57 protein-coding genes, 1 other RNA gene and 1 other annotated feature (2 of these 59 only partly in view) are annotated in these 57671 nt (G+C 39.5%); of the genes, 12 read left to right on the top strand and 46 right to left on the bottom strand.

Annotated features, from left to right (window positions below):
- Positions 1 to 2095 carry the 5' portion of a DNA polymerase III subunit alpha gene (gene dnaE / locus ACIQAA_RS03885; RefSeq protein ID WP_402615206.1) on the bottom strand. It extends 1268 nt beyond the left edge of the window, so 2095 of the gene's 3363 nt are visible here — the first part of the coding sequence; its start codon is at positions 2093 to 2095; the stop codon falls past the left edge of the window.
- Between the two features lie 342 nt (positions 2096 to 2437).
- Between dnaE and ytrH the strand changes: the two genes are divergently transcribed.
- Positions 2438 to 2773 carry a sporulation membrane protein YtrH gene (gene ytrH / locus ACIQAA_RS03890; protein WP_045524254.1) on the top strand — a complete coding sequence of 112 codons (336 nt, stop codon included), beginning with the start codon at positions 2438 to 2440 and terminating at the stop codon, positions 2771 to 2773.
- On the top strand, positions 2770 to 3273 hold the full coding sequence (gene ytrI / locus ACIQAA_RS03895) for a sporulation membrane protein YtrI (RefSeq protein ID WP_402615211.1): 504 nt from the start codon (positions 2770 to 2772) through the stop codon (positions 3271 to 3273). Before ytrH ends, ytrI begins: the two co-directional genes overlap by 4 nt.
- Before the next feature lie 36 nt (positions 3274 to 3309).
- Here ytrI and ACIQAA_RS03900 read toward each other — a convergent pair whose 3' ends face one another.
- Positions 3310 to 4254 carry a DHH family phosphoesterase gene (locus ACIQAA_RS03900; RefSeq protein WP_402615213.1) on the bottom strand — a complete coding sequence of 315 codons (945 nt, stop codon included), beginning with the start codon at positions 4252 to 4254 and terminating at the stop codon, positions 3310 to 3312.
- A 96-nt stretch (positions 4255 to 4350) separates the two neighbouring features.
- On the opposite strand from ACIQAA_RS03900, the gene ACIQAA_RS03905 reads away from it, so the two are divergent.
- Complete coding sequence (locus ACIQAA_RS03905) at positions 4351 to 4659, top strand: YtpI family protein (protein WP_402615216.1); 309 nt, start codon at positions 4351 to 4353, stop codon at positions 4657 to 4659.
- A 41-nt stretch (positions 4660 to 4700) separates the two neighbouring features.
- On the opposite strand, the gene ACIQAA_RS03910 is transcribed toward ACIQAA_RS03905, so the two are convergent.
- From ACIQAA_RS03910 to ACIQAA_RS03920, 3 genes are all read right to left on the bottom strand, one after another.
- The gene (locus tag ACIQAA_RS03910) at positions 4701 to 6020 is read right to left on the bottom strand and encodes a DRTGG domain-containing protein (protein WP_402615219.1); all 1320 of its coding nucleotides are present in this window, start codon (positions 6018 to 6020) and stop codon (positions 4701 to 4703) included.
- Positions 6021 to 6147: 127 nt separating this feature from the next.
- Positions 6148 to 6384, bottom strand: a complete 237-nt coding sequence (locus tag ACIQAA_RS03915) for a hypothetical protein (RefSeq protein WP_402615222.1) — start codon at positions 6382 to 6384, stop codon at positions 6148 to 6150.
- A gap of 66 nt (positions 6385 to 6450) precedes the next feature.
- On the bottom strand, positions 6451 to 7131 hold the full coding sequence (locus ACIQAA_RS03920) for a metal-dependent hydrolase (protein ID WP_402615224.1): 681 nt from the start codon (positions 7129 to 7131) through the stop codon (positions 6451 to 6453).
- Between the two features lie 174 nt (positions 7132 to 7305).
- On the opposite strand from ACIQAA_RS03920, the gene ACIQAA_RS03925 reads away from it, so the two are divergent.
- Together ACIQAA_RS03925 and ssrS are read left to right on the top strand one after the other, a co-directional pair.
- Entirely contained in the window at positions 7306 to 8400 is a 1095-nt protein-coding gene (locus ACIQAA_RS03925) for a M24 family metallopeptidase (RefSeq protein WP_402615226.1), read from the top strand.
- A gap of 58 nt (positions 8401 to 8458) precedes the next feature.
- Positions 8459 to 8655: non-coding RNA, 6S RNA (gene ssrS, locus ACIQAA_RS03930), on the top strand.
- A gap of 201 nt (positions 8656 to 8856) precedes the next feature.
- Here the strand turns inward: ssrS and ald are convergent.
- From ald to ACIQAA_RS03945, 3 genes are all read right to left on the bottom strand, one after another.
- Positions 8857 to 9978, bottom strand: a complete 1122-nt coding sequence (gene ald / locus ACIQAA_RS03935; protein ID WP_402615229.1) for an alanine dehydrogenase — start codon at positions 9976 to 9978, stop codon at positions 8857 to 8859.
- A gap of 160 nt (positions 9979 to 10138) precedes the next feature.
- Positions 10139 to 10357 carry a hypothetical protein gene (locus ACIQAA_RS03940; RefSeq protein ID WP_402615232.1) on the bottom strand — a complete coding sequence of 73 codons (219 nt, stop codon included), beginning with the start codon at positions 10355 to 10357 and terminating at the stop codon, positions 10139 to 10141.
- A 143-nt stretch (positions 10358 to 10500) separates the two neighbouring features.
- Positions 10501 to 10659, bottom strand: a complete 159-nt coding sequence (locus ACIQAA_RS03945) for a hypothetical protein (protein WP_402615235.1) — start codon at positions 10657 to 10659, stop codon at positions 10501 to 10503.
- 103 nt (positions 10660 to 10762) lie between these two features.
- Here ACIQAA_RS03945 and ACIQAA_RS03950 point away from each other — a divergent pair, with 103 nt between their 5' ends.
- Positions 10763 to 11221: a universal stress protein gene (locus ACIQAA_RS03950; protein ID WP_402615238.1), complete on the top strand. Its 459-nt coding sequence runs from the start codon at positions 10763 to 10765 to the stop codon at positions 11219 to 11221.
- A 68-nt stretch (positions 11222 to 11289) separates the two neighbouring features.
- Positions 11290 to 11604, top strand: coding sequence for a hypothetical protein (locus tag ACIQAA_RS03955; RefSeq protein ID WP_402615241.1), 315 nt, complete (start codon positions 11290 to 11292; stop codon positions 11602 to 11604).
- Between the two features lie 160 nt (positions 11605 to 11764).
- Here ACIQAA_RS03955 and ACIQAA_RS03960 read toward each other — a convergent pair whose 3' ends face one another.
- The 9 genes from ACIQAA_RS03960 to sppA form a co-directional block, all read right to left on the bottom strand.
- Complete coding sequence (locus ACIQAA_RS03960; protein ID WP_402615244.1) at positions 11765 to 12277, bottom strand: MogA/MoaB family molybdenum cofactor biosynthesis protein; 513 nt, start codon at positions 12275 to 12277, stop codon at positions 11765 to 11767.
- A 1-nt stretch (position 12278) separates the two neighbouring features.
- Positions 12279 to 13115 carry an EcsC family protein gene (locus ACIQAA_RS03965; RefSeq protein ID WP_402615247.1) on the bottom strand — a complete coding sequence of 279 codons (837 nt, stop codon included), beginning with the start codon at positions 13113 to 13115 and terminating at the stop codon, positions 12279 to 12281.
- A gap of 109 nt (positions 13116 to 13224) precedes the next feature.
- Positions 13225 to 14412 (bottom strand): acetate kinase, encoded by a 1188-nt coding sequence (locus ACIQAA_RS03970; RefSeq protein ID WP_402615250.1) that lies wholly within the window; start codon positions 14410 to 14412, stop codon positions 13225 to 13227.
- A 244-nt stretch (positions 14413 to 14656) separates the two neighbouring features.
- Positions 14657 to 15640 (bottom strand): class I SAM-dependent methyltransferase, encoded by a 984-nt coding sequence (locus ACIQAA_RS03975; RefSeq protein WP_402615252.1) that lies wholly within the window; start codon positions 15638 to 15640, stop codon positions 14657 to 14659.
- A 66-nt stretch (positions 15641 to 15706) separates the two neighbouring features.
- Entirely contained in the window at positions 15707 to 16207 is a 501-nt protein-coding gene (tpx, locus tag ACIQAA_RS03980; protein ID WP_034676799.1) for a thiol peroxidase, read from the bottom strand.
- Between the two features lie 170 nt (positions 16208 to 16377).
- Positions 16378 to 16866 carry a GerW family sporulation protein gene (gene ytfJ, locus ACIQAA_RS03985; RefSeq protein WP_402615256.1) on the bottom strand — a complete coding sequence of 163 codons (489 nt, stop codon included), beginning with the start codon at positions 16864 to 16866 and terminating at the stop codon, positions 16378 to 16380.
- 18 nt (positions 16867 to 16884) lie between these two features.
- Positions 16885 to 17577: a DUF2953 domain-containing protein gene (locus tag ACIQAA_RS03990; protein WP_402615259.1), complete on the bottom strand. Its 693-nt coding sequence runs from the start codon at positions 17575 to 17577 to the stop codon at positions 16885 to 16887.
- Positions 17578 to 17663: 86 nt separating this feature from the next.
- The gene (locus tag ACIQAA_RS03995) at positions 17664 to 18143 is read right to left on the bottom strand and encodes an RDD family protein (protein WP_402615262.1); all 480 of its coding nucleotides are present in this window, start codon (positions 18141 to 18143) and stop codon (positions 17664 to 17666) included.
- 11 nt (positions 18144 to 18154) lie between these two features.
- Positions 18155 to 19165, bottom strand: a complete 1011-nt coding sequence (gene sppA, locus ACIQAA_RS04000) for a signal peptide peptidase SppA (RefSeq protein WP_402615264.1) — start codon at positions 19163 to 19165, stop codon at positions 18155 to 18157.
- 155 nt (positions 19166 to 19320) lie between these two features.
- On the opposite strand from sppA, the gene ACIQAA_RS04005 reads away from it, so the two are divergent.
- Positions 19321 to 20142 carry an NAD kinase gene (locus ACIQAA_RS04005; RefSeq protein ID WP_402615267.1) on the top strand — a complete coding sequence of 274 codons (822 nt, stop codon included), beginning with the start codon at positions 19321 to 19323 and terminating at the stop codon, positions 20140 to 20142.
- 48 nt (positions 20143 to 20190) lie between these two features.
- Here the strand turns inward: ACIQAA_RS04005 and mbcS are convergent, their stop codons facing one another.
- The 6 genes from mbcS to refZ form a co-directional block, all read right to left on the bottom strand.
- Positions 20191 to 21774 (bottom strand): acyl-CoA synthetase MbcS, encoded by a 1584-nt coding sequence (gene mbcS, locus ACIQAA_RS04010; RefSeq protein ID WP_402615270.1) that lies wholly within the window; start codon positions 21772 to 21774, stop codon positions 20191 to 20193.
- Positions 21775 to 21921: 147 nt separating this feature from the next.
- Complete coding sequence (locus tag ACIQAA_RS04015) at positions 21922 to 22125, bottom strand: alpha/beta-type small acid-soluble spore protein (RefSeq protein WP_402615273.1); 204 nt, start codon at positions 22123 to 22125, stop codon at positions 21922 to 21924.
- A 275-nt stretch (positions 22126 to 22400) separates the two neighbouring features.
- Positions 22401 to 23606, bottom strand: coding sequence for a tRNA uracil 4-sulfurtransferase ThiI (gene thiI / locus ACIQAA_RS04020; RefSeq protein WP_402615276.1), 1206 nt, complete (start codon positions 23604 to 23606; stop codon positions 22401 to 22403).
- 1 nt (position 23607) lies between these two features.
- Positions 23608 to 24750, bottom strand: coding sequence for a cysteine desulfurase family protein (locus ACIQAA_RS04025; RefSeq protein ID WP_402615279.1), 1143 nt, complete (start codon positions 24748 to 24750; stop codon positions 23608 to 23610).
- A gap of 126 nt (positions 24751 to 24876) precedes the next feature.
- Complete coding sequence (gene ezrA, locus ACIQAA_RS04030) at positions 24877 to 26565, bottom strand: septation ring formation regulator EzrA (protein WP_402615285.1); 1689 nt, start codon at positions 26563 to 26565, stop codon at positions 24877 to 24879.
- Positions 26566 to 26855: 290 nt separating this feature from the next.
- Positions 26856 to 27485 carry a forespore capture DNA-binding protein RefZ gene (gene refZ / locus ACIQAA_RS04035; protein WP_402615287.1) on the bottom strand — a complete coding sequence of 210 codons (630 nt, stop codon included), beginning with the start codon at positions 27483 to 27485 and terminating at the stop codon, positions 26856 to 26858.
- Positions 27486 to 27639: 154 nt separating this feature from the next.
- On the opposite strand from refZ, the gene ACIQAA_RS04040 reads away from it, so the two are divergent.
- Positions 27640 to 28122: a GAF domain-containing protein gene (locus ACIQAA_RS04040; protein WP_402615289.1), complete on the top strand. Its 483-nt coding sequence runs from the start codon at positions 27640 to 27642 to the stop codon at positions 28120 to 28122.
- Positions 28123 to 28553: 431 nt separating this feature from the next.
- Here ACIQAA_RS04040 and megL read toward each other — a convergent pair whose 3' ends face one another.
- Positions 28554 to 29741 carry a methionine gamma-lyase gene (megL, locus tag ACIQAA_RS04045; protein ID WP_402615292.1) on the bottom strand — a complete coding sequence of 396 codons (1188 nt, stop codon included), beginning with the start codon at positions 29739 to 29741 and terminating at the stop codon, positions 28554 to 28556.
- Positions 29742 to 30048: 307 nt separating this feature from the next.
- On the opposite strand from megL, the gene rpsD reads away from it, so the two are divergent.
- Positions 30049 to 30651 carry a 30S ribosomal protein S4 gene (rpsD, locus tag ACIQAA_RS04050; RefSeq protein WP_402615294.1) on the top strand — a complete coding sequence of 201 codons (603 nt, stop codon included), beginning with the start codon at positions 30049 to 30051 and terminating at the stop codon, positions 30649 to 30651.
- A 259-nt stretch (positions 30652 to 30910) separates the two neighbouring features.
- Here rpsD and ACIQAA_RS04055 read toward each other — a convergent pair whose 3' ends face one another.
- The 14 genes from ACIQAA_RS04055 to tyrS form a co-directional block, all read right to left on the bottom strand.
- The gene (locus tag ACIQAA_RS04055) at positions 30911 to 32425 is read right to left on the bottom strand and encodes an amino acid permease (protein WP_402615297.1); all 1515 of its coding nucleotides are present in this window, start codon (positions 32423 to 32425) and stop codon (positions 30911 to 30913) included.
- A 172-nt stretch (positions 32426 to 32597) separates the two neighbouring features.
- On the bottom strand, positions 32598 to 32876 hold the full coding sequence (locus ACIQAA_RS04060; RefSeq protein WP_289340641.1) for a YokU family protein: 279 nt from the start codon (positions 32874 to 32876) through the stop codon (positions 32598 to 32600).
- Positions 32877 to 32878: 2 nt separating this feature from the next.
- Entirely contained in the window at positions 32879 to 34288 is a 1410-nt protein-coding gene (gene kamA / locus ACIQAA_RS04065; RefSeq protein WP_179602765.1) for a lysine 2,3-aminomutase, read from the bottom strand.
- Between the two features lie 73 nt (positions 34289 to 34361).
- Positions 34362 to 34841 (bottom strand): GNAT family N-acetyltransferase, encoded by a 480-nt coding sequence (locus tag ACIQAA_RS04070; RefSeq protein ID WP_289340642.1) that lies wholly within the window; start codon positions 34839 to 34841, stop codon positions 34362 to 34364.
- A complete protein-coding gene (locus tag ACIQAA_RS04075; RefSeq protein ID WP_402615302.1) occupies positions 34829 to 36346 on the bottom strand; it encodes a M81 family metallopeptidase in 1518 nt (505 codons plus the stop codon). The genes ACIQAA_RS04070 and ACIQAA_RS04075 overlap by 13 nt, the downstream gene beginning before the upstream one ends.
- A 34-nt stretch (positions 36347 to 36380) precedes the next feature.
- A complete protein-coding gene (locus tag ACIQAA_RS04080; protein ID WP_402615305.1) occupies positions 36381 to 37841 on the bottom strand; it encodes an aldehyde dehydrogenase family protein in 1461 nt (486 codons plus the stop codon).
- Between the two features lie 40 nt (positions 37842 to 37881).
- Complete coding sequence (locus ACIQAA_RS04085; RefSeq protein WP_402615307.1) at positions 37882 to 39177, bottom strand: aspartate aminotransferase family protein; 1296 nt, start codon at positions 39175 to 39177, stop codon at positions 37882 to 37884.
- On the bottom strand, positions 39161 to 40546 hold the full coding sequence (locus tag ACIQAA_RS04090) for an aminotransferase family protein (protein WP_402615310.1): 1386 nt from the start codon (positions 40544 to 40546) through the stop codon (positions 39161 to 39163). Before ACIQAA_RS04090 ends, ACIQAA_RS04085 begins: the two co-directional genes overlap by 17 nt.
- Entirely contained in the window at positions 40534 to 41724 is a 1191-nt protein-coding gene (locus ACIQAA_RS04095) for a thiolase family protein (protein ID WP_402615313.1), read from the bottom strand. Before ACIQAA_RS04095 ends, ACIQAA_RS04090 begins: the two co-directional genes overlap by 13 nt.
- Positions 41724 to 42386, bottom strand: coding sequence for a 3-oxoacid CoA-transferase subunit B (locus ACIQAA_RS04100; RefSeq protein WP_402615316.1), 663 nt, complete (start codon positions 42384 to 42386; stop codon positions 41724 to 41726). The genes ACIQAA_RS04095 and ACIQAA_RS04100 overlap by 1 nt, the downstream gene beginning before the upstream one ends.
- A 1-nt stretch (position 42387) precedes the next feature.
- A complete protein-coding gene (locus ACIQAA_RS04105) occupies positions 42388 to 43044 on the bottom strand; it encodes a CoA transferase subunit A (protein WP_402615319.1) in 657 nt (218 codons plus the stop codon).
- 188 nt (positions 43045 to 43232) lie between these two features.
- Positions 43233 to 43562, bottom strand: coding sequence for a DUF3870 domain-containing protein (locus ACIQAA_RS04110; RefSeq protein WP_402615321.1), 330 nt, complete (start codon positions 43560 to 43562; stop codon positions 43233 to 43235).
- A gap of 202 nt (positions 43563 to 43764) precedes the next feature.
- The gene (gene pdxS / locus ACIQAA_RS04115) at positions 43765 to 44646 is read right to left on the bottom strand and encodes a pyridoxal 5'-phosphate synthase lyase subunit PdxS (RefSeq protein ID WP_402615324.1); all 882 of its coding nucleotides are present in this window, start codon (positions 44644 to 44646) and stop codon (positions 43765 to 43767) included.
- Between the two features lie 365 nt (positions 44647 to 45011).
- The gene (gene tyrS / locus ACIQAA_RS04120) at positions 45012 to 46268 is read right to left on the bottom strand and encodes a tyrosine--tRNA ligase (RefSeq protein WP_402615326.1); all 1257 of its coding nucleotides are present in this window, start codon (positions 46266 to 46268) and stop codon (positions 45012 to 45014) included.
- 52 nt (positions 46269 to 46320) lie between these two features.
- Positions 46321 to 46535, bottom strand: a binding site (T-box leader).
- A gap of 145 nt (positions 46536 to 46680) precedes the next feature.
- On the opposite strand from tyrS, the gene ACIQAA_RS04125 reads away from it, so the two are divergent.
- Positions 46681 to 49452: a transglycosylase domain-containing protein gene (locus ACIQAA_RS04125; protein ID WP_402615329.1), complete on the top strand. Its 2772-nt coding sequence runs from the start codon at positions 46681 to 46683 to the stop codon at positions 49450 to 49452.
- 35 nt (positions 49453 to 49487) lie between these two features.
- Here the strand turns inward: ACIQAA_RS04125 and ACIQAA_RS04130 are convergent, their stop codons facing one another.
- The 3 genes from ACIQAA_RS04130 to ACIQAA_RS04140 are packed head-to-tail and all read right to left on the bottom strand — an operon-like array spanning position 49488 to position 51967.
- Entirely contained in the window at positions 49488 to 50663 is a 1176-nt protein-coding gene (locus ACIQAA_RS04130) for an acetoin utilization protein AcuC (RefSeq protein ID WP_402615332.1), read from the bottom strand.
- Positions 50660 to 51307: an acetoin utilization AcuB family protein gene (locus tag ACIQAA_RS04135; RefSeq protein WP_402615335.1), complete on the bottom strand. Its 648-nt coding sequence runs from the start codon at positions 51305 to 51307 to the stop codon at positions 50660 to 50662. Before ACIQAA_RS04135 ends, ACIQAA_RS04130 begins: the two co-directional genes overlap by 4 nt.
- A 27-nt stretch (positions 51308 to 51334) precedes the next feature.
- Positions 51335 to 51967, bottom strand: a complete 633-nt coding sequence (locus tag ACIQAA_RS04140; RefSeq protein ID WP_402615337.1) for a GNAT family N-acetyltransferase — start codon at positions 51965 to 51967, stop codon at positions 51335 to 51337.
- A 200-nt stretch (positions 51968 to 52167) separates the two neighbouring features.
- On the opposite strand from ACIQAA_RS04140, the gene acsA reads away from it, so the two are divergent.
- On the top strand, positions 52168 to 53886 hold the full coding sequence (gene acsA / locus ACIQAA_RS04145) for an acetate--CoA ligase (protein WP_402615340.1): 1719 nt from the start codon (positions 52168 to 52170) through the stop codon (positions 53884 to 53886).
- A gap of 171 nt (positions 53887 to 54057) precedes the next feature.
- On the opposite strand, the gene ccpA is transcribed toward acsA, so the two are convergent.
- The 5 genes from ccpA to ACIQAA_RS04170 all read right to left on the bottom strand — a co-directional run.
- On the bottom strand, positions 54058 to 55056 hold the full coding sequence (ccpA, locus tag ACIQAA_RS04150) for a catabolite control protein A (RefSeq protein ID WP_402615342.1): 999 nt from the start codon (positions 55054 to 55056) through the stop codon (positions 54058 to 54060).
- A 354-nt stretch (positions 55057 to 55410) separates the two neighbouring features.
- Positions 55411 to 56487 (bottom strand): bifunctional 3-deoxy-7-phosphoheptulonate synthase/chorismate mutase, encoded by a 1077-nt coding sequence (locus tag ACIQAA_RS04155; RefSeq protein ID WP_402615345.1) that lies wholly within the window; start codon positions 56485 to 56487, stop codon positions 55411 to 55413.
- Between the two features lie 229 nt (positions 56488 to 56716).
- A complete protein-coding gene (gene ytxJ / locus ACIQAA_RS04160; protein ID WP_402615346.1) occupies positions 56717 to 57049 on the bottom strand; it encodes a bacillithiol system redox-active protein YtxJ in 333 nt (110 codons plus the stop codon).
- Between the two features lie 89 nt (positions 57050 to 57138).
- On the bottom strand, positions 57139 to 57507 hold the full coding sequence (locus tag ACIQAA_RS04165; RefSeq protein WP_402615349.1) for a YtxH domain-containing protein: 369 nt from the start codon (positions 57505 to 57507) through the stop codon (positions 57139 to 57141).
- 26 nt (positions 57508 to 57533) lie between these two features.
- A protein-coding gene (locus tag ACIQAA_RS04170) for a DUF948 domain-containing protein (RefSeq protein ID WP_402615351.1) crosses the window boundary here: on the bottom strand, positions 57534 to 57671 show its 3' portion. Its footprint extends 324 nt past the window's final position; 138 of the gene's 462 nt are visible here — the last part of the coding sequence; the start codon falls outside the window, past its right edge; its stop codon occupies positions 57534 to 57536.

Genomic DNA, 57671 nt, shown 5'->3' on the forward strand with positions numbered 1-57671 from the left:
GGTTTCGCTCCCTGTCCAACACATCCTTTTGCTTCTTTCCTACCGCCCTCCGCAGTAAATCGGCTTCACCGAGGGAAAAACCCGCCATTGTAGAGGCAATTTGCATGATTTGCTCTTGGTATACGATGACTCCATATGTATTTTCCAAGATGGGTTTCAAATCTTCATGTGGATACTCTACTGCTTGGGTCCCATGTTTCCGGTCAATAAATAGCGGAATATTCTCCATTGGTCCAGGACGATATAACGCATTAACCGCAACAATATCTTCAAACCGTGAAGGTTTCAACCGCAATAATACCTTCCGCATCCCGTCTGATTCTAACTGGAAAATCCCTGTTGTTTCTCCTCTTGCTAACAGTTCGAATGTTTTTTCATCATTTAATGGTATGGTTTTAATATCTACTTTTCTTCCGGTTTTCTTATGAATGGAAGAAACTATCGATTCGATTAATGATAGATTTCTTAACCCAAGAAAATCCATTTTCAGTAAGCCTATTTCCTCAAGATGTTCCATCGAATACTGAGTTAAATAAACCTGATTATGTCCCTGTTGAATGGGAATTAACTCAATGAGCTGTTTCTCACTAATAACGACACCAGCAGCATGTGTTGAGGTATGACGGGGCAATCCCTCTAGCTTTAATGCGGTTTCATACAGCTTTCGATTCATCGGGCTTTCATCAATAAAAGCTCTAAGTGACTGCGATTCTTTATATGCGTCTTTAAGGTTAATTCCCAAGCGTGATGGAATACGTCTTGACAGCTGTTCTAATTCCTTAGTATTCAGTCCAAAAGCCCTGCCAACATCTCTTAGCGCAGCCTTAGCAGCCATGGTTCCAAACGTTACAATTTGTGCAACATGTAATTCTCCATATTTTTTTGCAACATATTCTATTACTTCGTCACGACGATGATCCGGAAAATCTATATCTATATCCGGCATCGATATCCGCTCTGGATTTAAAAAGCGTTCAAACAATAACTGATGTGCCAGCGGGTCGACATCGGTAATATACAAAACATAGGCAACAAGTGATCCAGCTGCTGATCCCCTGCCTGGTCCGGTCAAAATACCATGCTCTCTTGCATATCTCATAAAATCCCAAACGATTAAAAAGTAGTTACTAAATTTCATGGAATTAATGACCGATAATTCATAAGACAATCGTTCATAGTGTTCTTGAGAAGGGGAAGCAAAGCGCTCCATTAACCCTTTTTTACACAGTATTTCCAAGTATTCTTCCGCTGGCTGCTTGTTCTCTGTCGGATATTCAGGTAAATAGGTTTTGTTCAATTCGATATTGACCATGCACCTTTTAGCAATTGTAATACTGTTCTCTAACGCTTCGGGTAATTCTGAAAATACTTCCATCAATTCTTTTACAGTTTTTAAATAAAATTGATCGCTCTCTAATCTTTCTCGGTGCTCATCCTGAAGTTTGTCTCCATTTTTTATCGCTAATAGGCATTCATGAGCAAACATATCTTCTTGTTCTATGTAATGTACTCTATTTGTTGCCACTAATGGAATACTTTGCTCCTCGGCAATACTTCGAATCCTCTGTGTTACGATTGCTTCGTCCTCTAAATGATGGTTTTGGACAGCTAGAAAAAATGACTTTTTGCCAAAAATAAGCTGAAGTTTCTTAATGATTATGATCGCTTCTTCTTGTTGATTGCTTAATAAATTTTGTTCAATCTCTCCTTCTATTCCCGGAGAAATGGCAATAAGACCTTCTGCGTAATGTTTTAACCATTTAAAAGGGATACCGTTTGCCGCCTTTGTTTGAACGGCACTAGAAATTTTCAAGAGGTTTTTAAATCCTTTTTCATTTTCAGCAAGTAAAACTAACGGAAATGATTCTTCCTTCTTGTTTTCACTTTCTACATCAACCGTTAAACCCATAATCGGTTGAATGCCGTTTTTTAGACATAATTTATAAAATTCAATCGCTCCGTACATAACATTTCTATCGGTCAATGCGATTGCTTTAAATCCTTTTTCCTTTGCATTATGAACCAATTCTTGAACCGATGCTGTGCTTGTTAACAAGCTGTATGCACTATAAACATGAAGGTGAATAAAAGACATTTTGTCACCCCTTCCAATAAAAACTCTTACTTATATTATAGAGCCAAACTCAAAAAAAGGAAAATATGTTCTTATTTTATGGCTATGTAAATTTGTCTGTTGATTTGCGCTCCAGGCACTTCGCTTTCCGCGGGCGGTCCGGGGAGCCTCCTCAGCGCTTAAGCGCCTGCGGGGTCTCCCCTGCCCCGTCCTCCCGCAGGAGTCTTCGTGCCTTCCGCGCAAATCAACAGAGTGCCAATATCTTTTCAGCGTTTCACATCTAAATTATAAAAATCATATTCAGTGGCGTTTGTCCATATAAATGTATAAAGGTATTGATACTCCGTGAGGGCGGTTGAAGTTATGAAAGAAATTGGTTTTTTTCCCACGTTTATTGAAAGTTATTTTATTGCATTGGGCGTTATTCTTGGGGGTTCCTTAATTGGCGGAATCGCAGCATTTCTAACTGGACAACCACCGCTTACAGCTGTTTACAGGCTGTCAACAGACTTAAGAATATGGGCAATTGTCGCAGCTATTGGCGGAACGTTTGATGCCGTTTACACCTTTGAGAGAGGCCTATTTAATGCAGAAACAAGGGACATTTTTAAACAGCTCCTTATTATCCTATCTGCATTAGGCGGTGCCCAGACAGGTGCACTGATTATCAACTGGTTAACACAGGAGTATATATCGTGAGAATTCCACCCTATTATCGACGACCAGCCTGGCAGCGTTTTTTTGCGGGGATGGTGATTGGCGGAGCGATCAGCTGGTGTATTTTTATTTATATTTTTGGTGTCTGGCTGGAGAAGCATACTGCATTAATTGATAAACAAAGCGAAGAAATCGTTGATTTAAAGGAAGAAAAAAAGATCTGGCAGGAAGAGTATAAAGAGATAAATAAACGGACCATCGAGCAGCTAACCATTCAGAAAATCAATATTAAAATAACAAATTGGGAAAAATACAAGCTAGACTTACTAAGTGTTTCAGAAATTGAAGATGCAGTAAAAGATGACATTAGTATGATGATTGCAAAGGACATTGATACTGTCTATAAAAGCAAAGAATTAATCAAGAAAATCATTCAAAATAAACCCGTTAAAATAAATGACAAGCGGTACAAACTGAAGGTGAGGGAAATGGTTATCTTCACCACCCTCTCTATTCAACTAGAAATAGAATTTGAACAATAAAAAGAATCGGCCGGAAATTTGCGGCCGATTCTTTCTTTATTGTTGATAGTTGTCACATACTTCGCTAAGTTCTTTTATTACATGCTCAACCTCATCCCACGAATGGATCGATGCACCGGAGGCAAGAGGATGCCCCCCGCCTTTAAACTTTCTTGCAACTCCATTAATGACTGGTCCTTTTGAACGTAAACGTACCCTGATTTGATCTTCCTCTTCAATAAAAAACACCCATGCTTTAATACCTTTTACATCGCCTAAAGTTCCGACAAGCAAGGAAGCCTCAGATGGCTCTGCGTTGTATTCATCCAATAGTTTCTTTGTCAGCATGACGGAAGCTACACCATTATTCTGCATTTCAAAGTTTTGAAGAATGTAGCCGTTTAATTTAATGATATTGGTATCACGTTCGTACATTTTGTCAAACAGTTCAGTACGAGAAAAATCATAATGAATGAGTTCACCAGCATATGCAAAGGTTTTGTCTGTAGTACTCGGAAATAGGAATCTTCCTGTATCTCCAACAATTCCTGCAAATAACAGCCTTGCAGCAGCATCATTTAATTTTAACCCTCTGTCCTTCCCAAATAAGTAAAATTCATAAATCATCTCACTGCATGAACTTGCCGTCGTATCGACCCACAATAAATCACCATATGGATCTTCATTTGGATGATGGTCTATTTTAATCAGTTTATCGCCTAATGTATACCTTCGATCACAAATTCGCTCCTCATTTGCCGTGTCACAAACAATAACCAAGGCTCCTTTATACACTTCATCCTCAATGGAATCCAAACGGCGCATAAAATGGAGCGACCTTTCTTCTTTTCCAACTGCAAACACCTTTTTATTTGGATATGAGGCTTTTAGGATTTCAACTAATCCACATTGGGACCCATAAGCATCCGGATCAGGACGGACATGGCGATGGACGATAATTGTTTCATATTGTTCGATCATTTCTAATATTTTGTTATTCAATGTGAACACCTCTCTATTGTTTTGAAAGCAAGGGTAGAATTTTGTTAAAATAATATGTACAATGAACAAGAGAATTTTAGACTTGGAGGAAATTTAATGTCTGCGCTAGTTTTTTTGATTGTCATTCTATTTGCTTTCTATTTATTCTATAAAACCAAGTATTTTAGAAGCAGCCGTCCAGTTGAAAAGAAATGGCTTGCTGCGAAATCTAATATAGCACTAGGGTTGTTTGTCGGTTTATTTGGCATCAACCATATCTTCTTCATTTCACAAACGACTGTAACAACAATTGTTTCAGTAATCTTTATTGTTTATGGAGCAGTATTTACCTGGGTGGGAGTGAAAAAATATAAACATTACCTGCCATTTGCTGCAGAAGAAGCTGAAAGCTATAATGCTCAGTAATGTATGAGAGCCGCTTACCCCTTTGGCAGCGGCTTTTTTTCTTAATTCCGATCAATCAGCTGACACATCATCATTGCTTTTCCAACTAAGGTACCATCATTAAAGACCTCGACATCCACCTTTCCAAACTTCCGCCCAACTTCAAGCACTTTAGGATAGATTTCTATCACACTTTCCATCTGAACAGGCTTTAGAAAGTAAATGGTCATGTTTTCAACAACAAGGTCACCTTTTTTATAGCTTCTCAGTATACGATTCGCTGCCTCAGTAACAATTGTTGTGAAAACTCCATAGGAAATGGTTCCAAGATGGTTCGTCATTTGCGGAGTCACTTCACTAGTATATACTTCTTCCCCTTTTGCTCTACCGCGCATTAACACCATTTGGTTAGTGACGATGTCGTCCAGCGTTTCTCCTACCTGCGGCTGACGTTGATTCATTTGCAGTGCTTTTAAAACATCCTGCCTGCTAATAATCCCTTCCAGCCGGTTAGCATCATCAACGACCGGAAGGACCTCTATACCTTCCCAAACCATCATATGTGCTGTGGAGGCAACACTTGTTTTACCAGAAACAGTCATCGGCTGTTTGGTCATGATCTTATCGATGGTTGTATCAGAATCCTGCCCCATGATATCTTTAGCAGTTACCATTCCCTGAATCTTCATGTTCTGATCCACAACAGGATAACGGCTATGGGTGGTTTCAAGATTAAGAGTATGCCACCTAGAAACCTTATCAAAGGTTTTAAGATAATAGGTCTCAGTAAGCGGTGTTAGGATATCCTCAACCAGTATAATTTCTTTCTTTATTAACTGGTCATAGATGGCCCGATTTATCATGGTTGCCACTGTAAACGTATCATAACTTGTTGATATTATCGGCATTTCTAGACTATCAGCAAGCTTCTTGATATGGTCGTCGGTATCGAAACCACCGGTTATTAAGACAGCAGCACCTGCTTTCAATGCAAGCTCCTGCGCCTGTGTACGATTTCCGACAATTAACAGGTTGTCAGGACCTGTATAGCGCATCATTGCCTCAAGTTTCATGGCACCGATAACAAATTTATTCAGCGTTTTATGCAAGCCAGTCTTCCCGCCTAAAACCTGACCCTCCACAATATTAACGACTTCCGCAAAGGTAAGCTTTTCAATATTCTCTTTTTTCTTCCGTTCAATCCTAATCGTGCCTACACGTTCGATCGTACTTACATAACCTTTATTCTCAGCTTCCTTGATTGCTCGATAAGCTGTACCTTCACTAACAGTCATCGCCTTGGCGATTTGCCGTACTGATATTTTTTCCCCAACAGGAAGTTCATCAATATATTGCAGAATCTGTTCATGTTTTGTAGCCAAGACCTTCACCCATTTCTATAACCCTTTGATTAATAATAATAATCGATATATTATTTATACCATTAATTTGACTAATAAACCAACACAAAAGGAGCCGTTTTTACAGGCTCCCTTTGTAGTATAGCTATTAATAATAAGAGCGGGATTTTTTGTTAACTCGTAGCTGCTGCCGTTTTTTCACTGCCTTTTTTGGGCTATATAACATGGCTGTAAGATTTCCTGCAATAACAATTAACGCAAACGCAAGCCAGGTCAGGCCAAAAATTCCTTCAAGACCTTCAGCTTGTATAGATAGTCTTGGGACAGCAAAATAAAGCATAAAACCACAAAGTAAAAGGCATAGTAAATATCTGTTTTTTTTCAATTCTTTTCGTCTCCCCTCAAAACTTACTGCTTGTATCACTTTATGCAGAGAAGGGATAAAAAAGTATTATAATTCTATAAATTCGCCAGGCTCTAGAACTTTCCCATTCTTATTTTCAAGCATTTCAATAAATTGTTTAGGATCCTGCTTAATTGGCGGGAATGTATTGTAATGGATTGGGACAATTATTTTAGCTCCTAATAATTTTGCGGCATAGGCTGCATCCTCCGGCCCCATTGTAAAATTATCACCAATTGGCAAGAATGCTAAATCAATCGGGTGTCTTTCACCAATAAGCTTCATATCAGAAAATAATGCTGTATCACCAGCATGATAGATTGTTTTTCCTTCTGCCATAAATAGGATTCCGGCAGGCATACCGCAATAGATCATTTCATTATTTTCTGTCGTATAGCTTGATCCATGAAAAGCTTGTGTTAATTTTACTTTTCCAAAATCAAATTGATGGGCACCGCCAATATGCATAGCATGCGTATTTACACCCTGCCAGCTTAAAAATGTAGAAATCTCATGATTGGCGATCACTAGTGCATTGTTTCTTATGGCTAACTCAACCGTGTCTCCAACATGATCATTGTGACCATGAGTTAATATAATTATATCTGTGTTTAGATTTTCCACTTTTAAATCAGTTAATTGATTACCATTAATAAATGGATCAATGATTATTCTTTTTCCACCTAATTCAATTTGAACAACCGAATGTCCATGATAAGATACTTTCATCTGCCATCTCCTCCAAAAACTTTATAATATGTACTTCAATAAAAACTTCTAGATTCCTTCCTCATTTATATCCATAATTGGAGTATTTTAGCACATGCTAAAGTAAGATTGTTTACACATGGATTTAAAATTGATACCCTCAAATAGGAATGTTTAGTTTAGGAGGAGAAAAAAATGAACCAACGTTTACACAAACTTCAAGCATGGATGAAAGAAAATGGAATTGAAGTCAGCTTTATCACCTCTTCTGAAAATGTGTTTTATTTAAGCGGATTTTTCTCAAATCCACATGAACGTTTACTTGCTTTAGCCGTCTTTCAAGAAGAAGAGCCCTTTCTCGTATGTCCAGGAATGGAGGTTTATGATGTTAAATCCTCAGGCTGGAACCATGAAATTATTGGATATAGCGACATCGATAACCCATGGGAATTAATACATACTTCAATTAATAAAAGAATCAACAATTTACAAAAGGCCGCAATCGAAAAAGAACATATGAATGTAGAACGTTACGAACAGCTATCTGCTTTATTCAGAGGTGCTGCTTTTGTTTCTGCTGAAGAAAAGTTAAGAAGGCTGCGGATGATTAAAGATGCGAAAGAATTAAAAATTATCGAAGAAGCTTGCGCCTTAGCAGATTACGCCATAGAAGTCGGCTGCAGTGAAATCAAAGAAGGCAGAACAGAATTAGAAGTTCTTAATGCTGTTGAGTATGCACTTAAGCAAAAGGGCGTAACCGAAATGTCGTTTTCAACCATGGTTCTGACAGGTGCAAATGCTGCTTCCCCTCACGGTAATCCAGGCAGTACGAAAATCCAAAAGGGTGATTTAGTCCTATTCGATTTAGGCGTAGTGGTGGATCGCTATTGTTCAGATATTACGAGAACTGTTGCGTATGGTGATATAAATGAAAAACAGAAAGAAATATATGATACCGTCTTAAAAGGACAACTTGCGGCTCTAGAGGCAAGTAAACCAGGTGTAACTGCAGCCGAAGTTGACTTAACGGCGCGAAGAATCATTGCGGATGCGGGCTACGGAGAATACTTCCCGCACCGCCTCGGGCACGGATTAGGCATAAGTGTACATGAGTATCCTTCGATGACAGAAACAAACCAATTGGTTATTGAAGAAGGAATGGTGTATACCATTGAACCAGGCATTTATGTACCTGGTACAGCAGGAGTGCGTATTGAAGACGATATTTATATAACTGCTGACGGAGCCAGGGTCTTAACAAAATTCCCTAAAGAACTGCAAATCATTTGATAAGAAATTTAGTTTTTTTTACCATTGAAGTATTGAAGGAATTGCAGTATTATACTAATACAAGCTGCGTTGCTCGTAGTGATAATAAAGTTTTAACCTTTAAGCTGTAAAAGGGAGTTTTACTATCGGAGCTATAATGACAAGCCTCTGTCTATACGACATGGAGGACAAGCAGGAAGGCTTCTGCGAACACCCACTTTGAGGAGTGGTGGTTTAAAACTTTCTTATATGAGGTACGGCAAATGCGGCTATATAATCTATGAAATTAAACTGCCAGCTTCTTTATGAAGCTGGCTTTTCCTTGTTTTTGAAATCAGACAAAGCTTGGGGAAACCATGCTGTCCGAATAATGAGTGCATTCTGACAGCTTGGATGATTCCAATAGCACTCCTGTCCGAATTAAGGGTGCATTCACACAACGTTAAACAACAATGTTGGCTAAATAGTCCTCATTTTTCACATCTGACCAAGTAATGTTTTGGTATCAGAGTAATGTAATCCATGGGCCTCAGCCACCGCTTCATAGGTTACGAAACCTCCAAGTGTATTGATTCCTTTTAGTAAGGCTTCATTCTCAAGGCATGCCTTTCTAAAACCTTTATTGGCAACTTGGATCGCATAAGGTACTGTCACGTTTGTTAAAGCGATGGTTGATGTTCTTGGTACCGCCCCAGGCATATTCGCAACGGCATAATGGACAACACCATGTTTAATGTACGTTGGGTTATCGTGCGTAGTAATCCGATCAGTTGTCTCGAAAATACCGCCTTGGTCGATGGCAATATCAACTACGACACTGCCTGGATTCATGGATTGAATCATTTCTTCTGTTACTAGTTTTGGAGCTTTAGCTCCGGGAATTAGCACTGCGCCGATAACAACGTCAGAACCTTTCACAGCTTCAGCGATATTATAAGGATTGGATATCAGGGTGGTAACATCCGATCCAAAAATATCATCTAACTGACGGAGACGATCTGGATTTAAGTCAATGATCGTAACTTTTGCCCCAAGTCCGATTGCCATTTTCGCAGCATTTGTTCCCGCTACACCGCCGCCGATAATCGTAACGTTCCCTCTTTGCACTCCAGGTACCCCAGAAAGAAGAATCCCTTTTCCGCCATGAACCTTTTCAAGAAATTGGGCTCCAATTTGTGCAGCCATTCTTCCAGCTACTTCGCTCATTGGCGTTAATAAAGGTAATGATCTATTAGGCAGCTGCACCGTTTCATAAGCAATACCAACTACTTTATTATCAATTAAAGCCTTTGTTAATTCAGGCTCTGGAGCTAAATGTAAGTATGTAAATAGAATTAATCCTTCACGGAAATATTGGTACTCGCTTGGCAGAGGTTCTTTAACCTTCATTACCATTTCCATTGACCATGCTTCAGATGCAGTCTCTACTATTTTTGCACCCGCAGAAACGTAATCATCATCTGTGAAACCAGAACCTTGTCCTGCTCCTTTTTCAATATAAACCTCGTGTCCGAATTTCAATATGTTAAAAACTCCTGCAGGTGTCATCGCAACACGATTTTCATTATTTTTTATCTCTTTAGGAACGCCGATCCGCATGTACTAACCCCCAATTTAAATTGTTCAAAGTTAAATTCTTTTTACTTTGAAAACACTTCCATTTTACCAAAAAAATCCTTAGAACCCAAATCTATTTAAAATAATATTACTAAAAGGGAAAAAGCTTTGCACCAAGCAAAGCTTTTTATTTACAGATTGCTTAATACCAAGGGTAATACGGATACGGATAATAATATGGATACGGATATGGCGGGTACGGATAATAGTATGGCCGTGGACTTAATGCTGCCCCTAGAGCTAATCCCCCTAAGAATCCGAATGGAAATCCAAATCCAAATCCAAATCGACGGCGGCCAAAACCAAAGCCAGGGCGTCCAAAGCCGAAGCCAAACCTCATATCATTTTGATTCATGTGCATAAATCTTTTCCTCCTCATTTTATACTTACCACACTAAAGAATATGCACAAGGAAAACTTAATTCTTGGGTTAATGTCCCTGCGTTTAATAATTTTAATAGACATAAGCATAGAAAAACTCGCCGGCTGGGCGAGTTAAGTTTGCTATTCCTCGTTATTTTGGAAAATCTCACTTCTGATTTGTCCTGTCTCTTGGTCAATATATCCGCTATTATATGAATCCATAATTAGCTCACTTATCTCATTTGTCCCTTGTTCATTAAACTCAAATGAAAATGTTTTATTCGGATCCTGTTTAGACATATGTCCCATCTCCCTTCTATGGATAATTACCCTATTATTTTTCGAAAAATTGAAACATTTATCCCTAGAAAATAATGTATAATTTAGGTAAGGAGGGATTCACATGGGAGGAAGATATGACCATATTTTAGTTGCCATTGACGGTTCAAAAGAATCAGAGTGGGCATTAGAAAAATCGATTGAAATTGCTAAAAGAAACGAAGCAAAATTGCTATTAGCACATGTTATCGACACAAGGTCATTTCTGTTAATTGATTCATATGACCCAGATATTGCCGAACGCGCAAACAAGCTTGCCATTGATATGCTGGAAAAATATCAAACCCAAGCCATAGATGCAGGAGTTACACATGTTCACCATGAAATTGAATACGGATCTCCAAAAGTGAAAATTCCAAAGGAAATCGCTAAAAAACATGATATTGATTTAATTGTTTGCGGCGCCACTGGTATGAATGCAGTTGAAAGATTCTTGATTGGCAGTGTTTCAGAACATATTACTCGTTACTCCCCATGTGATGTCCTCATTGTCCGCACACAAAAAGCTCTTGAACTAGACTAAATTAAATCGTGAATGCTTTCCGGATGTGTTGTAAAATAAAAGGAATAACTCGTCTTGGAGGCCAATACATGAAAGAACATTTTTCCTACGATCAACGGCTTGGCATTTCAATTCCCAAATTAGAAATGGAATGGGCTCACTATAGTGAGGAAACACAGCAGGTAATCCTGTTTCATTGGGAAAAAATTCGAGGTTCCATTCCGGATCGGATTGCAGAACTTGAAAGTACGATTAATCAAAAACAAGCACAACTTTCGAATGAAAGTAATTTTAAAAAATCATGTGAATTAAACAGTGAGATAGCTGAACTAGCTTCCATCATTAATGATTTATGGTTATGGTATCGAGCAAATCAAACCGTTACAGAAAAAATGCATAATTAAATAAGAAAAGCGCAAGGCGCCCGTCTATCGGCGACAAGCACAAGACGAGCCGGCCGGAAGGTTGTTCTTTAACCTTCTGGACGGATTGGCTTCTGACCTCGAGCCGATGGCGCCTGGAGCTGGACAATAATAGAGCTCCCTGTATTGGGAGCTCTTTATCCTATAAATCTTTTTTAATTTCTCTCACTACATGACCAATCTCCGGAAGGATTAACTTATTCATAGCAAGCTTTACTGCTCCAGTAGAGCCTGGGGTAGAAAAGACACCTTTATTCTTTACTACACCGGCAATTGCCCGTGAAAGTATAGCTGCCGAGCCAATATCCTCTTGATAGCTCAGCATCCTGAATAATTCTCCAAATCCAACTATTTCTTTATCTAGTATGCTTTGAACACTTTCAATCGTGACATCGCGCTTTGCTATTCCTGTCCCTCCATTTGTTAGGATGACATCAATATCTTCGCGCTCACAGCCTTGTAAGATAGCCTCTTTAATAGGAGCTGCTTCATCTTTGACTATACAATAGTCAACAATGGCGTGCCCGGCTTGTTCTAGCAATTCCATCATCAGCTTGCCACTTTTATCTGTATCCTTATTCCTCGTATCACTCACGGTAATTACTTTACAATTTACAGTCTTTGGGGCTCCTTGCTTATGCTGGGTTGTACTCATCTTAGATTTCCTCTTTCTGATTAAGATAGCGCAATTGGTAATAGTTATGGGCAAATTCCGTAACTTTCCTGGTTAATTGATAATTAGTCCCTGCTCCAATGGCCATACTAATCAGCGGAATACCTTGAATAAGCCTTTTTCGGAACAACGTAATGACCATAGCTTTGAGTAATTGTTGGATCGGCTGTTCCAGCCAAGTTACATCGGTAATTTCTTCATTTCCCTCATAAAAATAATGATCACGGCTGGTTTTCATTTCGTTCATCAACACCGACCATCCCTCTTTTTGCAGACGAGGAGGTAAAGTCGCAGTATGAAACACCTTTAATGAACTCATCATTTCATAAGGTGTATTCACCTCAAAACCATATGTCATGGCAATTAATTGTACCACCCTTAAATTAATTACGGCCATTGCTGGAATATCAGTACCCAAAAGGAGCGGTCCACCAGTCCCCGCTAAGCCCCCCTGCGCAAAGGAATATACTCGGTGCCTTGCAATTTGCTGCATGGCTATGTACTGTAACTGATCAATGTCTAATTTTGTTAAATCCTCAATTTGATACAAATCCTTATTAAAAACACGACCGGAAGATAGGATTCTTTCCTTTGCGTCCATCTGTATTTGGGAGCCCTGTATCATACCGTGCAAATGGAACAACCAAGTATCAATAACAGAAAAAAACTGACTTTGAACTTTTTCAGGTAATAAAGAGAAAGAACGCTCTAAATACTTTTCATACGTAAGCTGTAAATCATTTGCCTCGTAGTTTAATAATTGCTTTTCCCACTCTCTAATTTCATTCAATACCTCTGTTTCCCGATCCGTTAATGGCATAGGCAATCCCCTCCTAACTTCCTTTTTTCTTACCAGTATATCACAAAGATATACTTAAAAAATGTGAAAAGGCAAACCGTCTTTTCGACAGTCTGCCTTTATTCAAGAATTATTGTGCTAAACGAACAACATCACGAGCAATCATTACTTCTTCATTTGTAGGAATAACGATTACTTTTACAGGTGAATGAGGATAGTTAATAAATCTTTCCTCACCTCTGATTTTATTTAAAGCTGGATCCCAATAAACGCCCATAAATTCTAGACCCTTTAAAACCTTCTCACGTACTACATCACTGTTCTCACCAATGCCAGCAGTAAAGATGATGGCATCGACGCCATACATACGTGAAGCATATGAACCAATATATTTATGAATACGATTGGCAAATACGTCTAATGCCAACTGTGCACGTTCATTTCCATTACGCGCTTCAATTTCAATATCTCTTAAATCACTAGAGAAACCAGAAACACCTAACATTCCGCTCTTTTTATTTAGGACATCAAGAACTTCTTCAGCGGTTTTATTGGTTTTTTCCATGATGAATGGAATAAGCGCAGGGTCAATGTTACCTGAACGTGTTCCCATTGTAACCCCTGCAAGAGGTGTAAAGCCCATAGATGTATCAATGGATTTGCCGCCCTCTATCGCAGCAATACTAGCTCCATTCCCTAAATGGCATGAAAGAAGGCGAAGCTGTTCAACCGGACGACCCAAAAGCTCCGCAGCCCGCTGTGAAACATATTTATGACTTGTTCCATGGAATCCGTACTTACGAATACCGTATTTCTCGTAGTATTCATATGGAAGGCTGTATAGATAAGAACTTTCTGGCATGGTCTGATGGAAAGCTGTATCGAAAACAGCTACAGCTGGGATATTAGGAAGTACCGCTTGAAAAGCTCTAATTCCTGTAACGTTTGCAGGGTTATGCAATGGAGCTAACTCTGATAATTCTTCTATTTTCTTAAGTACCTCTTCTGTAATAACAGCAGAATCACTAAACTCTTCTCCGCCATGAACCACGCGGTGACCAATTCCTTCAATTTCATTTAAAGATTGAATAATACCTAAAGTAGTGAGCTTATCAAGCAGCATTTTTACTCCAACTTCATGGTCTGGAATATCAGTTGTTTCAGTAATTTTTTCACCGTTAACAGAAATAGTAAAGATTGAATCATTTAATCCGATTCTCTCAATAATTCCTTTCGTAATAACATCTTCACTTGGCATTTCAAATAATTGAAATTTCAATGAAGAACTACCTGCATTAATCGCAATAATTTTAGACATTTCGTTTACCGCTCCTTTTATAAAAACAACATCGGTTCGGGGAAGGTCCTTTTTGCCGTACAAGGTTATTTTGCTCAAACAGACATCGTTTATTGCTTTCATCACCTCATTTAATCACTGTATATATTACATTTCAAGGAGGAAATTGGATGGAAACGGTTACCTTTAAAATGAAAATTTATTCACATTATTCTAATTGTTCTTAACCGATAAAAAAGCGATAAAACCGTTACTAAACCCGGTTTTATCGCTTATTGTCTTGAAACCATTTATCTATTTTTCTTAAGATACTGTCCATCTCAACTGCACTTGATAAGCTTGGCAGATTAGCAAGTAAGGCTTGTTTCGGTGCCGCTATTCCTTCGCCCTTCTTCTGCAGGATTAAGATACTTTTCGCTGCATTTTTATTCTTAAACATACTGATTGGCAGTTGGAGTACCCCTTGAATAATGACTTCTTCTTTAAAGAAATCACGAAGCTGGTGTGCTTGATCACTTTCAAAGAGGCCATTTGGAATGATAAAAAATAAATATCCTCCCGATTTGGTGTGGCGGACACTTTGCTCCATAAATAAGTGATGAGCATAGGAGTGGCCTTCATCCGCCTTTAATTGGTAATCTAGCGCACGAACATCATTGGGATAATACCCAACAGGCAAATCGGCTATCACCGCGTCAACGGGGTCAATAAATAAAGGTTCCAGACTATCCTGGTTAAATAGCTCAATCGGATGTTCTTGTAAATTTGCATTCACATAGGCAAGTTTAATTAACAAGTCATCAATATCAATACCAATCGATTGTACATTCTTTTGCAATTGGTTTAATACGGTTGTTAATAAATTCCCTGTTCCAATGGCAGGATCTAATAATCGGAAGGAAGACTGTGTCATAAACTTTTCCACTAGATAACTAAGTAACATTCCTACACTATCAGGTGTCATCTGATGGTTAGGCTGAACATTTTCTTTCATTCCCTTTAAGATTACCAACTGATAGGCTTTACGAATTTCTTCCTTTGTAAAATTGTCTAAATTGATTTCTTTGTATTGTTTATTAAGTCTTTTTTCCGTTATTTCACTTACTTCTTCCTGAAGAACAGAGCCGTGAAATAGATTCTCTCCTGTTTCGGCCAAAGCCTCTAAATATGTACATGATAATTCTTCCTGTAAAACAAGAGCCGTTTCATTAAATAGTGTGAAAAGCTGTTCGACTGGAGCAATTTTCATGCTAACACCTCCCAAATAAAGAAAAAGACCTCATCCAATAGACGAGGCCTTCTATCGTCATTAAAATTACTTTGCGTTTCTAGCTGCTTCAAGTGCTGCTTCATAGTTAGGGTGATTTGTTGCCTCACTTACATATTCCACATAAGTAACAGTATCTGTAGAATCTACAACAAAGACTGCACGAGTTAATAATCTCAACTCTTGAATCGCAACACCGTATGCTTCTCCAAAAGAAAGATCGCGGTGGTCTGATAATGTTTGGACATTTTCAATACCGTTTGCCCCGCACCAGCGCTTTTGTGCAAATGGCAGGTCAACGCTGATAGTTAGGATTTTAACATCTCCTAAGCTATTTGCTTCTTCATTGAAACGACGTGTTTCAGCATCACACACGCCCGTATCTAAAGAAGGAACAGCACTGATTAAACGAACCTGTCCTTTTGTATTTTCTAAGGTTACAGGTGATAAATCATTTGCCAATACGCTAAAATTAGGAGCTTTGTCTCCCACCTTCACTTCGTTGCCTAGCAATGTTACTGGGTTCCCCTTAAAAGTTACGTTTGCCATTTTAACATCCTCCTTTTTCGTACGAACAAAAGCAAATCCATTTCGCCTTCATTACAATTATGTACAGTGTAAATATATCTTTTCAGAATTCTTTTTGCAATTATTTAAGCTTTCACTTTCATGAAAAAAGTTAACCTCCCCCGTTTGTATGTGGAAGTTAACTTTTTAACTTATATATCAAATTCTTGCTTTTGAGATTCGTTTTGCTTCGATTGCTGCGAACCCTGCTGTGAGTCTTGTTTGGAGCCTTGCTGCTCATTTTTCTTCGAGAACATTTGTTGAATCTTATCCACCGCTTGAGGTGCCAATTCTAAAATTTTCTCATAAAGGTGGGTACTTTCGTCAAGATGGAGCATTTTTACACCTTTTGAGTTTACAATTAAGAATGCAATTGGAGTTATCGAGACTCCGCCGCCGCTACCTCCGCCAAATGGAAGCTTTGGAGAACCTTTACCTTCTTCTTGTCCTTTCGATTGTGACCCGTCCAATTTAAATTCACTTCCACCAGCGGCAAATCCAAAGCCCACTTTGGAGACGGTGAGAATAACGCTTCCATCAGGAGTTTCAACAGGATCACCAATAATCGTATTAACGTCAATCATTTCTTTTAAACTTTCCATCGCAGTTGTCATTAAACCTTGAATTGGATGTTCAGACATAGCTGTTTCCTCCTCTTTTTATACGGTTTTAGTTTTTTCCTTTGAATAGGCAGTCTCCATTTTGAGATTTGGGCGTCCGCCCTTCCAGAATTTAATTAGTTTTAATCCTGCTAAAATAGCATACCCGATACGAAACTGAAAAATACATGTGATATGGGTTTGGATGATGGCTAATTGAAAGTGAGGGGTAATGGATAATACCGGCATTTCCTTCATCCTCAAAAAGTGACTAAGTATCCCCATAATGCTTCCCTTTAGTGTCCAAAGTGCACCTGTTATGATCCCTGTATGTGCAGCATCACCTACGCCCACTAATGAATGCCATTCAAAATGTTTGATTACTATTTTTTTCATGAATTTCTTTACGATGATATTGACATTAACAACATGCTGAATGAGTTCTTTTGCGTTAGTAAATTTTGATATGATACCATCTTTTGTGATTTGCGCTTCCTTTGTCGGGGACTGGTTTTCACTTGAATCCCCCATTTGTGTATTGCCCTTCATGACAATGCTTGGGGAGTTATCATCAATTTTGACTAGCGGTACATTGATTGTGTAACGAATTAAGCCAAACCAGATTCTAAACTGTATTTTCAATTCATCGTTTTCATTATGATGAAAATAATTAAGGCGAATCGTTAGTTTCGAAAAAATGATTAGTAGAATAAATAAAATGATAATAATGAGAGCTATTACCAGCCAAACCATTTTTTTCACACCCTTTCAGCCTATTAGTTAGTATCACCTCAAGAGGAAAAAATAAACCCGCTAACTTATCGTTAGCGGGTCAAAAGTTATCGTTCTACATGGATAACAGAAGTGTCTGTAAATAGGTCGTGCAGGCCTTGTTTCTTTGGTAAAAAAGCAACTACGATATACCCTATAACAATGGTTGCCGAGATAAATCGACCAATCCATTCTCGGAAGAGGATTGTTCCCCAGGATAATTTGTCACTCTTTAAATCAATTACTCTTAATCCAAATACCATTTTTCCAAGGGTCTGATGAAAGTACTTTGTCATTAACACAAAATATAAATAAAATATGATTGCTGAAGCGATTGAAATAGGGGCAAACATATTAAATTCCATTAATGGAATTTCTAAGATTCGAAATAAAGGGTTAATGATTAATCTCTCTATACTCCCTATAACAATCAAATCTAGCAGGTATGCCCAAAACCGCATCCAAAAACCAGCAAAACGAATGGAACCAGTATCGGGTTTCTGAATGGTTACTGATTCAGCAAATTCCTCTTGATTTTCAAATTCCATCTGCTTCCCCCCTACTCTGCATATAAGTACATTAGACGTGGAGAATTTGGTCTTGATAAAATTTCCATCAGTCCAGCCATCTCATTTTCGGTACCGATTAATTTCTGAACCTTGAAATTCAATAGGGAACCGAAACCTAATGCCTCAGTATATCGGACAACCTTAGCGTCTTTAAGCTTCTCGTCTTCCATCATTTGTTGGATTACATCTTCTAAATATCCAAAGTCATCTATCAAATTTAGCTCTTTGGCTTGTCTTCCATCGTAAATTCTTCCATCGGCAATCTCTTTTACTTGGTCTGTTGTCATCTTTCTTCCCTCTGAAATTACCTTCACGAACCCTTCATAGGAATTGTCAATCATACTTTGGAGAATTTGCCGTTCGTCTTCTGTCATTTGGCGGGTTGGGCTCATTATGTCTTTATATTGGCCGCTTTTGATGGTTACAAAATCTACGCCATACTTATCAGCCAATCCTTCATAATTAATTCCTTGCATGATGACTCCAAGAGAACCTGTTAGCGTTTCTTCACTTGCAAAAATCTTTTTGGCACCAGCTGAAATATAATAACCGCCAGAGGCAGCCATTGAACCCATTGAAACATAGACCGGTTTCTTTGTTTCCTTTTGAATTTCAACTAATTTATCATGAATTTCAGCACTTTCCACTACACCGCCACCGGGAGAGTTAACCTTAAGAATAATCCCCTTTACGGTATCATCTTCTTTTATGTACTCTAATTTTTTCATAAATCCTTGGTGATTGTATCCAGCGGATTGAAAAAAAGATTCAGCACTGTTTGTATCTTGTATAACGCCATCAACGTCGAGTACGGCAATCTTTTTCATTTCATTTCCTTCCTGCACAATTTCCTCCGTGAAAGGCAGCTCTGTCGCAGCTAAGATCTCACTTAAATCCGTTTCTACCCCTTTAAAAGCAAAGGCAGATAAAAAGTTAATCACGACAGATACAAAAAATAATGCCGCAGCAATTCCAAGGGCAGCCCATCGTTTCCCATTCATGCGTTACTCCTCCTTTAATTCTTATGAATTTTCCCTTACATAATTTAATATTGTTTCAAAATAATGCTAAAATTAAAGCAGACTTCCTAAGTTTATCAAAAATAAAAAGTTTCATGGGAATTTTTCTCAAAATTAATTTTCAAAATTTGGAGGGCATGATGGGCCATAGACGTAATATCTACTTTTATCATCATTTAGATAAGGAAATGCTAGAACAGGTCGGAAATTTGGATGATTCCGCAAAGCAATACGGTTTGACGATTGTAAATGATCACCGTGATGCCAATATTATTGCAAGCATCGGCGATGATGGTACTTTCCTTCAAGCTGTAAGGAAAACAGGCTTTCGTGATGATGTCCTTTATTGTGGGATCACAACAAAGGATAGTTTGAGTATGTATTGTGATTTCAAAATTAATGATTCCTCTAAAATGGTTGAAGCCGTATCTAAGGTTGAGACTGTTACGAATGAAGATTTAAAGGTACGGCGGTATCCTATTATTGAAGTGATGGTCGATGGACAAGGGATATTTCCATGCCTCAATGAGTTTAGTATTCGCTCTTCCATCATTAGAACTCTTGAATTAGATGTTTTTATTGATGAATTACATTTTGAAACCTTCCGTGGGGATGGATTGATTGTTGCAACACCAACGGGAAGTACGGCTTACAATAAATCTGTAAACGGCGCTGTTGTTGACCCATTAATTCCCTGCATGCAGGTGAGTGAGGTCGCATCTATTAATAACAACAAATATCGTACATTGGGTGCTCCCTTCGTGATTGGCGGCAAACGCTCCCTGACTCTGAAAATTATTTCGGAAGGCAATGAGCACCCTACAATGGGTTTAGACAATGAGGCTTTAAGCATTCGTCATGTTGATAAAATCCAAATTAGACTCAGCGAGAAGAAAATTAAAACACTGAAACTAAAAAATAATTCTTTCTGGGAAAAGGTTAAGAGAACATTCTTATAAAGAACGTCAAAAGGGCTGTCAAAAAATAGACAGCCTTACTTTTGCATACTATTGTTTTATTGATTGTAATTCTTGCTGGCGAAGTTCAATTCGTCGAATTTTCCCTGAAGTGGTTTTAGGCAGTTCAGATAAATATTCGATTTTCCTTGGGTATTTATAAGGAGCTGTAAGCGTTTTAACATGCTCTTGAAGAGTCTTTGTTAATTCAGGGTCATTTGCATCGACATCCTCTTTTAACACGACAAAAGCCTTTACAATAAAGCCGCGAATTTCATCCGGGCTTGCCACTACGGCACATTCTTTAACAAATGGATGTTTTACCAGTGCATCCTCTACTTCAAAAGGTCCAATTGTATAACCTGAGCTGATAATGATATCATCACCGCGGCCTTCAAACCAAAAGTATCCATCTTCATCTCTTTTTGCCTTATCCCCAGTTATATAATAATCACCACGGAACTGCATGGCTGTTCTTTCCGGGTCTTTATAATAACTTTTAAACAATGCTGGTGTTTCAACATGTACAGCGATGTCCCCAACTTCACCCACTTGGCAGACTTCGCCTTCTTCATTAATAATTTCTACTCGATTGCCTGGAGTTGGTTTGCCCATAGAACCAGATTTTAACTCCATTCCTTTGGTTACACCAACCAACAAGGTGTTTTCCGTTTGTCCATAGCCGTCACGGACATCAACATTAAAATGTCTTTTGAAAGTATCAATAACCTCTCGATTAAGCGGCTCTCCAGCGGAAACAGCACTATGCAGACTTGGTAAATGATAATCATCTAAGTTTTCTACTTTTGCCATTATTCGATATTCTGTTGGTGTACAACAAAGGACATTTACAGAATACTTCTCTAAAAGACTTAAATACTTTTGGGGTTCAAACTTGCCATTATATACTAACCCCGTTCCACCTGAACCAAGCACGGATAAAAATGGACTCCAAATCCACTTTTGCCAGCCAGGGGCAGCAGTAGCCCAAACTGTATCACCATCTTCGATACAAAGCCACTTAGGAGCTGCCGTTTTTAAATGTGCAAATGCCCATCCGTGTGTATGTACAACCCCTTTTGGATTACCAGTTGTTCCTGATGTATAGGATAGAAACGCCATGTCATCACGAAGTGTATCAGCAAACTCAAAATCCTGTGAAACCGCATTCATTTCTTCTTCTAAATGAACCCAGCCCTCCTGCTTTGCTCCTACTGACAACTTCAAAAGTGATTGTTGACTAGTAATATTTTCAAATTGATCGACAAATGGGTAATAACTAACTACAGCTTTTACATCTCCATGTGAAATACGATATTGTAGATCCTTTTCTCGCAGCATTTCCGAACTTGGAATAACAACAAGACCGGCTTTTAAAGCAGCCAAGTATACAACATAGGCTTCGATTAGTCTTGGTATTATCACTAAGACTACATCGCCTTTTTTCAAACCACTCTGTGTCAAGACATTTCCCGCTTGATTAACTTTTTTTATTAATTCTTGATATGTAACCTGTTTTGTTTCCCCTAATTCATTTTCCCATTTTAATGCTAATCTCTTGGGATCTTTTGCAAATCGTTCTACTTCCGATACAAGATTATACTTTTCTGGTGCTATTAATTCTTCGCGGTTCATGTTCCTCCCCCTCATTCAAGATATATACATCATCACAAGTCTTATTATACAAAATTATTTAAAAATTTAAAATTATTATACTAAAAAAAAGCAATAAAAAAAGAGAGTGGGAAAAATCCCACTCTCTGTAGCCATCGTATTCATTTGTTATCGTGAAAATCCGCCTAATTGTGACTCAGCCATTGAAACTAAACGCTTAGTGATTTCACCACCAACAGAACCGTTAGCACGTGAAGTAGTGTCTGCACCAAGGTTTACACCGAATTCTTGAGCAATTTCAAATTTCATTTGTTGAAGAGCTTGCTCTACACCAGGTACAAGTAATTGATTTGAGTTGTTGTTATTAGCCATGTGATATCACCTCCTTGTGAGTATAGAATGTGTAGAATCACATGGCTGTATTCTTATTTATAATTGGTAATTGTTCACAAATATTTCACAAATTTCTTGTTGAAGGCTGTGTTACGTTGTTGGCTAATGATTTTCGCTCCAGGCACTTCGCTTTCCGCAGGCGTTGCGGTGAGCCTCCTCGGCGCTAGCGCCTGTGGGGTCTCACCTGCTCCGTACTCCTGCAGGAGTCTTCGTGCCTTCCGCTCCAATCAACAAAATGTAGGGTTTACACAGCCTTAAAATAAATCTTCAAATTCAGATACTTGTTTGCTGTCTGGTTTAATTGTCAGCATTTCTGTATTTTGGACTGCTTCTTGGATTAATGGTTCGAAGTCGAAGAAGCTTTCGTAGTGCTGAACTTTTTCTTTTTTCGGTTTTGTTTTTGGTGAGGATGGAACAAATATTGTACAGCAATCTTCAAAAGGTCTAATCGAAATATCATAGGTATCGATATCTTTGGCTATTTTTATAATATCATTTTTGTCCATTGTCAATAGAGGTCTCAGTATGGGAGTATTGGTTACCTCATTAATGGCATACATACTTTCTAATGTTTGACTGGCAACCTGACCAAGATTATCTCCAGTGATAATCGCTAGACCTTCCTGTTTTTTTCTAATTTCATCGGTTATTCGCAGCATAAATCTTCTTGTGGTAGTCATTGAGTAATTTTCTGGAATTTGTTCTTTTATCGATTGTTGAATAGCCGTAAATGGAACGATATGAAGTTTCATCGAACCAAATATTTCAGCCAGCTTTTTTGCTAAGTCGATTACTTTTTCCTTGGATCTTTCACTAGTATACGGTGGACTGAAAAAATGTACAGCTTCTATTTCTACTCCGCGTTTCATTGTCAAATATCCTGCCACTGGACTATCAATTCCTCCAGACAGCATTAACATTGCCTTACCACTGGAGCCAACTGGCAGTCCCCCAGCTCCTAAGATGTTCTCACAAGACATGTAGATAGCCTCACTAAGAACTTCTATTTTCAAGTTGATATCAGGATTTTTCACATCCACCTTGATGCCTGGTATGTTTTCGAGAATATGGCCGCCAAAGGTGTGATTGATACCAGATGTATCCAATTCGAATGATTTATCCGATCGTTTAGGGGAAATTTTAAAGGTTTTCCCCTCTTTGTAAAGACTTTTCACTAAGGAAAGAGCTGCCTCTTTCATTTTTTCAAGGTCTCTCTCAACTCTTATTGCTGGACTAAGGGATTGGATACCAAATATATTTTTCAATGACTTGATGATCTCTTCCACATTTTCTCCATTAACAAGCACGTACATCCTGTCCCGCTCTGCCCGTATTTTTATTTTCGGAAAGGGAGCTAATGCAATACGAACGCTCTTTCTTAACTTGTCTACAAATTTCTTTCGGTTTCGGCCTTTGGTAGAGATTTCACCATAGCGAATCAAGATTCGATCATAATTCATATTATTTCATAACCTTTCTTAATTGTTTGGCAGCCTCTTCGATTGCCACAATTACTTTTTCTGCCTCATCTTCTGTATTATCATACGATAGGCTTATTCTAAATGCACTGTCAGCTAAATCATCTGGAACTCCCATTGCTAAGAGTGTCTGACTTGGTAATTGTTTCTTAGAAGAACAGGCACTTGTTGTCGATAGATAGATTCCTTTTTGCTCAAGAGTATGGATTAAAACTTCTGCTTTAACTCCCTTTATGGAAAAATTGAGTATATGAGGTGCAGAATTTTCCGTCGGCGTATTGATGGTAAGATCATCTATTCTGCTTAAACCTTCTCTTAATAGCGATTTTACCCTTTTCATTCTTTCTATTCCGAGCTCACTTTTTACCATCGTCATCCTTAGAGCCTTTGCCATTGCGACAGTTCCTGCAACATTTTCCGTTCCACTTCTTACTTTCCATTCTTGGTTTCCGCCAGAAAGCAATGGGTCCAATCTAACCCCTTCTCTTATAAAGAGCGCACCAGTCCCCTTTAATCCATGAAATTTATGTGCTGATAATGAACATAAATCCACACCATATTCCGTTAAGTTTAATGGAACCTTTCCGACAGCTTGTACAGCGTCGACATGAAAGAGAATAGCAGGATATTGCTTCAAAAGCTTGCCAATTTCTGCAATTGGCTGTATCGTTCCGACTTCATTATTGACCTGCATAACTGAAACCAGTATTGTATCTTTTTTTATAGAAGCTTTGACATCATCTGCCATTACTCTTCCATTTTGATCAGCCGGCAAATAGGTAATGTCAAAACCTAACTTTTTTAACTGTTCCATAGCACCACGGACAGAAGGGTGCTCAACACTAGATAGAATTAAGTGCTTCCCTTTGTTCTTATGCAACATCGCTGTCCCTTTAATGGCTAAATTATTACTTTCGGTACCACCAGAAGTAAAGTAAATCTCTGTTGGTTTTACAGTTAAGAGGTTAGCTACTTGTATACGAGCCTGTGTGAGAAGTTTTTCAGCTTGCAGCCCTAGGCCATGAAGGGACGAAGGATTGCCAAAAAATTCACTTGAGACCTTTACAAATGAGTCTAGTACCTCGTTATATGGTCTTGTCGTTGCACTATTATCAAAATAAATCATCTTTCAAACACCTCACCTTTGCAGGACTAAATCTTACCACAAACTTAATCAATTGAAAAAGTATTGTGATATAGACAAATAAAAACCGATTCGCCTTTTTCGGGCTAAATCGGTTTAAAGTTATTCTTATTGCTTTACAACCGCTGCCTTGATTTTCTTCAAGACTCCTGGGTCAATAGATTCAAGAGAAGCAGCTGCCTGCTCTAAAGCTTCTTGATACTCAAAATGTCTAAAAGCATTTTCTGCATCACTAAGTCCCTTGGCAACAGAAGGATACTGACTTCTGTATCTGTTTCCGTATTGAATCGCCTTTTCAGCAAGCATAACATTTTCAATGAGGTCAACGGTTGTATTGGATAATTTTTCAACAGTTAAAACTGCAATCTCTAAATATTGATTCAAAGCTGATACGTTAAGTGGCTTTTCTTGAAGCTGAAGCTTTACGTTTTGTATACTCTCATTTGTATCTTCCAATAAATATTTGTAGTCCTCTGGTAATCCCGGAATATTACTCTTAGTTACTAAACGAATCGTTTCGCCTACTTTTTTAGTTAAATCCCTTAGTGTTTCACGCGCTTCGAACTCATCTTTTCTTAGGGCTTGTAACTTCAGAGCGAAATTTTCCTGCTCTTCCTGAATCATTTCTATATGCATTTTTATTTCTTTCAGTTCTTCACAAAGAATCGTTAAGGCTGTTTCATTGATATTAATTTTTTCCATCAAGATTTCATAGTGCTTTGTAACAGTGGAAAGCTGTTTTTCCAAGTGCCTCTGAATTTCAAAGTCACTTTCTGTCAGATGATAGCTTTCTTGAACATGCTTTACTTCATTAGAAAGATGGTCATGTTCTTCAAGAACCGAAGATAAAAGTCCACTCATCCCTTTTTCATTTTGAAGGATAAAATGCTTGGCATTCACTTCTTTTTCTAATAAATCAAACAGAATATCAATTCGCTCTTTAACTTCACCTATTCCCTCAAGTGCTTCTTCTATTTTCGTCTCTTCAATCAGTGCTAAATACTCAACCAATTTTTCTTGCAGACTTTCAATTTCATTTTCTAATTGAATATGGCTTAAGTAATACCCCTTCTCGGTCATTTCACGATAGCCTTCGAGAATATCTGACAATTGAGCCGGAATAAGAGATTGACACTCTATTAACAGCTGAGGAATAGTATCCATATTGTTTTTAACCTTCACTAGTTGATCGTGAATTCCTAATACCAGCTCTCGTGCTTCAAGATAGTTACCATGATCCGTCTTCTCATCAAATTCGTGAAACTTTTTCGTAACTTCCTCTAGTTGAGCTTCTAAGTATTTTTCGGACTTTCCAAAACTATGTCGATGAGCAAGCAGCGTTTTTTTCGTTTCCCGATACAATTCCTTTAACTGCTCAATTTCCGTCCTGTTCTTTTCTTCACTTCCAACAAGTTCATGAAGCTCTTCAACAATTTTATTAATCTCATTTTCAGTGGACTGTAATTTATCTTTGATTTCCTGTTGAACAGCCTTTGCTTTATTAAATCGGTATTTATCGATAAATTCTTCAGCGTCAAATAACATCTCTTCAAGATCAGGCAATTTAACCGTTATGATATCATCCCATTGATTACGCCAGCCTTCGAATAATTCCTCGGTTTGTCCGGTCATATTTAATTGTTTTACCTTTGACATTTCATCCAGAATCGGCCGGTTAAACAAATCTATTTTCCAGGCTTCTAACCTATCCATTTCTTTAAAATACTTTTTCTTTATAAAATACCCCAATACGAATAAGGCTAGTAGCAGGATAATAAATCCAATAAAATATGTCACGTTCAAGCCCCCTGTTTCAAACACTTCATTTAAATCTTTCAAGCGCTAGATACTAATCTATTAAAAACCATCGATATACGGTAAAGTTCAATGCCTCTATGATACCATGTAAACGACATTTTTTGACCAGTATTTTCAATTTTTTTGTAAAAGAAATTTTAATTTACTATTTTATGACAATCTTTATGAAAAGATGAATCATCGTAACTCCAAATTAAAAAGCACTTGCTGAAGGAAATTAGGTTTCCTAGCTAGTGCTTACCAAATAAATATTTATATTGTTGTTTCAATTAGAGGATGGCCTCTTTCTTTTCTATTATTTTAGTTCCCAGTGTATTTTCGATCCAGCTATTAATTTCCTTTAGGTACTTTTGTTCAAAGAACCTTTCATTTGGAAAAATATATAGTACCTCTCTTAAATAATGAGCATTAATAAACGGCATCATAAGTAAGCCTTTGTATTGAATTATTAAATAGGCAATAGAATGTGGACGGAATTCCTTCCGTTCAAACCCTTTTTCAAAAATCTTTTGAAAATAGTACTTTTCCTTTAATGCATAGGTAGACATAATTTCTCTGACTACCTGAGAATCCATTGACATCTCTCGGTATACGAAGCTTGTAAGTTCAATATTTTCACATTGATAGTGAAGCAGGTCAGCTGTAATCCGTTTTAAACAATCCTTAACGCCTGTATCCATTAAAGAAAACTTTTCTTCAATAATACTGAGATATTGCTCAAAAAAGTAAGTAAAGCAATATTCTAATAATCCAAGCTTATTCTCAAAATGGTAAGCGATGGTTGCTGAGTTTACTTTTGCTTCGGTTGCAATATCACGTATCGATGTTCCAGCATACCCATTTGAATTAAAAAGCGATATCGCTGCTTTCACTATTTCTTCTTTAGAATCCTTTTTCATCGTACACCTCCGTATACACGAGTTTTTTTATCTTTCTATAACAATTCTCGCTTGGATGGTTGATTCCTTCATGAAAATATCGACAAAGTATGCTCTTTTTCTAGTCAGTTTGATAAAATATATAAGAAATTTATTAAGGAATGGGTGAAAAAGCATGTTTAATGTCGAAATGTACAAAGGGAGCCGCCAAGAAAATTATGATTTGGTAAAAAAACAATTACAGGCTCTTCTCCATGGCGAGAATAATCAAATCGCTAATCTTAGCAATACTTCCGCATTATTAAATCAGTTTCTTGATCGTATAAACTGGGTTGGCTTCTATTTAATGGATGAGAACAATGAGCTAGTATTGGGTCCCTTCCAAGGACTTCCGGCATGTGTCCGCATCCCTCTGGGGAAAGGTGTATGTGGAACATCCGCAAAAAAAATGGAAACCATCCGGGTAGAAGACGTTCATCAATTTCCTGGACACATTGCCTGTGATGCGGCCTCCAACTCCGAAATCGTTATACCTCTAATCAAGGATGGAAAATTACTTGGGGTCTTAGACATTGACTCACCTGAGAAAAATCGCTTTGATGAGCTGGACCAACAGCAATTGGAAGAATTAACAGCCATTCTTGTAAACCATTTGTAAAAAAACTCGCCGAGGCGAGTTCAGATTGTCGAGAAAGGGTATCTTTCTCGGCAATTTTTTATTTTATCGGAATCTAACCTACCGATTTTTCTAAAAAAATTCCGTGCATGCTCACAGGCCTGTTAATTTCCGCTCCAGGTGCTTCGCTTTCCGCGGGCGTGCCGGGGAGCCTCCTCAGCGCAAAGCGCCTGCGGGGTCTCCCGCAGGAGTCTTCGCACCTTCCGCTCCAATCTAAATTTGTAAAGTATTTTACCTGACTTCGAAAGTAATGCACACACACGCCGCCAGGAGGATTCGTCCTTAATCAAGGGCTTCCAGGACAATTATACGTCCTACCTGTATTGGTAAAAATCTGTGCACTATTAAAGTTATAAAAAAGATAATGGCTGTCTAGTCATTATTGACAGCCTGAACTCGCCGAGGCGAGTTTTTTATATTTCTTCAAGCGCTTGTTCTAAGTCCTCTTGGATATCCTCCCATGCTTCAAGACCCACTGACAGGCGGAGTAATGTATCGTCAATTCCCATTTTTCTTCGTTCTGCTGCTGGAACGACAGCATGTGTCATGGTTGCGGGGTGCTGTATCAGCGTCTCAGCGTCCCCTAAACTTACCGCTATTTTTACCAATTGTAATTGATTCATAAAAAATTGAGCCGTTTCTTTTGTTCCTTTTATAGAAAAAGAAATCACTCCGCCAGGTTTTTTCATTTGTTTATGCATGATTTTATTGTCTTCTATATAATCACTATTGCCAGGAAAATAGAGCTTCTCTACTTTTGGATGATTCCGTAAAAATTCAACAAGCATATTGGCATTCTCACAATGACGGTCCATCCTGACGGGCAGCGTTTTTAACCCCCTTAATAAAAGCCAGGCATCAAACGGTGAGATCGTGCCGCCAATATCTTTTTGTGTTGTTCTTGACACCTGTTTGATGAAATCACGGTTGCCAACAACGATTCCGGCAATCACATCACCGTGACCACAAATATATTTTGTTGCACTATGAATAACAATCTCACAGCCTAGGTTAATAGGAGTTTGTAAATACGGTGAGCAAAACGTATTGTCCACCACAACAGGAATACCACGTTGTTTAGCAATACTGGCGACCAATTCTAAGTCAACTAGTTTCATGGTAGGATTAATCGGGGTTTCTATATAGATACAGGCAGTGTTTGGGCGGATTTCTTCTTCTAGCATTTCCTTTGATGCCATTAACGAAAAATCATGGGTGACGTTATATTTTTCTTTTAACAATTGCAATAATCCAAACGTGCAGCCATATACACCCTGTGAACACAGGATGTGGTCACCTGTTTTAGTTAAAGCCGTTAACACAGCAGAAACTGCTGCCATCCCTGATGAAAATGCCAGAGCGGCTTCACCTTGTTCCAGCTTTGCCATTCGGTCTTCGAGCATTTTTACTGTGGGATTTCCCAGACGGGAGTATATAAATCCTTCCTCTTGACCTGCAAATCTTCTTTCCCCTTGTTCAGCACTAGAAAAGGTGAATGTGGAAGTTTGGTACAAGGGAGGAACTAAACTTCCTTGGTGCTCATCTGAATGGTACCCCGAATGAACGGCTTCCGTTTCAAAGCGAAAATTTTCATTTGCCAAGCTGACTCCTCCTATTTGAAAACGCTATCATTTTTATCAGTTTCTTTATCCTATTCCTTTCCTGAAATTAACTTGACACATTGATGAATAAAATTATATAATATCCTTTGTGTAAAATAACTGCAGCCTATGTGAACACGTGAATGGATTCATTTTGTTCCTCATGAGTCATTGAACTCATTTGATGGTGTATCTTGTAACCCTCTGCTGCTAGGGCGAAGGTGCATGAAAACAAAATGGCTATCATTGATGTTTCATAACGGTTTTTATTTTACCAAAAAATAAAAACACTAAGGAGGAGTCATTCATGGCTCGTTATACTGGCTCAAGCTGGAAAATTTCTCGTCGTCTTGGAATCTCTCTAAGCGGCACAGGTAAAGAATTAGAAAAGCGTCCTTACGCTCCTGGACAACATGGTCCAAACCAACGTAAGAAGCTTTCTGAATACGGATTGCAATTACAAGAAAAGCAAAAGCTTCGTCACATGTACGGAGTAACTGAGCGTCAATTCCGTAACCTATTTGATAAAGCTGGCAAATTGGGTGGGGTTCACGGTGAAAACTTCATGATCCTGCTTGAATCACGTCTTGACAACGTAGTTTACCGTTTAGGTTTAGCTCGTACTCGTCGTGCAGCTCGTCAATTAGTTAACCACGGTCACATCTTAGTTGATGGTTCTCGTGTAGATATCCCATCATACCGTTTAACTCCTGGTCAAACTATCAGCCTTCGTGAAAAATCACGTAACCTTGATGCTGTTAAAGAAGCAGTTGAAGTTAATAACTTCGTACCTGACTACTTAACATTTGATGCAGACAAACTTGAAGGTACATTCACTCGCTTACCAGAGCGTTCTGAATTACCAGCTGAAATTAACGAAACTCTTATCGTCGAGTTCTACTCACGTTAATTGATTTGTTTCTTAAACAGTAATGATAAAAACCCTAGAAGCGTTGTTGCAACGCAGTTTCTAGGGTTTTTTACTTTTATTCGTGCTTTGTAGTTTTTTGTATTTTCACCCATTAATTTGGGGAAGATCTTTTTACCCCTACTTCTCTCATATAGCACTCCTACTGTTTAGTTGAAAAATCTAAGACAACACTTTTGATTTCGTTCAATTGATCACGCTAAATCTTAATAACTAATTATGAGTGACGGAGTGAAACGCATCAAGGTGTCTCTATTTTAGATGACATTTCTTCAAAAGAACATTCCTTTAGTGGAACGACCTTCGTTTTATGAACGAGTTTATACCCGAGCCATAATGCCAAAAAGATTGGTAAACCAATATAGGAAACGGCTACTCCATACCAATCAATCTCACTAGTTAAAAAAGCTTGATAATTTTGGCCGAAAATGACAAAGACACACATCGCAAAAGCAAGAATCGGACCTAACGGGAACCATTTCGCTTTAAATTTCAAATCATTCATGTCCCTGCCCTGGGCCATATATGCTTTTCTAAAACGATAGTGACTGACTGCAATTCCAAGCCATGCAATAAATCCAGTTAAGCCTGAAGCATTTAATAACCATGTATACACTTGGTCTCCAAAAATGGAAGTTAAAAAGGCAAGGCCTCCGATAATTGTCGTTGTAACAAGGGCATTCATTGGAATCCCACGACTATTTACACTTTGTAAAATTTTGGGCGCATATCCGTCTTTTGCCATGGACCAAAGCATGCGTGTCGATGCATATAAACCAGAAGTCCCTGCCGATAAGACCGAGGTCAAAATGACCGCGTTCATCACAGATGCCGCAAAAGCAATGCCCACTTTCTCAAATACAAGGGTAAAAGGGCTGACAGCGATGCTATCGACATCCCTACTCAACAGGTCAGGACTTGTATAAGGAATCAAAAGACCAATGACAGCAATGGCAACAATATAGAATAGAAGAATTCGCCAAAATACTTGTCGAATCGCCTTTGGTACGTTTTTCTCGGGCTCTTCACTTTCTCCTGCAGCAATCCCCACGAGCTCCGTTCCTTGAAAAGAAAAACCTGCAATCAAAAAAATACTTAAAATGGACAAAAGGCCGCCATGAACCGGAGCATCCCCTACAGTAAAGTTTTTAAAACCGATAACCTGACCGCCTAGAATACCGAAAATGGTAAGCGAACCAACTCCAATGAAAACAATGATTGTCACTACTTTTATCAAGGAGAACCAATACTCGGATTCTCCGTAACTTTTAACCGATAATGCGTTCAAAAAAAAGATTAGTCCTAAAAACAGTGTACTCCATACGATACTCGGTACATCAGGAAACCAAAATTTCATTATAATAGCTGATGCAACTATTTCAACCGCAAGTGTAACAGCCCAGTTAAACCAATAATTCCAACCGAGCGCAAAACCAAATGCCGGATCAACAAAACGGCTGCCATAGGTTGAAAAGGATCCCGAAACCGGCATTAAGGTAGCCATTTCTCCGAGACTAGTCATTAAAAAGTAGACCATGATTCCGATAGCTCCATAAGCTATTAGCGCGCCACCAGGTCCAGCGGTTTGAATGGAGGTCCCTGTTGCTAAAAATAACCCTGTCCCAATTGAACCTCCAATAGCAATCATCGTCATGTGACGTGCCTTTAGATTGCGTTTAATTTGCTCTTTACCACCATTGCCATTCTGACTATTCTGATTATTTTCGTCGTTAGTATAGCTTTTGATTGCCTCCATGTCTTGTCTCCCTTCAATTTTGAACCATAAGTATCTATCTAACTAAAAGAATCTATCATTGTAGCTTGTTTAGAACAATTTATCCCTTTTTTGAAGATGATAGGGATAAATTGTCCATAAGAATAGAAGTTCATTGCAGGTGATTATCGAAAAACGGGAGACGGCTCGCTATTTATTTCGAAAAGTCAAAGTAGTTTCGCTTCAATAAGCGCGGAGCAGCCATTAGGGTGTCGTACTTCATACTTTTTTCCAACTTTGAACAATCGATTAAAAATAGATGATCCTCAATTTCTTTCACCGTATTATCTGTTTGATAGGTCATACCGCATTCCAAGCAATGAATGGATGGTGTGTCTTGAATTTCGATCGCATTTGTTCCATCTGGAAGTTCCCAATACACTGTGTTGCTCGTTTCACTTGCTGTGTCAGATTCGCACCATTGACAAATCAAAATTATTCCTCCTTTGCTCCCACTGTTTCATATTTCTTCATTTGCGATTGGAATTTTTTCTCTTTTAACTCGTCACGTTTGTCACGTTTATCTTTTAATGAACTATGCTCAGTATTTTCCTTATACGTTTTGCGGCGATCTAACCGTTTTAATCCTTCAGGTGTAAGGTTAAATTTCGTATCATCAATAATGGATAGAACACCATTACTTTCAAACTTTTCAAACACTTCAGGATATACCTTTTTGTAGTAATCCTCTGCACTGCCTGACTGATAATTTGTTGGTTCTGGATAAGATGTAATGACACCTTCAAAGTTACGTAATACGACTTTATTAGAACTTTGAGAAATGATATAGTTCGGCTGCAATGGAATTTTGCCTCCTCCACCCGGGGCATCAACAATAAATGTCGGAACGGCATAACCCGATGTATGACCACGAAGTCCTTCCATAATTTCCAATCCTTTGCTAATTGGTGCACGGAAATGGCCAATCCCTTCTGATAAATCACATTGGTAAATATAATATGGACGAACGCGGATTTTAACAAGGTCATGCATAAGCTGTTTCATGATCGGTACACTGTCGTTAATACCTGCCAAAATAACAGACTGATTACCAACAGGTACACCAACATTTGAAAGCATTTCACATGCACGCTTCGATTCTTCCGTAATTTCAATAGATGTATTGAAATGTGTATTCAACCAAACTGGATGATACTTTTTCAAGATATTACAAAGATTTTCGGTAATACGCTGTGGGAATACGACAGGTGCTCTTGTACCGATACGAATAATTTCTACATGCGGAATCTCACGTAGATTCTTTAAAATATATTCTAAAATATTGTCATTAATAAGGAGCCCGTCTCCTCCGGAAATTAACACATCTCGAATCTGTGAGTTAGATGCGATATAATTAATGGCTGTGTCTAACTGTTTCTTTGGTACACCCATTCCGATTTGTCCGGAGAAGCGTCTTCTTGTGCAGTAACGGCAGTACATGGAGCATTGGTTTGTTACTAGGAACAATACGCGATCCGGATAACGATGTGTTAACCCAGGTACTGGTGAATCTTCATCTTCGTGAAGGGGATCTTCTAAATCATATCTTGTTTTATGCAATTCCGCAGAAATTGGAACAGACTGCATTCGCACCGGACATCTTGAATCATCTGGGTCCATAAGCGATGCATAATATGGCGTGATGTTTAATGGGATTGTTTTTGTTGAGATTAAAACCCCTTCCTCTTCTTCTGGTGTTAAGTTAACTACTTTCTTTAAGTCTTCTAAATTTTTGATAGTATTCGTTAATTGCCAAACCCAATCGTTCCATTGCTCCTCTGTAACATCCTTCCAAAGCTCGATTTCTTTCCAATGTCTTTTTGGTTTGAATAAAGTGTTTCTCATCATAAACTCCTCCTAAAATTAGCCTATTTTTTATCGACCATTTTTAATGATTTCTCCTTCGAACATTACTATATTAAGAAATGAGGTATTCCATATAATAGCGATTTTCCCCTTCGCCAAATTCATCTAATCTTGTCTCTTTTATGACAAACCCTAATTTTTCATATAACTTGACGGCTGCCTTGTTTTTAGTACTGACCGTTAAGCAAACCTTACGAAAACCATCTTGCTTTAGAATCGGATAAATTTCCTGTAAAAATAATTTCCCGATTCCTTTCCCTTGCTGGTCGGAGCGGACATAAAACCCAAAAATGTAGGCTTTCTGAATATCATTGTAAGCTCTCATCACTTCGCAAATTGCAATCGGCCTTGGATCATTTTGCTGCCGGTATTGAATGAGTTTCCCGTAGCGTGTAAGTGGGACAAGGGTTTGTTCATCTACTGCTCCTAATCCCGGAAACGCATCTTGCTCAAGCTCCATCATCATTTTTTGCTGTTCTGGATTCAATGAAGCTGGTACTTCGACATAATAGGTTTTGTTCAATGTTTCCATTTTTCTGTCCCCCTTAGTTCTACTTCATATTCGATATCATCCAGCGGCCATATTGGCTTAGGAATGTTACGATACGTAAAAGTTGTTAAACGATTGGAGGCAACACCAGGTGCATCTACATAAATGATACGGCCAACAATCGGCTCAAACGCAGCCCGAAAATGATTTTTAGCCTTTAACCCCAGAATTCTCATTACCTGTGGCTCAAGGCCAATATGACGAAACATTTCCGGATCATTCGCTGACATCGGCCTTCCAATGAGGAGTATATCCATCTTGCCAACACGAATGTGTGCCGCTCCCTTTAAATCGACTCTTAAATGCTGATTGAACGGCCCAGAATTGTGAAATACACCGTCTGATAAGGCCACGACCGTTGCTTCGACCTGAACGGGCTCCCCAAATTCAGGCGATACTTTCCCTCCTAGGGACAACAATAACTTATTTCCGATCCCCTTTTTGCGGCAAGCCTCAATGGATTCTGGATCGTAAAGCCCTCCAAACAGGGTGTCAGGAATGTTCATCTTCACCATCTCCCGAAGCAGCTCTGTTGTATCCCCGCTCCCGCAGCTTAACGGATTATCCGAGATGTCCGCCAGCACGACCGGTTTGTCATCTTCAATCGACATCGCCAAATCGAGCCCTTCTTTTACACCGGGCAAATCCATGATAAATTCTTCTCTTACACTCCAGAACAAGGAAGCCATCTTTTGGGCAGTCTCCTTTCCTTTTTGCGGATCGAGCGAAACCACAAGTACACTGGCACCGACCATGGGAATATCCGAGTACGGAAAGCCACCAAATACGGACACATTATAAATTCCTTCTTCTTCTTCGGCCTGTTTCGCCCACTCTATCATTTTATGCATCGGGCCTTCTGCAGTTCTCATATTGATAGAGGGAGGCATCATCGGCAATTTTTCAAAAGAAGCATAATAATGCACATCTTCCTTTAATTGTTTCAATAAAGCGATTGACGCATGAACGCCTTGTTCATACATATCAACATGTGGATATGTTTTAAATCCAAAATGAAGCGGTGTGTAATCAATCATTTTTTCACTTAAATTTGCGTGCATATCCAGTGTTGTCGCAATTGGGACACTCGGTCCGATCAACTCACGAATTTTTCCCAGTAAATGCTCTTCCGGATCAAATAGGTCCTCCACGACCATTGCTCCATGCAGTGCCAGCAATAAACCATCGAGCCTTCCAGCCTCCCGGATTGACTGGAGCATTTGCGCTTCGATGATTGAATACGCTTCAGTTGATACTACGCCCGATGGGACCGCTGCCGCACAAAGCAGCGGCACAATTTCTACATCCTCCTGTATCAATACATCCAGAAACCCGCCCACTTCAGTTTTCGTTCCTGAATAGGCATCATAAATTTCATCGCCGATATAGTAGCCTTCATTTCGAAACTGTTCGATTTCGGTTTTCATCGGACTAAAACTGTGGGATTCATGGTAAAAGAATGCAATTCCAATACGGTGTTTTCTCATATTCTCCCACCTTCTAATAGATATGGCCCGTTTATTAATAGTTCGTATAAATCGACTTCCACTCTGTCATGACATCGAATGCATGATGGGAAACTTCACGGTGTCCATTTCCCGACATTTTCATGCCTCCAAATGCCACACCCATTTCGGCATTAGACGTTCCGTTATTAATATAGACAAGTCCGCTTACCGCTTCCTTTGCCGTCCGGTTCGCATAATGAAGGCTCTCTGTATAAATGGAAGTCGATAACCCATAAATTGTCCCGTTATTTACCTCCATTGCTGCCTCATATGAATCTACTTCAATGATGGCAAGAACAGGACCAAATATTTCTTCCTGTGCAATGGTATCATTCGGTTTCACATTCTCAATGATTGTCGGCTCATAATAATAACCGCCCAATTCTTTGACACGCTGGCCACCTGTTACAATTTTTCCACCTTCTTCAATCGCTTTTTTTACATATTTTTCGACTGTATGAAGCTGGTCTTCATTTACGAGTGGACCCAATTGTTTCCCTTCTTCAAGTCCATTTCCTATTTTCATAGACTTTGTTAAGTCAACTACTTTTTGGACAAGCAAATCCTTTACTGGTCGCTCGACGATTACTCGGCTTGCCGCTGTACAGCGTTGACCAGTTGTCGTAAACGCTGATTTTACGATTCCGTCTGCTGCCTTGTCCAAGTTCGCATCCTTCAAGACGATCACTGCATTTTTTCCACCCAGTTCCAATGAAATACGTTTTAACGTTTTACTGCTCATTTCCGCCAGCTTTTGTCCGACTTCAGTTGAGCCCGTAAACGAAATGACTTTCACATCCAAATGCTCTGTGAGTGTTTGCCCGACTGTTCTACCTGAACCTGTAATTAAGTTGACAACCCCTGGTGGCAATCCAGCTTCATCTAACACTTCTACGAAAATCTTTGCTGATAGCGCTACCTCTGAAGCCGGTTTCCATACGACGGTATTACCAGCAATCAAAGCTGAAAAGATTTTGTAGGAACCAAGTGCAACAGGGAAGTTCCAGGGGGTAATGCACGCCACAACTCCAAGAGGTTCACGAACCATTCTTACGTTCCGATCTGGGAAGCCTGCAGGGACCGTTTCTCCAAAGAGGCGTCGTCCCTCGCCTGCCATATATTGAGCAGTCGCGATGACCACACCAACTTCGCCTAAAGACTCAGGCAGCACTTTGCCCATCTCCATTGTCATGACACGAGCAAGTTCCTCTTTTCGTATTTCAAACAATTGGGCTGCTTTCGTTAAATAAGCCGCTCGTTCTGGAATAGGGATGTTCTTCCATTGTGAATACGCTTCATTCGCATATGCGACAGCCTCATTCACTTGCTCCGTTGTAGCGGCTGCACATATACCGACAAGTTCCCCCGTTGCCGGATTTAAGCTTTCATAGTAGGACTGATTAGGGGCACTTACCCATTTTCCATTTATATAAAGATCTCCCTGAAGAATATCTGTTTTGATTTGACTAGACATAAACTTGACCTCCTTTTTCTTTGTATCCGAGGAATTTAAATTAGTTTCCGGATATTGTTTCAGTTATCACATCTTCTAAAATCGTTAATCCTATATCTAGGACATCTTCCTGAATATTAAGAGGTAGCATTAATCGAATCGTTTGCCCGCTCACACCGCAGTTCATAATGAGTAATCCATTTTCCAGTGCTTTGAATTTAATTTTCGGTACAAAGAAAGCAGCAGAGTCGGAGTCGAATTCGATACCGATCATCATGCCGACTCCTCGGACTTCAACTATCCCTGGTAAATGTCCTACCGAGTTATGAAGTCGGCTGACAATCTCGGCACCCAGTTTAGCACTGCGTTCTACTAACTTCTCTTCTTCAATGACCTCTATGTTTGCCAATGCCGCAGCACAAGAAACCGGATTTCCTCCAAATGTCGAACCATGACCGGCCGTTGGCCATTTTTCATGAAGCTCACGACTGGCTACAATGGCACCAAGAGGCATGCCGCCGGAAAGGGCTTTTGCTAGAACTAAAATATCAGGAGTCACATTCGCATGTTCTGCTGCGAACATTTTACCTGTACGGCCAAATCCTGTTTGTACTTCGTCAAAGATAAGCAAAATGCCATGTTCCTCTGAAATCTTTCTTAACTCCTGCAAAAAGCTTGGCGGTGCTGGATAATAGCCGCCTTCACCCATTACCGGTTCAATGATGATGGCTGCTACTCGTGTAGGATCCACGCGTAAATCGAACAACTTTTGAAGCTGATTCAAGCAATACTCTTCAGCTTCTTCTTCTCTAATGTTTTTCAGCTGGCTGGGATACGGATATGGAACGTGATACACCTCGCCTAAAATCGGTTCATAATAACGACGGTATTTAGAGCTTGATGCCGTAATGGCTGTTGCTCCTAATGTACGGCCATGAAACGATCCTTCAAAAGCAATGATGGCGGGTCTGTCTGTGGCCGCCTTTGCTAGTTTAAGCGCACCGTCAATGGCTTCAGCTCCCGAATTGGAGAAAAAAACAGTGTCTAAATTTCCTGGAGTGATATGAGCAAGCTTTTCTGCCAAATTTGCCGCGGTTTCATAATAACCATAGTTCAATCCAAGATGTATCAAGGCTTCAGCTTGCTTCTGAATAGCTTCCACCATTTTCCTGTTCGTATGTCCAACTGCATTGACGGCCACTCCTGAGACGAAATCGATATATTCTTTTCCGTCTGTCGTCCAAAATTTGGCGCCATGCGCTTTTTCAATGACAAGCTCCGTTACCCTTGTCATAACCGGTGATAAATGTTTTTGTGCTTTTTCTTTAATCTCTTCTGTTTTATTTTGTAATTTCATAAATCTCGTCCTTTCTTAATTGACCTTTGAATATCGTGAATGATTCATCTAAAACCCTTATAATCTCATCAATTTCTGTTCCCGTGACATTTAAAGGAGGGCTGATAATGAGGTGCTCCCCCTTTGTGCCGTCAATTGAACCGGAACCGGGATAAAAAACCGCACCGAGTTCCATCGCAATTCCATTCAATCTTTCAGCAGCTTTTTCAGATGGATCGAACAACAGGTCCTGCCCAGTATCCTTCACTAGCTCCATACCTATTAAAAGCCCTCTGCCCCGAACATCAGATATATAAGAATGTTTTTGCTTCAGCTCCATAAGACGTTTGACAAGGTAGGTACCTTGTTTTTTGACGTTTTCCAGTACCATATCTCGCTCATATACCTCCAATGCAGCAAGACCGGCTGCAACAGCAACAGGATGCCCACTATATGTGTAACCGTGTATAAATTTCCCGTCGCTGTTTTGAATGAGCCCATCGATTAACCAATCATGAACAATCATTCCGGCAAGAGGAGCATATCCCGCTGATACCCCTTTTCCGAATGTGATTATATCAGGCTTGATTCCAATCTGTTCTGTCGCGAAGTTGGTACCAGTACGGCCAAATCCAGTCATCACTTCATCGATAATTAAGACGATTTCGTAGCGATCACACAGCTCTCGAACTTTCTCAAAATACCCTGGTGGCGGTGGAACAGCACCTTGCTGACTTCCAACAATCGGTTCGGCAATAAATGCCGACACGTTCTCAGGACCAAGCTCAGAAATGGTTCTTTCAATATCCGTTACACACGTCCAGTTTTGTTTAGAGAGACAATCATCTTTTTGACGATCGTATGGGCATCGATGGCAGTATGGAGAATAGACATGGGCATAGTTTAAAAGATTAGGAGTGTATGCATGCCTTCTTTTAACATCTCCTCCTGCTGATAAAGAACCGATGGTGTTACCGTGATACGATTGCCACCGCCCGATCACAATGTGTTTTTCGGGTCGGCCGGCGTCCCTATGATATTGCCTTGCCAGCTTCAAAGCACTTTCATTTGCTTCGGAACCTCCGGTTGTAAAATACACTTTATTTAAATGGTCTGGAGCCATTTTTCCAATGGTTTCAGCTAGCTTATGCAACGCTTTCGTCTCGAAGCGCATTGTATGGACGAAAGCTGCTTTTTTTGCTTGCTCTGCCATGGCCTCTCCTATAGAAGGAATCCCATGACCCAAGTTGGCTGCAACCGCCCCCGAGCAAGCATCCAAATATTTTTTCCCGTTTTCATCTATGAGATAGACCCCTTCACCGTGGGTAATAATTGGGTACTCCTTTTTTAAATCTCGATGAAACACATAGTCTTTTTTTATTCCTTCCATCTTTCCACCACCATTGCCATTCCTAATCCCCCGGCTACACAAATCGTCGCAAGGCCATATTGCCGTTTTTGTTTTTCAAGCTCATGACATAATGTAGTAACAATCCTTGCACCGGAGCAACCAAGTGGATGCCCTAAGGCAATCGCCCCACCGTTTACATTCACATTGTCTCCTTTTATGTCCCATTCTTTTAAACAAGCAAGACTTTGAGCAGCGAATGCTTCATTTAATTCAATCAAATCAATATCTTCCAAACGAAGACCCGCTTTTTTCAACGCAATCTTAGATGCAGGGACCGGACCGATTCCCATTTCTTTTGGTGATACACCCGCTGCTGCAAAGGATCGAATCCTTGCCATCGGGACCACTCCAAGCTGTTTCGCTTTTTCCTCCGACATCAACAGCAGCATCGAGGCCCCATCATTCCTTCCAGATGAGTTTCCGGCTGTTACCGTACCATCCTTTTGAAACACAGAACCTAGTGTTCCTAACTTTTCAATGTCCGTCAATCTTGGGTATTCATCTATCGCAAAGTGTCTGATTCCCTTTTTTCCTTCCTTTACCGGAACAGGTATGATTTCATCTTCAAAGTGGCCCATTTCAATTGCACGTTTCGTTTTCTGCTGACTCATGAAAGCGAATTCATCTTGTTCACGGCGGCTAATGTTATATTTTTCAGCGAGCCACTCAGCTGTTTGCCCCATCGTAAAACGACCGTATATCTCCTCTGGCTGTGATTTTGGCTGACTCTCCGTATTTGAATCATACAGCGTCATATCTCCCATCTTGTGGCCGAATCGAGTGCCAACCGTATAATGAGGCGCTAGTGACATGTTTTCGACACCTCCTGCTAAAACGACTTCCGCCTGACCAGTCAAAATGGACATCGCTCCGTTAATGACGGCCTGCATGCCCGAACCGCACTGACGATGAACAGTATAAGCAGGAATCGATACCGGAAAATAGGCCTGTAATGCCGCGACTCTTGCAATATTCGGAGCATGCGCACTCTGCTTTGTTTGTCCGACGATAACTTCATCGACAATATTGGCACCGTAACCGGAAGCAGAAAGATTATTTTTCATGATAAGGGATACGAGCACTTCCGGAGGCGTATCTGCCAGGGACCCACCGAAGCTTCCGATAGCAGTCCGAAATGCATTTACAATTACAACCACTATATAGTCACCTCTTTGCCTTTATTGAACGATTCCGCAATTTGGAAGGGTGCGTCCGTTTTCTGTTGAATTTCCTCAAGGGAAACTCCAGGGGACAGCTCAATAAGATGAAGTCCATCTTCCTTTACAGCGAACACCGCCAAATCGGTAATAATTAAATCCACGATTCGTTCCGATGTGACCGGATAAGTTAATTCCTTGACGATTTTTGAATCTCCTTGGTTAGAAGTATGCATCGTTGTTACGATGACCTTTTTGGAGCCTTCCAATAAATCCATCGCCCCGCCTACACCAAGAACACTTTTTCCTGGTACGGCCCAGTTGGCAATCCGCCCAACCTGATCAATTTGCAACACGCCTAGGATTGAAACGCTTACATGCCCTCCGCGAATCATCGCAAAAGAGGAAGCACTATCAAAAAAGGATGATCCATCCAATACTGTGACAGGCAGTTTCCCTGCATTGACAAGATTTTGGTCAATATGCTCTTGATCCGGCGTAGGACCTACTCCAAGAATGCCGTTTTCCGAGTGTAAAAAAACTCTAACATCAGATGGAATATAATCAGCCACCAAAGTCGGAATCCCTATTCCCAAATTGACGATATCGCCATCCTTCAATTCCTTTGCCGCTCTTGCAGCAATGTATTGTTTGGTATTCAAACTAGTTACCGCCCTTCACAACTATATAATCAACGTATAAATGAGGGGTTACAATTTCTTCGGGAGAAATTTGGCCTACCTCCACAATCTCGTCCACCTCTGCAATTACTACATCCGCAGCTGTTGCCATCATCGGATTAAAGTTTCTTGCCGATTTGTTGTATATGAGATTTCCTAATTGATCTGCCTTTTTCGCTTTAATTAAAGAAAAATTGGCTTTAAGAGGCTCTTGGAACACATACTTTTTACCATTAAGGGTACGCTCTTCTTTGTTTTCAGCGATTTTCGTTCCTACGCTGACTGGTGTATAAAACCCTCCTAAACCCGCACCGCCCGCTCGAATGGCTTCAGACATCGTTCCTTGTGGAAGAAGCTCCACTTCTAATTCCTTTTCCTGATAAGCTTTAACCACTTCTGGATTGGACGTAAAATACGAACCTATTGCTTTTTTTACTTGCTTTTGACGTACTAAAACTCCAAGACCTCTGCCTGGTTCACCAAGGTTATTACTAATAATCTCTAAGTCTTTCACTTCCGACTGAGCCAAAGCGGCTATTAAACTAAGCGGACTTCCTACAAGTCCAAATCCACCTACCATAATTCGAGAGCCGCTTTTAACCTTTTTTACAGCTTCTTCGCATGTAATCAGCTTGCTCATGTTTTTTATCCCTGCCTCTTCATCGACTTTTGTGGGTGTTAACGGTCGGTAAAATAAAAAACCGAGCAAAACATAAATCTATATAAAGAACGTCGTTTAACGAACATTCCTTACATAGAGTTCATGTTTGCCCGGTTTTAATAAGACCATGGGAAGAGGTCATCTTCCCACTTTATTATAACCAAACGTTATGAATTCATTTGCTTCACATTATCCCAGTAACGTTGAAAAGCAGCTTGAAGAGCCACAATAATCGCTTGCTGAGATGGAGCAAAATAAAAACTTTGAATACGTTTAATCAGCTGTTCAACACCGTCTTGAAGACAGTAGCCTATCAGCAGTTTTTGAAAATAATTTTTTGTTAGTTCAGTTACGAATGTGAATTCAGCTCCGATAATCTTATGGTCTTTCAGATCCACTTCGAGGACAATTCCCGCATGCTTATACATTTCATACATGGAAGTTCCCTGTGGAGCTTTTGCATATCCTGTAACAATCACCGTTTCCAGTGTTTGCATGCCCTAATCCACCCTTCAAAAACCCACTGAACACCTTTCTAACCCGAGTATACGGGCTAGAATAAACAATGTCAATGTGAATATTTTAAATTTTTAAAAAAGTCAAAGCGCTTTCACTATTCGATAGAGAGCTACACCAATTTTTTAGACCTCTATAAAATAATAATTTATTTTAAAATCTTTCTATAAAGTTTTGAAATTTTTACCAACCACGTTCCTGCATACGAGCTTCAGGAGATAGAGTTGAAATCTCAATACCTTTCATTGCAATTCCAAGATTTTTTGAAATCTCCGCAATTAGTTGATAGTCCTGGTAGTGGGTTGTTGCTTCTACGATAGCTCTAGCGAATTTTGCTGGGTTATCAGATTTGAAGATTCCGGAACCAACAAATACTCCATCAGCACCTAACTGCATCATAAGTGCAGCATCAGCAGGCGTTGCTACTCCACCAGCTGCAAAGTTTACAACAGGCAGGCGTCCAAGCCGCTTAATCTCAACGAGAAGTTCATACGGAGCTCCTAGTAGCTTAGCCTCTGTCATCAATTCATCTTCACTCATTGAAACGACTTTACTTACCTGTGCATTTACCTTACGGATATGACGAACTGCTTCTACGATATTACCGGTTCCCGGCTCTCCTTTTGTACGAAGCATAGATGCACCTTCACCAATACGGCGAGCTGCTTCGCCAAGATCACGGCAACCACAAACAAATGGAACAGTGTACACTTTTTTATTTAGATGGTACTCTTCATCAGCCGGTGTTAAAACTTCACTCTCATCAATATAATCAACGCCCATTGCTTCAAGAACCCGGGCTTCAACGATGTGCCCGATACGTGCTTTTGCCATAACCGGAATGGAAACGGCCTTCATTACTTCTTCTGTAATTCGTGGATCAGCCATTCTTGCTACTCCGCCAGCTGCACGTATATCAGAAGGTACTCGCTCCAATGCCATTACAGCTACCGCTCCTGCTTCCTCTGCTATTTTTGCTTGCTCAGCATTAACAACATCCATTATGACGCCGCCCTTTTGCATTTCAGCCATGCCTCTTTTTACACGATCCGTACCTGTTTTCATTGTAAATCCCCCTTTGATGATTGTGAATTACATATTTCCCCAAAAGCTAATTTCATTTTTTTAAATGCAATAACTGTGCCAATATTAAAAACACTTATTTCTGAACAATTTGTGAAAGCCGTATGCAAAATTTCTTGGCACTGTCCTTGTTTTTTTTGCACCTAACCTGCAAAAATTATATTTCTAAATAAAAGTTGATTTGTTTTTTATTCACTTATTTGCTCTTGAATAAAATACGCAAGTATGGCGTATAAGACGACAACTACTACTGCTTTTACTGAGACGGGTACTCATAACGTACCTCCAGAACACCATTAAGAAAAACCCGGCCTCATTCGGTACATGAGGCCGGGTTTCTTTAATCATTAATATTTAATCAAAGAGTATTTCTTTTTACCTCTTCTAATAATCGTAAATTGACCTTCAATTCTGTCAGTGTCTTGTAATACATAAGATGTGTCTGTAATGCGTTCTCCGTTCACTGTGATTGCACCATTTGTGATATCTTCTCGAGCCTGGCGCTTGGATGGAGAAATTTTCGCAGCCACTAATAAGTCTACCAAATTCCCATCTGTATCACCGGCATTAAAGGAAGGAACATCTTTGAACCCTTGCTCAATTTCAGAAGCAGACAGGCTGCGAACATCTCCGCTAAATAACGCCTCAGTAATTTTGATCGCCTGCTGCAGAGAGTCTTCACCATGAATAAGACGTGTCATTTCCTCAGCTAATGCCTTTTGTGCCTTACGTAAATGCGGTTCTTCTTGAACGGATTTTTCTAGTCCTTCGATTTCTTCGTGAGACAAGAAGGTAAAGTATTTCAAGTATTTAACAACATCTGCATCTGCAGAGTTAATCCAGAATTGGTAAAATTCATAAGGAGTTGTCTTCTTAGCATCGAGCCAAACGGCTCCACCTTCTGTTTTTCCGAATTTCGTTCCATCCGCTTTTGTAACAAGCGGGATGGTCAAACCAAATGCCTTAGAACCTTCTGGCTGCATTTTACGAATTAGTTCTAATCCGGAAGTGATATTACCCCATTGGTCACTTCCCCCTACTTGTAACTTACAGTTGAAGTTCTCATAAAGGTGATTGAAATCCATTGCTTGAAGAATCGTATACGTAAACTCAGTAAATGAGATCCCCGATTCAAGACGTGAAGCAATCGTGTCCTTTGCAAGCATGTAATTGACGCCAATGTGTTTACCGATGTCACGTAAAAATGTAACAATATCCATCGAGCCTGCCCAATCATAGTTATTCACCATTACTGCTCCATTTTTACCCTCAAAGTCAAAAATGGCTGCTAACTGCTTCTGAATCCCCTCGACATTTTTTTGGACTGCTTCAAGTGTTTGCAGCTTTCGCTCTTCACTTTTTCCACTAGGGTCACCGATAAGCCCTGTTGCACCACCTACTAAAACAACGGGACGATGCCCGTGCTGCTGAAATCTTCTGAGCATTAAAAATGGTACCATGTGACCAATATGCAAGCTGTCTGCTGTTGGGTCAACTCCACAATAAAGGGAGATTTTCTCCTTACCGATCAAATCCTTAAGACTTTCTTCATCTGTCTGCTGGTAGATCAGCCCACGCCATGCTAAATCCTGTAATAAATCCATTTTATTTTCCTCCAATTTCTCAAAATAACACAAAAAGCGCCCCTGCAAAAAATGCAGGGACGCATAACGCGCGGTACCACCCGGCTTGAGCAAAAAACACTCCAACTCGAAAAATTAACGGTTTAAACCGTTCTCCACTACCTCTATGTTCACGGAGAAAGCTCTGGGACGTAATTCACTCTTCTATATGTATCAGCTTTCACCAGCCGCTGACTCTCTAAAAACAGGGATAGAAGACCTACAGTAGGTTCCCTTCATAGCTTGATTATTAAATTGATAACTTATAGAATTTTTACCATAAATTATTTCCACTGTCAAACAAGAATTGGTAATATCAGAAAAATGTAGAAGTTTGTCATTTTTGTAATCATCATTATGCTATAATATATGTGATTTTAAAAGAGGTGATTCGATGAACGATAAATTTCAAGCGTGGATAGAGAAAGTAAAATCCATATCTAACTTGTTTACCCATAAAAGGACAGTAAAAAGCGCACGTATTACGTACCAGGTCTTTTGGAACCTTTTGCTGCTGATTATAACTGTCGTCATCCTTGGGGGAGCATTTGCAGGGGGTGTGGGTGCAGGATATTTTGCCTCGCTTGTAAAGGACGAGCCCGTCCGGTCTTATGACAGCATGAAAAAAGATATTTATAATTATACGGAAACATCGGACTTATATTTTTCTGACAATGTTTATCTAGGCAAGCTCCGTACAGATCTTGAACGTGAAGAAGTCAAAATTGATCAAGTATCAGATTACCTGGTAAAAGCGGTCATTGCAACAGAAGATGAGTATTTTTATAAACATAAAGGGGTTGTCCCAAAAGCGGTTTTTCGGGCACTTTTCCAAGAAGTAACAAACTCAGCTACTCAAACAGGCGGAAGTACATTAACACAGCAATTAATCAAAAACCAAATCTTAACGAATGAAGTCTCATTCGAAAGAAAGGCTAATGAAATCTTGCTGGCACTGCGTCTAGAGAAGTTTTTTAGCAAAAAAGAAATCCTAGAAGCTTACTTAAACGTTTCAACATTTGGTAGAAATTCATCTGGTAAAAATATCGGCGGTGTTCAAGCCGCGGCAAAAGGAATATTTGGGAAAAATGCCAGTGAATTGACCCTGCCACAAGCGGCCTTTATTGCTGGTTTACCGCAAAGTCCCTTTGGCTACACACCTTTTACAAGAGAAGGTACAGTGAAAAACAATTTAGAACCGGGCCTTACTCGAATGAAAACGGTTTTAAAAAGAATGTATGATGGCGGTCACATTACTGAAACACAGTATGCAGAAGCCTCGGCCTATGATATTACAAAGGATTTTATTCCTGCAGGGGACAACCCGCTGGAAAAATATCCATACTTATCATTTGAGATTGAAAAGCGAGCTATCGAAGTCCTAACCAATGTATTGGCGAAAAACGACGGCTATGAGGAAAATAATTTAAAAGAAGATGAGAATCTTTTTTATAAATACAAAACATTAGCCAAGCAAAATTTAAGACAAAATGGATACGAAATTCATACAACGATTAACAAAGATATATATGATGCCTTCCAGGTTGTAAAGAATAACTACCCAAACTACGGACCTGATAAGCCAGAACAGAAACAGGATCCAGAAACCGGGGAAACCATTAATGTCATGGAGCCGGTTGAAGTCGGTGCTATGCTGATCGAGAATAAAACTGGGAAAATCATCAGTTTTGTCGGTGGACGAGACCACAATAAACAGGAGCTTAATCATGCGACTAGTGCCGTGAGACAAAATGGTTCTACGATGAAGCCATTACTCGTTTATGCACCTGCCATTGAATTGGGGAAAGCCTCACCAGGCACACCTTTACCGGATGTAGCCTTAAGGCTTGACCCTTCCAGTTCAAAACCATGGCCTAACAACTATGATAGGCGATACAGCGGGATCACATCAGCCAGACATGCACTAAAAAAATCTTATAATGTACCGGCTGTTAAACTGTATAAAGATATCATTGATCAGCAGCCTGCAAAGTATCTTGAAAAAATGGGCTTTACGTCCTTAAGAAGTGAGGATTATACCAATCTCTCAACCTCTATTGGATCGATGAAAAATGGCGTAACAGTCGAAGAAAACACTAACGCCTTTGGAACGTTTGCAAATCAAGGTAAATTTATTGATGCGTACATGATTGAAAAGATTGTCGATAAAAACGGCAAGACCATTTATCAGCATGAAGTGAAGCCAGTTGACGTCTTTAAACCGCAAACAGCGTTTTTAACACTTGATATGATGCGGGATGTAATCAAAAGTGGTACAGCTGCTGGTATTAACAGTAAGCTGAAGTTTAGGGCTGATTGGGCAGGTAAAACAGGAACTGGGCATGATTATCATGACGCTTGGTTTGTGGCTACCAATCCAAATGTAACCTTCGGAATCTGGACTGGCTATGATACACCAAAATCATTAAAAACCGGCGGAATGTCTTACTCACAGAGAACAAATAATCTATGGGCTGAATTAATGAATGCGGCTTATGATATTAAACCTGAGTTAGTTAATCCTTCTGAATCATTTCCTGTACCAGAAGGAATTGTAAAGCGTTCGTTCTGTGCGGTTTCAGGCTTGCTGCCTTCGGATGCCTGCGCTAAGGCTGGTTTAGTTGAAAGTGATTATTTTAACGCAGAAAATGTTCCAACAAAACGAGATGACAGCCTGATTGCAGGAAATTATGTGCAAATTGGTGATAAAAGGTATCTAGCTTTAGATTCAACACCAAAAGAATTTGCCCAACAAGGGGTTATCCTCAATCCAGACTTTATCACACAAATGGTTGGAAGTAATTTTAGTAATACAAGCCAGCTAATTCCTAAGATGGAACGATGGGGTAAAATCCTAGTTCCGAATGATAAGATTGTCGATAACGGAAAACGGCCTGACGGGATAACCCTTTCAGTATCCGGTAATAATCTCATTTGGTCACCACCAGCAGATAATGATATTGTTGGGTACCGAGTTTATCAAAACGGATCAAAGGTCGCGAGTATCATTAGTGGTTCTAGTCTTTCCTTTTCAGCATCTAACGGTTCATACTATGTAACCGCCGTAGATATCGCAGGGAATGAATCTGGACCATCAAACAAAGTGGATGTTGGTGTTACTATTACACCTGCACCTGCACCTGTACCTGTACCTGCACCTCAATAAATAACAATAAAGGAGCTTGGAAAATCCAAGCCCCTTTATTGTTTAGATTCACTTTTTTGATTATTTCTAATTGAATATAGCGCCTTTTCGAGCGTGAGTAAGTTTTTTTCCGTTATTTCGGCTTTTCTCGGAATTGGCTTATACATATCATCTGGATCGTCCCAATTTTTTGGAAGGCTGACTGGTGCCTTTTCTTGCCAATAATCGATCCAGTCCTTCGGTAAACTTCCATAACAGTTTGAGTTTTCAGTCATTTCCATCCAAATAAGTGCCCAAGCTCTAGGAACCACACGCCATATATCATAACCCCCGCCGCCAACTGCAATCCATTTACCTCCGCAATATTGATGGGCAATCTCATGAGCCAGCTTTGGGATTTCACGATAGATTTTCATTGAAGCGGATAAATGAGTTAAAGGATCATAATAATGAGAGTCTGCTCCATTTTGAGTCAAAATAACATCTGGTTTAAAAAACTCTGCTACTTCCTTTATTGAATGAGTATAGACATGGAGCCATGATTCATCCTCAGTGAATGCATCTACTGGAATATTAAAAGAATAACCATACCCCTTACCTTGCCCTCTTTCGTTCACGTTACCGGTACCCGGAAATAGGTATCTTCCCGTTTCATGTATGGAGAGCGTGCAGACATTGGGATCATCATAAAAGGACCACTGAACTCCATCTCCATGATGTGCGTCCGTATCTACATAAAGAACCCTAGCATTATATTTTTTTTGCAGATATTTAATAGCTACTGAACTATCATTATAAATGCAAAATCCAGAAGCTTTTCCACGAAAACCATGGTGCAATCCCCCGCCTAAATGAAGGGCATGGACTGCTTGTCCTGTCATTACTTGATCGACAGCCGTTAATGCCCCTCCAACAAGTAGAGCGCTAGCTTCATGCATGTTAGGAAAAATTGGTGTATCCTCTGTTCCTAACCCATAGTTTTCAGCTACTTGTAGTGGAAGCTGTCCATACCCTGCCATCCTAACAGCATCAATATAGCTTGGATCATGAACAAGGCTAAGCTCTTCCTCTGTTGCCATTCTGGGGGGAACAACCTGCCTATGGTCTAAGGCATTTAATCTATGTAACAAATCGACAGTAAGTTTCAGTCGAAACTGATTAAAAGGATGGTTATTGCTGAATTTATAGTTTAACAATTCTTCTGAAAATACAAATGAACAGGAATCGGTCATAGGGAAACACCTGGCAGATTGGGCCATAGAACGTCATAGCCAGATTGTTTTAAATCCTGAATGAGCACAGTAGGATTCATGGTCTGTAATCTTACGACGAGAATTTTATATTGATCATCCTTTTTGTCAGGGTAAACGAGTACGCTCAATATATTTGCTTTTCGATTCTTTATAATACTAGTAATATCACTAAGCTTTCCTGCAAAATTAGGCACCCTGATTTCAATTTGAGACCCCGGCTGATGAGCACCTGTCAACTCAACGAGCGTTCTCAATAAATCCGTTTCAGTAACAATTCCAACGAGCTTGTGATTGTTTGTAATCGGAAGGCAGCCTATTTTATGCTCATAAAACACAGCTGCTATTTCCTCGACAAAATCAAGAGGATGGCCAGTGATAACGTCCTTTTTCATAATCGAGTCAACCGGTTTTTCAAGATCTTCTAAATGGTCGTTTGCACGAAAAATTGATGGAGCTGCATCTCGTATATCAGATAAGGTTACAATACCAACAAGCTGTTGATTTGTATCTATAACGGGTATATGCCGGATTTTTTTTGACTCCATTAATCTCATTGTGTCAGCAATTGAAACTGTTGGAGTAACGGTAACAATCTCGGTTTTCATTATTTCTTCTACTATCATCCGAATGGCCTCCTCAATTAATTGGGATCAATACATAAATCGATTCATAAAACGAAGTCGATCAAACCTTTGGATGGTCTCTACGTCCACCCTTTTTCCAATTCTCGCCATCAAACAGTTAGCAGGGTGTGAACAAATCTCAGGATCATCCGTTGCATACCATTGGAGACCGCCCGCATTCATCATTTTCTCCATGATTTTTCGATACTCCCAAACATTTAACCCAGTTCCCTTTAAATCCCAATGCCAATAATATTCTGTCGTAATAATTAAGTAATCCTCCATGGCATCATCCATCATGGAAACGGTGAGGAGATTTTTTCCGACTGCGCAGCCTCTAAATTTAGGAATTACCTCAATAGCACCTAATTCAATTAAATTATCCATTTTGTCTTCAGACCATCTTTCAAGAGGATCTGGAAAAAGGTATGTCACATAGCCAACAATGGTATGGTGATGCCTTGCGATAATAATTCTTCCCTCTTCGAGCTGTGCAATCCCAACCAGCGCTTGATGCTGCTGTTCAGGAGGACGAAAAGCGGTAAGATGTTCGTGAAATTCATATCCAGCAAGCTTATCCGAGGAAATAGGACCTTCAATAATTAGATTTCCATGGGGAGTTTTTAATTCTTTCGCATTGTACGTTTTTTTGTGTTCCATCCCTACACCACCTGAAAAATCATTCGCATATCATTTCTATTATACATAATTTCTATCAATTTTTTGCCCCTTCCCATAATTTTCTGTTTAATTAGAAAACTATGTGACAATTTCTCGAAATCAATTAAATTATTTTAAAAATTGAGAATAGTTTCTATTTGTACTATAATAATCTCATACTAGCATAAGGGGGAAATGGAATGAGAGTGGAAAAGCTGCCGGTTATGCAAGGAGAGCATAACTTATCAAATTATGATGAAAAGTATAAGACCTTCAGTTGGGAGGAGACTGAAAAGGAATTCTCCTGGCATGAAACTGGACTTGTGAATATGGCGTATGAAGCGATCGACCGCCATGCAGAAACATTTCGAAAAAATAAAGTAGCCCTTTATTACCGCGATAACACTAGAAATGAAAAGTTTACGTTCAAAGAAATGAAAGAGCTTTCAAATAAAGCTGGTAATGTGCTAAAAACTTACGGAGATGTTGAGAAAGGAGACCGCGTATTTATTTTTATGCCACGGTCACCTGAACTATATTTTACTGTATTAGGTGCTATCAAGCTTGGAGCAATTGTCGGTCCATTATTTGAAGCTTTTATGGAGGGTGCCGTTCGCGATCGTTTGCAAGATAGTGAAGCCAAAGTCTTGGTTACAACTCCTGAATTATTAGATCGTGTACCTGTAGATGAGCTTCCAGCATTAAAACACATTTTCCTTGTTGGTCAAAATGTTGAAGAAAATGGGCAGTACGTTAACTTTTTGGAAAAATTCGAGGCTGCCAGCAGCACGCTCCGAATTGAATGGGTAGACCGTACGGATGGGCTCATTCTTCACTATACTTCAGGTTCTACAGGTAAACCAAAGGGAGTCCTGCATGTACATAATGCAATGATCCAGCATTATCAAACAGCAAAATGGGTATTAGATTTAAAAGAAGAGGATGTATATTGGTGTACTGCTGACCCAGGATGGGTTACAGGAACTTCTTACGGTATCTTTGGACCATGGTTAACGGGAACTTCCAACGTAATTGTTGGCGGACGTTTCAGCCCTGATACCTGGTACAAAATGATTGAAGACTTTGGCGTTACCGTTTGGTATAGTGCTCCTACTGCTTTCCGTATGTTAATGGGAGCTGGAGATGAAATTGTAAAGAAATACAATTTAAGCAGCCTTCGCCATGTCTTGAGTGTTGGGGAACCTTTAAACCCTGAGGTAGTAAAATGGGGCGTGAAGGTCTTTAACAAAAGAATTCATGATAACTGGTGGATGACGGAAACAGGTGCACAGCTTATTAGTAATTACCCTTGTATGGAGATTAAACCAGGTTCAATGGGTAAGCCTATTCCAGGTGTCGTGGCTGCGATTGTTGACGACCAAGGCAATGAACTTCCACCTTACCGCATGGGGAATCTTGCTATTAAGAGGGGCTGGCCTTCTATGATGTACACCATTTGGAATAATCGTGAAAAATATGAATCTTATTTCATGCCAAGCGGCTGGTATTTTTCTGGTGATTCCGCCTATATGGATGAGGATGGATATTTCTGGTTCCAAGGACGTGTAGACGATGTTATCATGACATCTGGTGAACGAGTTGGTCCATTTGAAGTGGAAAGCAAACTTGTCGAACACCCTGCAATAGCAGAAGCTGGGGTAATCGGAAAACCTGATCCTGTGCGCGGCGAGATTATTAAAGCCTTTATCGCACTTAGAGACGGCTATACAGCTTCAGATGAACTTAAAGAAGAAATTAGACTTTTTGTAAAACAAGGTCTTGCAGCACACGCAGCTCCTCGAGAGATCGATTTCCGAGATAAACTTCCAAAAACAAGAAGCGGTAAGATTATGAGACGTGTCTTAAAGGCATGGGAGCTTAACTTACCAACAGGTGATTTATCTACCATGGAAGATTAAACAAAAGAAGGAAGCGCATAAACACAAGGCGCTTCCTTTTTTGTTTTGTCTAGCTCCAGCGCCTAGGGGCTCGGGGTCATAAGCCAATCCGTCAAGAAGGTTAAAAAACAACCTTCATGCCGGCTCGTCTTATGCCTGTCGCCCCTGGACAAGGCGCTTCTGCTTTTCTTATTATTTAGTTGATTGACGGTGCTCGATGCGGTGTGGAAGGACAACGGTTTGTTCCTCTACCTCTTCTTTGTTCATTAATTTGGTGAGTAAACGCATAGCCACAGCTCCGATATCGTATAAAGGCTGAACGATTGTGGTCAGCTGCGGACGAACCATTAATGAAAGCCTTGTATTATCTGATGTAATAACCTCAAAGTCTTCAGGAAGTTTATATCCTTTATCCTCGGCGCCATGGACAACACCAAGTGCCATTTCATCAGAGCCAACTAGTATTGCAGTCGGTCTATTCGGAGCTTCTAATAATTTATCGAACGCTTCTAAGCCAGAGTCATAGGTGTAATCGCCTTCGACAATGAGTGACTCATTAAAATCTATACCTGCATCTGCAAGCGCACGCTGATATCCTTTTAGTTTTTTGTGAATATTTCTCGGCTCCTGTAATGGCCCAACTACAAATGCAATATGCTTATGACCTTTATCAATAAATTCTTTCACTGAATCATAAACAGCTTGTTCATAGTCTATGTTAACAGAAGGAATCTGCTCAGATTCTTCAATGGATCCAGCTAAGACAATCGGTACTGGTGATTTTCCAAATTCTTCGACATGCTCTTGAGTAATATTTCCACTCATAAAAACAATACCATCCACTTGTTTACCTAGCATAGTATTTAATAAGTGTAATTCTTTCTCTTTGTTTTGATCTGAATTGCTTAAAATAATATTGTACTTGTACATAGTTGCGATATCTTCAATACCACGTGCGAGTTCTGCGAAAAAGATATTCGAGATGTCCGGAATTACGACCCCAACGGTAGTTGTTTTTTTGCTGGCCAATCCTCTGGCAACTGCATTAGGACGGTAACCAAGTCTATCAATGACTTCTAATACTTTTTTGCGGGTAACAGGCTTTACATTTGGATTTCCATTGACGACACGTGAAACGGTTGCCATCGAAACATTCGCTTCACGGGCAACATCATAAATTGTTATATTCACGTTTAAACACTCTCCTTAAACACGATACGTATTTTCTCTTATTTTACAGCATTTTTAATAATTTAGTCTTTTTTTTGTCCAGCTTTCAGCGCCTAGCCCCTCGAGGTCACTTCGGTCCTGCAGATGAAGTCAAAAAGCGCGACTTCATCCACAGGCCCTCCAGTGCTTGTCGGGGCTGAACAAGGCGCTTCCGCTTTTCTCTTTGTGAGATAATATACAAACTTTTATTTATGTATCTAATCATACGATAAGTACAAACAAGTCGCAATGATATTTGTTCTCATTTTCACTTTATTTCATTATTTAATAAAAAAAGGCCTTCTGCAAGGACTGCAGAGGGCCTTTCTCACTTAATTAAATTCTAACTAAATTGGAAGCAAGCAGTTCATTATAAAAAGTATTAAACTGGTCAAGATTCATTTGCTGCTGCGCATCTGAAAGTGCTACTGCTGGATCTGGGTGAACCTCAGCCATAACCCCATCTGCGCCAATCGCAAGTGCTGCTTTTGCAGCAGGAAGAAGTAAATCTCTGCGGCCGGTTGAATGAGTTACATCGACCATTACCGGTAAATGTGTCTCTTGCTTAAGAATCGGTACTGCAGAAATATCAAGCGTATTTCTGGTTGCCCGTTCGTATGTTCTAATTCCACGTTCACAAAGAATAATCTGCCCATTTCCTTGTGCCATAATATATTCGGCAGCATTAATAAATTCTTCAATCGTGGCTGCAATACCACGTTTTAAAAGGACTGGTTTATTTACTGCTCCCGCAGCTTTTAATAATTCAAAGTTTTGCATATTACGGGCACCGATTTGGATAACATCAATATAATCAATAGCCATCTCAATATCAGCTGGGTTTACAATCTCACTAATGACAGCCATATCATATTCATCGGCTACTCGTTTTAATATTTTTAACCCTTCAACCCCAAGGCCTTGGAAATCATAAGGAGATGTTCTAGGTTTATATGCACCGCCGCGCAGCAGCTTTAAACCTTTTTCTTTCATTGCTTTTGCCACAGTTGCCACTTGTTCATAAGACTCGACAGCACATGGACCAAAAACAAAATGCTGTTTTCCGTCTCCGACAGTTTCACCTTTTAAGTTGACAATCGTATTTTCTGGTTTCTTCTTTCTAGAAACAAGCAGTGCTTTTTGATGATCATCTTTTTGCAAATCTAAGCCAGCCTTAAAGATTTCCTTAAATAAATGGTCAATCGTCGCATTATCAAATGGTCCATCATTATGTTCTTTAATGACATCAAGCATTTTTCGTTCACGAACAGGATCGTATTTATAAACTCCTTGACTTTCTTTAGCCTTCCCAATCTCTTGGACAAGTTGAGCTCTTTCATTAATTAGTTTCAATAATTCCAAGTTTAAATCATCGACACGTGTCCTTAACTGTTCCAAATTACTTTTGCTCATTTATTGTCCCCGTCCTTTCAATAGCTTGACAGAATGATTGCAGAATAACTAAATACTGTCAGCTAGCTCCCTTAAATATAAATTTTTTCACTATTCAATAATTATGCTTTATTATATCTGATAAGAGCTTTTTTGTCACGTCTTTTTTCTTTAGTGATTAAACGCTTTTAAGCGCTAAAGCGAATCATCTTATAATACGTCATTGTATGCATGGAATTTAAAAAAAGTGCTATAAATTATCAATTGATGCAGTGCTTAAAGATTTGTTTGTAATCTTCCAATGAGAGGCATTCCAGACAGCCTCACCATTTTTAATCAAAAGTGCCTGAGGGGATTCATGTTTAATTTCAAACTTCTCTGCCACTTCATTTGATAAAGGGCGTGCCTCTTGAACAGCTAAATAAAAAGTCGGTATACTTTGATCGCTGCCTGCGTATTTTTCATACTCCTGATACGCTGCATGACTAATCGGACAAGTTAAACTATGTTTTAATATAAAAAATTTGTCCTCTTGCTTTAATAACTCTTCAAATTGTTCTAATGTATCAATTTTTTTCAACATATTCTATCCTCCAAATAATAAACGGTGAAGTCATTCTATCACTTCACCGTTTTTGATACAAATAATTGGTTTATTTTTCAAATACTCTCTCAATGTGTTACTTTATTTTCTTCCTCTTCAAGTGCTTTTGTTGCTTCTTCTAATTTTTTTCTTATTGAAAGTTCATCAACAGATCCTTCACTAGCTGCTTTTGGCATTCCACCGATTGGAATATAATTGTCTTCCTCGACATCAACAGGTGTCTTTGTTTTATTCATAAGGTGGACCGTTTTTTCCTTTAATGTTTCCGCTTGGATGTTAAGTTTACTTCGAAGCTCTCTGCCTGATTTTGGGGCTAAGAAAATGGCTGCAGCTGCGCCCACTAGTCCGCCAATCAGTGCTCCTAATAAAAAACTGCTGGATGAGTCTTCACTTTTGTTTTGGTTTGTTTCTCGCAATTCATAATCTTTACTGCTCATTCTGGATTCCTCCCTTATATAAATAATTAACGTGACCTAACTCGTTTAATCTCCTCAACTTGATCTGCTTTTTTTTCTTGCTTCTTAGCATTCCATTTATCTTTAAGTTCAAGAAAAACATTACCCCATTGCACAATTTGGGAGATTTTTTCTTTATTTTCTTC

This window comes from Neobacillus sp. NPDC093182, assembly GCF_044754045.1.

Excerpts from the sequence above, each read along its gene's own strand:
- ACIQAA_RS04110 (WP_402615321.1), bottom strand. The coding sequence starts at position 43,562 with ATGCAAACACTGGAAACGGTGATTGTTACAGGATATGCAAAAGCTCCA.
- refZ (WP_402615287.1), bottom strand. The coding sequence starts at position 27,485 with ATGAAAAAGGATTCTAAAGAAGAAATAGTGAAAGCAGCGATATCGCTT.
- ald (WP_402615229.1), bottom strand. The coding sequence starts at position 9,978 with ATGCGGATCGGCGTTCCTAAAGAGATAAAAAATAATGAAAATCGTGTT.
- ACIQAA_RS04040 (WP_402615289.1), top strand. The coding sequence starts at position 27,640 with ATGTTTAATGTCGAAATGTACAAAGGGAGCCGCCAAGAAAATTATGAT.
- ACIQAA_RS04125 (WP_402615329.1), top strand. The coding sequence starts at position 46,681 with ATGAACGATAAATTTCAAGCGTGGATAGAGAAAGTAAAATCCATATCT.
- ytrH (WP_045524254.1), top strand. The coding sequence starts at position 2,438 with ATGAAAGAAATTGGTTTTTTTCCCACGTTTATTGAAAGTTATTTTATT.
- ytfJ (WP_402615256.1), bottom strand. The coding sequence starts at position 16,866 with ATGTCTGAACATCCAATTCAAGGTTTAATGACAACTGCGATGGAAAGT.
- ACIQAA_RS04090 (WP_402615310.1), bottom strand. The coding sequence starts at position 40,546 with ATGGAAGGAATAAAAAAAGACTATGTGTTTCATCGAGATTTAAAAAAG.
- tpx (WP_034676799.1), bottom strand. The coding sequence starts at position 16,207 with ATGGCAAACGTAACTTTTAAGGGGAACCCAGTAACATTGCTAGGCAAC.
- ACIQAA_RS04135 (WP_402615335.1), bottom strand. The coding sequence starts at position 51,307 with ATGATAGTAGAAGAAATAATGAAAACCGAGATTGTTACCGTTACTCCA.
- ACIQAA_RS04130 (WP_402615332.1), bottom strand. The coding sequence starts at position 50,663 with ATGACCGATTCCTGTTCATTTGTATTTTCAGAAGAATTGTTAAACTAT.
- ACIQAA_RS04105 (WP_402615319.1), bottom strand. The coding sequence starts at position 43,044 with ATGAGCAAGCTGATTACATGCGAAGAAGCTGTAAAAAAGGTTAAAAGC.
- ACIQAA_RS03955 (WP_402615241.1), top strand. The coding sequence starts at position 11,290 with ATGAAAGAACATTTTTCCTACGATCAACGGCTTGGCATTTCAATTCCC.
- ACIQAA_RS03975 (WP_402615252.1), bottom strand. The coding sequence starts at position 15,640 with ATGAAAATTGCTCCAGTCGAACAGCTTTTCACACTATTTAATGAAACG.
- ACIQAA_RS04070 (WP_289340642.1), bottom strand. The coding sequence starts at position 34,841 with ATGGAAACATTGAACAAAACCTATTATGTCGAAGTACCAGCTTCATTG.
- rpsD (WP_402615294.1), top strand. The coding sequence starts at position 30,049 with ATGGCTCGTTATACTGGCTCAAGCTGGAAAATTTCTCGTCGTCTTGGA.
- sppA (WP_402615264.1), bottom strand. The coding sequence starts at position 19,165 with ATGAATGGGAAACGATGGGCTGCCCTTGGAATTGCTGCGGCATTATTT.
- ACIQAA_RS03965 (WP_402615247.1), bottom strand. The coding sequence starts at position 13,115 with ATGCCATTAACGGATCGGGAAACAGAGGTATTGAATGAAATTAGAGAG.
- mbcS (WP_402615270.1), bottom strand. The coding sequence starts at position 21,774 with ATGAACCGCGAAGAATTAATAGCACCAGAAAAGTATAATCTTGTATCG.
- ACIQAA_RS03990 (WP_402615259.1), bottom strand. The coding sequence starts at position 17,577 with ATGGTTTGGCTGGTAATAGCTCTCATTATTATCATTTTATTTATTCTA.
- ACIQAA_RS04155 (WP_402615345.1), bottom strand. The coding sequence starts at position 56,487 with ATGAGCAAAAGTAATTTGGAACAGTTAAGGACACGTGTCGATGATTTA.
- tyrS (WP_402615326.1), bottom strand. The coding sequence starts at position 46,268 with ATGGATTTATTACAGGATTTAGCATGGCGTGGGCTGATCTACCAGCAG.
- ACIQAA_RS04015 (WP_402615273.1), bottom strand. The coding sequence starts at position 22,125 with ATGGCTAATAACAACAACTCAAATCAATTACTTGTACCTGGTGTAGAG.
- acsA (WP_402615340.1), top strand. The coding sequence starts at position 52,168 with ATGAGAGTGGAAAAGCTGCCGGTTATGCAAGGAGAGCATAACTTATCA.
- ACIQAA_RS04085 (WP_402615307.1), bottom strand. The coding sequence starts at position 39,177 with ATGAAATTACAAAATAAAACAGAAGAGATTAAAGAAAAAGCACAAAAA.
- ACIQAA_RS04080 (WP_402615305.1), bottom strand. The coding sequence starts at position 37,841 with ATGTCTAGTCAAATCAAAACAGATATTCTTCAGGGAGATCTTTATATA.
- ACIQAA_RS03920 (WP_402615224.1), bottom strand. The coding sequence starts at position 7,131 with ATGAAAGTATCTTATCATGGACATTCGGTTGTTCAAATTGAATTAGGT.
- ACIQAA_RS03960 (WP_402615244.1), bottom strand. The coding sequence starts at position 12,277 with ATGAGTACAACCCAGCATAAGCAAGGAGCCCCAAAGACTGTAAATTGT.
- ACIQAA_RS04165 (WP_402615349.1), bottom strand. The coding sequence starts at position 57,507 with ATGAGCAGTAAAGATTATGAATTGCGAGAAACAAACCAAAACAAAAGT.
- ACIQAA_RS04075 (WP_402615302.1), bottom strand. The coding sequence starts at position 36,346 with ATGAGAAAACACCGTATTGGAATTGCATTCTTTTACCATGAATCCCAC.
- ACIQAA_RS04005 (WP_402615267.1), top strand. The coding sequence starts at position 19,321 with ATGATGGGCCATAGACGTAATATCTACTTTTATCATCATTTAGATAAG.
- pdxS (WP_402615324.1), bottom strand. The coding sequence starts at position 44,646 with ATGAAAACAGGTACGGATCGTGTAAAAAGAGGCATGGCTGAAATGCAA.
- ACIQAA_RS03970 (WP_402615250.1), bottom strand. The coding sequence starts at position 14,412 with ATGTCTAAAATTATTGCGATTAATGCAGGTAGTTCTTCATTGAAATTT.
- ACIQAA_RS04140 (WP_402615337.1), bottom strand. The coding sequence starts at position 51,967 with ATGGAACACAAAAAAACGTACAATGCGAAAGAATTAAAAACTCCCCAT.
- ACIQAA_RS03945 (WP_402615235.1), bottom strand. The coding sequence starts at position 10,659 with ATGTCTAAACAGGATCCGAATAAAACATTTTCATTTGAGTTTAATGAA.
- thiI (WP_402615276.1), bottom strand. The coding sequence starts at position 23,606 with ATGAATTATGATCGAATCTTGATTCGCTATGGTGAAATCTCTACCAAA.
- ACIQAA_RS03905 (WP_402615216.1), top strand. The coding sequence starts at position 4,351 with ATGTCTGCGCTAGTTTTTTTGATTGTCATTCTATTTGCTTTCTATTTA.
- ACIQAA_RS03925 (WP_402615226.1), top strand. The coding sequence starts at position 7,306 with ATGAACCAACGTTTACACAAACTTCAAGCATGGATGAAAGAAAATGGA.
- ytxJ (WP_402615346.1), bottom strand. The coding sequence starts at position 57,049 with ATGTTGAAAAAAATTGATACATTAGAACAATTTGAAGAGTTATTAAAG.
- ACIQAA_RS03950 (WP_402615238.1), top strand. The coding sequence starts at position 10,763 with ATGGGAGGAAGATATGACCATATTTTAGTTGCCATTGACGGTTCAAAA.
- ACIQAA_RS04025 (WP_402615279.1), bottom strand. The coding sequence starts at position 24,750 with ATGATTTATTTTGATAATAGTGCAACGACAAGACCATATAACGAGGTA.
- ACIQAA_RS04055 (WP_402615297.1), bottom strand. The coding sequence starts at position 32,425 with ATGGAGGCAATCAAAAGCTATACTAACGACGAAAATAATCAGAATAGT.
- ACIQAA_RS03995 (WP_402615262.1), bottom strand. The coding sequence starts at position 18,143 with ATGGAATTTGAAAATCAAGAGGAATTTGCTGAATCAGTAACCATTCAG.
- ACIQAA_RS03940 (WP_402615232.1), bottom strand. The coding sequence starts at position 10,357 with ATGCACATGAATCAAAATGATATGAGGTTTGGCTTCGGCTTTGGACGC.
- kamA (WP_179602765.1), bottom strand. The coding sequence starts at position 34,288 with ATGAGAAACACTTTATTCAAACCAAAAAGACATTGGAAAGAAATCGAG.